33 protein-coding genes (1 of these 33 only partly in view) are annotated in these 42628 nt (G+C 65.3%); 7 read left to right on the plus strand and 26 right to left on the minus strand.

Features of this window, described 5'->3' with window-relative positions; all coding sequences use genetic code 11:
* Nucleotides 1–2847, plus strand: the 3' portion of a protein-coding gene (locus tag HLH48_RS14020) for a glycosyltransferase (RefSeq protein ID WP_182998104.1). It extends 78 nt beyond the left edge of the window; only the last 2847 of its 2925 coding nucleotides appear in the window; the start codon falls outside the window, past its left edge; it ends in the stop codon at nucleotides 2845–2847.
* An 87-nt stretch (nucleotides 2848–2934) separates the two neighbouring features.
* Here HLH48_RS14020 and HLH48_RS14025 read toward each other — a convergent pair whose 3' ends face one another.
* The 13 genes from HLH48_RS14025 to hpnA form a co-directional block, all read right to left on the minus strand.
* Complete coding sequence (locus tag HLH48_RS14025) at nucleotides 2935–4326, minus strand: hypothetical protein (RefSeq protein ID WP_182998105.1); 1392 nt, start codon at nucleotides 4324–4326, stop codon at nucleotides 2935–2937.
* A 20-nt stretch (nucleotides 4327–4346) separates the two neighbouring features.
* A complete protein-coding gene (locus tag HLH48_RS14030; RefSeq protein ID WP_182998106.1) occupies nucleotides 4347–5759 on the minus strand; it encodes a hypothetical protein in 1413 nt (470 codons plus the stop codon).
* A gap of 77 nt (nucleotides 5760–5836) precedes the next feature.
* On the minus strand, nucleotides 5837–6835 hold the full coding sequence (locus HLH48_RS14035) for a glycosyltransferase family 2 protein (RefSeq protein WP_182998107.1): 999 nt from the start codon (nucleotides 6833–6835) through the stop codon (nucleotides 5837–5839).
* A 27-nt stretch (nucleotides 6836–6862) separates the two neighbouring features.
* Nucleotides 6863–9772, minus strand: coding sequence for a glycosyltransferase family 2 protein (locus HLH48_RS14040; RefSeq protein ID WP_246387338.1), 2910 nt, complete (start codon nucleotides 9770–9772; stop codon nucleotides 6863–6865).
* A 95-nt stretch (nucleotides 9773–9867) separates the two neighbouring features.
* A complete protein-coding gene (locus HLH48_RS14045) occupies nucleotides 9868–12237 on the minus strand; it encodes a phosphoketolase family protein (RefSeq protein ID WP_220795133.1) in 2370 nt (789 codons plus the stop codon).
* A gap of 8 nt (nucleotides 12238–12245) precedes the next feature.
* Entirely contained in the window at nucleotides 12246–13502 is a 1257-nt protein-coding gene (locus HLH48_RS14050) for an acetate/propionate family kinase (RefSeq protein WP_182998109.1), read from the minus strand.
* 159 nt (nucleotides 13503–13661) lie between these two features.
* Nucleotides 13662–14288, minus strand: coding sequence for a nucleoside phosphorylase-I family protein (locus HLH48_RS14055; protein WP_182998142.1), 627 nt, complete (start codon nucleotides 14286–14288; stop codon nucleotides 13662–13664).
* 32 nt (nucleotides 14289–14320) lie between these two features.
* Entirely contained in the window at nucleotides 14321–16246 is a 1926-nt protein-coding gene (gene shc, locus HLH48_RS14060; protein ID WP_373320209.1) for a squalene--hopene cyclase, read from the minus strand.
* Nucleotides 16247–16380: 134 nt separating this feature from the next.
* Nucleotides 16381–17667 carry a hydroxysqualene dehydroxylase HpnE gene (gene hpnE / locus HLH48_RS14065; RefSeq protein ID WP_182998111.1) on the minus strand — a complete coding sequence of 429 codons (1287 nt, stop codon included), beginning with the start codon at nucleotides 17665–17667 and terminating at the stop codon, nucleotides 16381–16383.
* A gap of 4 nt (nucleotides 17668–17671) precedes the next feature.
* Nucleotides 17672–18553 (minus strand): presqualene diphosphate synthase HpnD, encoded by an 882-nt coding sequence (gene hpnD / locus HLH48_RS14070; RefSeq protein ID WP_182998112.1) that lies wholly within the window; start codon nucleotides 18551–18553, stop codon nucleotides 17672–17674.
* Between the two features lie 78 nt (nucleotides 18554–18631).
* Nucleotides 18632–19528: a squalene synthase HpnC gene (gene hpnC / locus HLH48_RS14075; protein WP_264812456.1), complete on the minus strand. Its 897-nt coding sequence runs from the start codon at nucleotides 19526–19528 to the stop codon at nucleotides 18632–18634.
* A gap of 11 nt (nucleotides 19529–19539) precedes the next feature.
* Nucleotides 19540–20691: a glycosyltransferase gene (locus HLH48_RS14080; protein WP_182998114.1), complete on the minus strand. Its 1152-nt coding sequence runs from the start codon at nucleotides 20689–20691 to the stop codon at nucleotides 19540–19542.
* 16 nt (nucleotides 20692–20707) lie between these two features.
* A complete protein-coding gene (gene hpnA, locus HLH48_RS14085) occupies nucleotides 20708–21703 on the minus strand; it encodes a hopanoid-associated sugar epimerase (RefSeq protein ID WP_182998115.1) in 996 nt (331 codons plus the stop codon).
* 175 nt (nucleotides 21704–21878) lie between these two features.
* Here hpnA and HLH48_RS14090 point away from each other — a divergent pair, with 175 nt between their 5' ends.
* Together HLH48_RS14090 and HLH48_RS14095 are read left to right on the plus strand one after the other, a co-directional pair.
* Nucleotides 21879–22925, plus strand: a complete 1047-nt coding sequence (locus HLH48_RS14090) for a lysylphosphatidylglycerol synthase domain-containing protein (RefSeq protein WP_182998116.1) — start codon at nucleotides 21879–21881, stop codon at nucleotides 22923–22925.
* 7 nt (nucleotides 22926–22932) lie between these two features.
* On the plus strand, nucleotides 22933–23841 hold the full coding sequence (locus HLH48_RS14095; RefSeq protein ID WP_182998117.1) for a prephenate/arogenate dehydrogenase family protein: 909 nt from the start codon (nucleotides 22933–22935) through the stop codon (nucleotides 23839–23841).
* 2 nt (nucleotides 23842–23843) lie between these two features.
* Here the strand turns inward: HLH48_RS14095 and HLH48_RS14100 are convergent, their stop codons facing one another.
* On the minus strand, nucleotides 23844–24221 hold the full coding sequence (locus HLH48_RS14100; RefSeq protein WP_182998118.1) for a DUF488 domain-containing protein: 378 nt from the start codon (nucleotides 24219–24221) through the stop codon (nucleotides 23844–23846).
* A 69-nt stretch (nucleotides 24222–24290) separates the two neighbouring features.
* Complete coding sequence (gene hmpA, locus HLH48_RS14105; protein WP_182998119.1) at nucleotides 24291–25499, minus strand: NO-inducible flavohemoprotein; 1209 nt, start codon at nucleotides 25497–25499, stop codon at nucleotides 24291–24293.
* A gap of 82 nt (nucleotides 25500–25581) precedes the next feature.
* Between hmpA and HLH48_RS14110 the strand changes: the two genes are divergently transcribed.
* Entirely contained in the window at nucleotides 25582–26070 is a 489-nt protein-coding gene (locus HLH48_RS14110) for an Rrf2 family transcriptional regulator (RefSeq protein ID WP_182998120.1), read from the plus strand.
* Between the two features lie 77 nt (nucleotides 26071–26147).
* On the opposite strand, the gene HLH48_RS14115 is transcribed toward HLH48_RS14110, so the two are convergent.
* Complete coding sequence (locus tag HLH48_RS14115; protein WP_220795129.1) at nucleotides 26148–27053, minus strand: LysR family transcriptional regulator; 906 nt, start codon at nucleotides 27051–27053, stop codon at nucleotides 26148–26150.
* Between the two features lie 122 nt (nucleotides 27054–27175).
* Between HLH48_RS14115 and HLH48_RS14120 the strand changes: the two genes are divergently transcribed.
* The gene (locus tag HLH48_RS14120; RefSeq protein ID WP_182998121.1) at nucleotides 27176–28852 is read left to right on the plus strand and encodes an alpha-keto acid decarboxylase family protein; all 1677 of its coding nucleotides are present in this window, start codon (nucleotides 27176–27178) and stop codon (nucleotides 28850–28852) included.
* 115 nt (nucleotides 28853–28967) lie between these two features.
* Here the strand turns inward: HLH48_RS14120 and HLH48_RS14125 are convergent, their stop codons facing one another.
* From HLH48_RS14125 to surE, 7 genes are all read right to left on the minus strand, one after another.
* The gene (locus tag HLH48_RS14125; protein WP_246387339.1) at nucleotides 28968–30383 is read right to left on the minus strand and encodes a carbohydrate porin; all 1416 of its coding nucleotides are present in this window, start codon (nucleotides 30381–30383) and stop codon (nucleotides 28968–28970) included.
* Nucleotides 30384–30566: 183 nt separating this feature from the next.
* Nucleotides 30567–31493: a 2-hydroxyacid dehydrogenase gene (locus tag HLH48_RS14130; RefSeq protein ID WP_182998122.1), complete on the minus strand. Its 927-nt coding sequence runs from the start codon at nucleotides 31491–31493 to the stop codon at nucleotides 30567–30569.
* Between the two features lie 30 nt (nucleotides 31494–31523).
* The gene (locus HLH48_RS14135) at nucleotides 31524–32345 is read right to left on the minus strand and encodes a 2-keto-4-pentenoate hydratase (RefSeq protein WP_264812455.1); all 822 of its coding nucleotides are present in this window, start codon (nucleotides 32343–32345) and stop codon (nucleotides 31524–31526) included.
* 21 nt (nucleotides 32346–32366) lie between these two features.
* Nucleotides 32367–33791, minus strand: coding sequence for an MFS transporter (locus HLH48_RS14140; protein WP_246387340.1), 1425 nt, complete (start codon nucleotides 33789–33791; stop codon nucleotides 32367–32369).
* A gap of 8 nt (nucleotides 33792–33799) precedes the next feature.
* Nucleotides 33800–34804 (minus strand): Gfo/Idh/MocA family protein, encoded by a 1005-nt coding sequence (locus HLH48_RS14145; protein ID WP_182998123.1) that lies wholly within the window; start codon nucleotides 34802–34804, stop codon nucleotides 33800–33802.
* A 288-nt stretch (nucleotides 34805–35092) separates the two neighbouring features.
* Entirely contained in the window at nucleotides 35093–36127 is a 1035-nt protein-coding gene (locus HLH48_RS14150) for a LacI family DNA-binding transcriptional regulator (protein ID WP_182998124.1), read from the minus strand.
* Nucleotides 36128–36577: 450 nt separating this feature from the next.
* Nucleotides 36578–37366 carry a 5'/3'-nucleotidase SurE gene (surE, locus tag HLH48_RS14155; protein ID WP_182998125.1) on the minus strand — a complete coding sequence of 263 codons (789 nt, stop codon included), beginning with the start codon at nucleotides 37364–37366 and terminating at the stop codon, nucleotides 36578–36580.
* 76 nt (nucleotides 37367–37442) lie between these two features.
* On the opposite strand from surE, the gene HLH48_RS14160 reads away from it, so the two are divergent.
* Nucleotides 37443–37871 (plus strand): MarR family winged helix-turn-helix transcriptional regulator, encoded by a 429-nt coding sequence (locus HLH48_RS14160; RefSeq protein WP_220795130.1) that lies wholly within the window; start codon nucleotides 37443–37445, stop codon nucleotides 37869–37871.
* Here HLH48_RS14160 and HLH48_RS14165 read toward each other — a convergent pair.
* The 3 genes from HLH48_RS14165 to HLH48_RS14175 are packed head-to-tail and all read right to left on the minus strand — an operon-like array spanning nucleotide 37823 to nucleotide 42401.
* Nucleotides 37823–39487, minus strand: a complete 1665-nt coding sequence (locus HLH48_RS14165) for an NAD-dependent malic enzyme (RefSeq protein WP_182998127.1) — start codon at nucleotides 39485–39487, stop codon at nucleotides 37823–37825. The two genes, HLH48_RS14160 and HLH48_RS14165, sit on opposite strands and share 49 nt — an antisense overlap.
* Before the next feature lie 59 nt (nucleotides 39488–39546).
* The gene (locus HLH48_RS14170; RefSeq protein ID WP_182998128.1) at nucleotides 39547–40212 is read right to left on the minus strand and encodes a histidine phosphatase family protein; all 666 of its coding nucleotides are present in this window, start codon (nucleotides 40210–40212) and stop codon (nucleotides 39547–39549) included.
* 14 nt (nucleotides 40213–40226) lie between these two features.
* Complete coding sequence (locus HLH48_RS14175) at nucleotides 40227–42401, minus strand: hypothetical protein (protein WP_220795135.1); 2175 nt, start codon at nucleotides 42399–42401, stop codon at nucleotides 40227–40229.
* Nucleotides 42402–42448: 47 nt separating this feature from the next.
* Here HLH48_RS14175 and HLH48_RS23260 point away from each other — a divergent pair.
* The coding region (locus tag HLH48_RS23260) for a sugar phosphate nucleotidyltransferase (protein ID WP_246387345.1) at nucleotides 42449–42628 on the plus strand (180 nt) is incomplete at its 3' end.

The raw sequence follows: 42628 nt of genomic DNA on the forward strand, positions 1-42628 counted from the left end.
ACCCGGGAGATCATTGGCGGCGACACGGCCGATATCGGCGATCTGCCGCGGCTTGCCGGACTCTGCGGCTACTCGCCCAATCCATATTTCGACGAACGCTATTATGTCGCGCGTTATCCTGACGTGCGCCAGGCCATCGACCAGGGGCGCTACCTGTCCGGATTCGATCACTACCGGAAGGCCGGCCATCGCGATCGAAACCCCCACTGGCTGTTCAGTGAACAATATTATGTCACCACCAATCCCGACATCGGCCGCCTGCTGCTCAACGACTCCAGCCTGCGCAACGGATACGACCACTACCTCCGCTTCGGCGATGCCGAGTTCCGCACCGGCTCATGGTTCTTCGATCCGCTCGAATATATAAAATCGACCACGAACGAGATCATCCGGACCCCGTTTTCCCATTATCTTTTGCATCCTTCTGGATATTCCAACAGCGCGTGGTTCGATACCGACTGGTACATGGCCACCTACCCGCAGGTTCTCGACGCCATCCGGCGCGGCGAATGGCGTTCGATCCTCCATCACTACCTGCACAACAAGAGTGACGGGCACTTCGACCCCTGCCCGTATTTTTCCGAACGTTTCTATGTGCAGTCCAATCCGGACATTCGCGACGCCATCCTTTCCGGCCAATTCAACAGCGGATACGAGCATTTCCTCCTCTACGGATTGAGGGAACGCCGTCAGCCGCACCCTGACGTCGATCTGGCCCGCTACGCCTGCGTCCCTGCCGTTCAGGAAGATCTGCGGAGCGGTCGCCGTCCGAATCCCTTCATCGCCTATTGCCGGGACAAGGGTGCCCCCCCCGATATCGACGCCATTCTCGAACAGACGGAAGACGCCACGAAATACGCGTTCGAGAAGAAATGTACCGTCCTGTCGTTCAATGCCGCTCGCCGGCCGCTCGATTTCTCGCACGGACGGCCGGATGTCAGCGTCATCATCGCCCTGCACAATCATTTCGACATGACCATCAATGCCCTGACGGCACTGCGCGCATCGCATGACGGAGGCATCCAGTTGATCCTGGTCGATGGCGGCTCCCAGGACGAGACGCGCGATCTGGAACGCTATGTCAGAGGGGCCACGATTCTGCGCCTCCCCGGCAATGTCGGCTTCGTTCGGGCGTGCAACGCCGCAATCGAGCATGTTGCCGCCCCCTTCGTCCTGTTCCTGAACAACGATACCGAAATCCAGCCCGGATCGATCGCGGCCGCCTTGCAGCATTTCCGCCGCCATTCTTCTACCGGAGTCATCGGAGCGAAGCTGATTCGCACCAATGGATTGCTCCAGGAAGCCGGTACGATCATCTTTCGCGACGGTAGCGTCGCCGGCTATCTGCGAGGCAGACGCCCCGACAGTCCGGAGGCGAATTTCGTCCGTCGGGTCGATACATGCTCCGGCGCCTGCCTGTTCACCCGTACCGACCTCCTGCGTCGCCTCGGCGGCTTCGACGAAGCTTATATTCCGGCCTATTATGAGGAAACGGATTATTGCGTCCGGGTCTGGAAATCCGGATCCGAGGTCGTCTACGATCCGTCGATAAACGCCATCCATTACGAATACGGCTCCTCGGACCACACCTCCGGGGCAGGCTACATCAACCGCAACCGGCTGATCTTCAACGGCCGTCATACCGACTTCCTGGCGCGCAAGCTCGTCCGGTCCGAACGCACCATCGCCACCGCCCGCTCCCCATTCCGGCCCGGTGCCCGGCGCATCCTGTTTGTCGAGGATCAGATTCCCCTCCGACAGTACGGCTCCGGCTTCACACGCGCGAACGATATCGTCACGACGATGGCAATGGCGGGGCATGAAGTCACCCTCTTCCCGATTTTCAAGCCGCTGGTTCATCCAAGCCATCTTCATGCCGCCTTTCCCGACACGGTGGAGATCATATGGGACCGCGACCTGCCTGACCTGGAGCGTTTCCTCGCGCAGCGCGCCGGGCTTTATGATGTGATCTGGGTGTCCCGCACCCAGAATGTCCGCCGGCTGATCCCGGTGATCGAGCAAACGGCCCACCTGATGCCCCAAACCATGCTCGTCGCGGATACCGAGGCCGTCAGCGCGGTCCGCGACGAGCAGAAGGACCGGCTGCACGGCATGACCGACGAACAGATGCCCAGCCTGACGGAGCGTCTGCGCGCTGAGTTCGAATGTCTGTTCATCGCCAGCCGAATCGTCGCCGTCAATGCCCGCGACGCCCGCCTGCTGAGCGACCACGGCTTCGCCGACGTTCGCGTGTTGGGCCACATGCAGACCCCCCGCCCAGGCGGCAGACCGTGGACCGAACGATCCGGCCTGCTCTTCGTCGGCGCGATCCATCATCGCGATTCACCGAATTTCGACGCCCTGGAGTGGCTGGTGACACAATTGTGGCCGATGCTGGAACCCTTGCTACCCGACGATGCAAAACTGTTGGTGGCCGGCCATATCGGACCGGCAGCTTCGCTGGCCGGCCTGCCGCAATCGCCGCGCATCGTCTATCTCGGCGAACAGGCCGACCTAACGCAATTTTACGACAGCGCCCGGCTGTTCATCGCACCCACCCGCTACGCGGCCGGCATCCCCTACAAACTCCACGAGGCTGCCGCACATGGCCTGCCAGCCGTCGCGTCCGACATTCTCTGCCGGCAACTGGACTGGGCCGATGGTGACGAGATTCTTTGGGCACGCGCGAACGACTCGACGGACTTCCTCCGCGTTATCACCAACGCGTACGACAATCCGACATTATGGGCCCGGCTGCGCTATAATATGCAGGCTCACATCGCCATGGAGAACGATTATCGCCTCTATACCCGGCTGATCGAGGGGATTCTGACCTCGACCGGATGAATAGGGCCACGCTCAGGTCAGAAAAATTTATCTGCCGGCCTTTTTGTCAACTTGATATAATTTCGCGCTATATTCCCTCGCAACCCGTCAGTTCGCGATTTCATGTCCGAGCTTCAAGGGATACCAATGTCCGTGTTCATAGATGACTGGAACATGATCAGTGCTGTCGTTCAACATCATCCCTTCTTTGGCTGTCGTGATGCCAAGGATAGCCGTCCTGGATAAAGGCTGAAGTTGCATCGTTCCCTTCAAAACAAGGGAGCCGGTGTGGACCGACCCCGGGAGTACAATCGAACCGTCATCATGAATGGCCATTCGGACAGCATTGTTCGCCACGTATAGGAATCCTGCTTTCCTATCATAGAACATGATGTGCCGATTCTTGCCCTCCGCAGTACCGTCAGCTGACCAGTCCATGATACCGTCGAGCGGAAAACGGATCATCGCACCAGCCGCAACATTCATGTTGTTCCTGGCAAGTGCCAGGTCTATGAAGGCATTGTCATATGTTACCCGTGACGAACCGATCCCTGTATTAAAACGCGAATTGCTATCTGTTGTGAATTCAAAACCAGCTCCCACGACGTTTTGACACATTTCGGAGAAGGACCAGGTCACACTATTATCGATTACAACGTCATTTGAATCCCAAGGGGGGGCTGACGCTCCGCTCCTCCCCGGCACGATAGCCTTGAAGATTCCACATTCTCCGCGAAAGCTTGCAGAAATGGCATCAGAAGCAGAATATGACGTGAACGCCGACCAGGCGGGAACAGTCAGCGTTTTTGCAGACAGAAAGTAGAAGACCCGGTTTGATCGGCTGACATCATATTGCGACACAGGGAGATCATCCCCATTCGCCATGATGTCGAATTCCATCCCCCATGTCTCGCCAACGGGTTGCGCGTGAGTCGTATCGGTGATCTGTCCGGCAAACCCCCAGACACCGTTGGTTCCACCCTTGACCACGCCGACCGCATAACCCTGGTCCAGAGCAGCCCCATTATTGGTCCCGTAACTGTAGAGATTCACATGTGTGCCGACGGTATTCCCGTTCGAACCCGAATGGGCATAAGCGGACACTTCGAGACCGGTAGAGCCTTCAGGGCCTTTATAATCGGTGTGCCAATCGGTTGCCCAGTTATCGAGGGCCAACCGCATGATTGGCGCTTCCGACAAACCATGGTTCCATCGGCGCGCATAGGTCAGGGCATCAATCGAATAGGATTCCATAACATCGCCACTGGTGACGAATGGCGCAATAGTATTGTCGACGATCACGGGATCAAAAAAACGCCACAGCACGGTCTCACGGTTCTTTCTCGCTGTGGACAAAGGTGTGTCTGCATATGCGACGCCTAGAAACGCAAGCATAGCCAAGAGCAAGGCGAGTTTCCGTATCATGTGATGAAAACGCTCTCGTTTGCAACGCCGCCGTTTGCCAGTTCCTGAAGCAGCGCCTCGCCATTCCACTTCCATGCATCAATTTTCCAAAGAATTTACCGAACTCTTTTTCTAAAGGATAACTGAAAAGATAATAATTTTCCGTTTCCACTGGGCGTTTTACAAAGCTCTCCATCTTTCGCGGTCACAATATCCTGATCCTCAGAAAAAACCGCGGCGTAGACGCACTCAAGCTCAAGCCTTGAGGGACCTACAATCTCCACGGCAAAACCGGACAGTGAGAGATGCTTACCACGCGTGCCGCAATACTCCCCATTTGAAACCCATTCGGTTTCCACACCATTGCCAAGAAGGGCCTTGTAGCGCAGGCGAAGACTCGCTCCGTCAAGACTGATGAAAAAACCTTCTATGCGATACATATCTGGATTGTATCTGGAACCGACAACTATATCCAATCCAAGAGGAAAACTGCATACAGAGTTCTTTGTTATATATTCGCCAAAATTTGAAACATGAGCCGAAATTTCCATCGGGAACGCAACATCATGTGGTGTTCTGTCAAAAAACGGCTCCCTGAGAAAAGTCCTGTCGATTGCGAGCGACGAGTTTGTACATATGCCATTATCAAATCTTTCATCTATTCCGCCAGACTCACCATTATATATATAATGCCCCCTGACGGACTGTCGCGTTTTGCAGTATTTTTCAAATGCTGCAAAACAGGAAAACGTTGATTGGCTCGTCCCTATGAAATTTCTAGCGCCTGATGCAAGGAAAAAGTCAATCATAGACAATGTTAGCGAATCATATTGACTCACATCAATGAAGTCTGATTTCCAAAAAAGAGAGACACCCACTTCATTTTGCGCAATTTTATTTATATCCTCTTTTGGGATGGTCATATTTTTTTCATCGGACATCACAAAAGCTGAAGATAAAGATTCGCCAAATTTCCGCTTTGCTTTGGACAAAATCCTCAATGGCGTAGGGAAATTGTCTTCAGATGAGTGGCGATGCAGAACACTATAACTATATGACTCCCAGTCCTTTTCAATTCGCATTTGAATACAATAATCAATTTTTTTTTCACCAAATATGCATTCTGATATCGGGCGAGCGAGATTCAAAATGTTATTATTCAGATTAAATGACCTGGAAATCTGACATGTTAAGTCATATAGCGCAGCATCTCCCTGCGTTCTGATCTCCCCAAAACGTTCCGCACCTTCCCAAAAACACTCCGACGCATCAACGTCGTGATCGTCACCCGACGCGAATTCCTTTACGGGTATTGAAAAAGATTCAAGTACACGAACGATATTTTCTATATTATATAGAACAGAAAAAGGAACACGCCTGCCCTTTTCCGCCTGAAGTGGGTCGAAGACAACCATTGGAGGAAGTTTTATGCCTTTTTTTTCCCTCATCGCACGATGAGACAAACCGATTATCGCGATTTTCTGATTGGTTAACCCTGCATCCGTTCCGTTATAAGTTATATAGTCCATTTTTTTTCTTTCATGTTCCAAAAATATATATAGACGAATTAAGCGCGTGCCCGATTATCCTCAGTCCGCATTTGTGATCAGGGTTCCAGGGCGCTGGCATCCACAACGAATGGATCGAGGATACAATTCTCCCCTTCACGCTTTGTCCAATCGCGCTGATAGATTTCAAACAGTCCCTGTTCACCGCCGGATTGCAGTTGTTCGTAAAAACGAACCCAATGTTCGCCACCGACTTTCCGCCCAAGAAAGGCCTCGGCTTCCTTGATCGCCTTACCGCCGTTTGCGATTTTTCTCAGGAAATGTGAAAATGACCGGATTGGAAATTCTCTGTAATAAAGGCCAAACTGAAATCCGCCAATATAGACGGGGGCTCGATTATCGACCAAGTTAATTTTGTGATTCCCCTGTTCAATGGCCATGAACAGATTATTACGTCCGATAATCTTCGGAGGCACGACAAAGAGCGGACTTCGTAAATTCATTCTCTGCATAGACGAGGAACCGTTACAACTCAGATCCTTATTACGAAAATGAATGGTTTTTGGTATTGAAACCGCATCGAATCGACTGTCTATTTTATCCAGTACAGCGATCCCATGTTCCGCAATCAAAAATTCGTCCGCATCCACCGGGATCACCCAGCGGATATCGGGCCAGATGGAAATGGCCAAGCGATACAGACCCGTCGTTTTTTCCGCTTGCATGTAACGCACCAACGGGTCGCTCAGGACAAGAAGTTCAACGTCCTTATGGATAGTATTAAATCTTTTTAATATTTCTCCGGTGTCGTCAGTTGATCCATTATTGAGCACGATAAAACGTCGAATGCCAATATGATGCAACCATGTGAGGTTTTCTCCAATAATGTCCCCTTCGTCTTTCACCATCACCACCACTGCGGCCGCCATAAATGGCGTCCACGCTCCTTCTGGCGTTTTCAAAGGAGCATTCATTCCGAATATCTGAAGTTCGCTGTGAACAGCACCCGCCCAACAATAAGGATCGATCGGGGGCTGATTAAGCAGCCCGTGGACGTTGAGATTCCAGATCAGTTCTTCGTAATGTTGATAGGACATACATAAAATTCCCTTTTTATACACAGATTAAGGAATAACTCGCCCTTCGATGGCCGGATTTCGCCATAGTTGCTTTGTCGGGCCAACCACGCGCACCGCACCCCGTCCACAACCATCATCGTCGCGCAGCACATGGTCCTGCACCGTTACGCTGAGGTTCGGATTATAGAACGGGTCGCCATCGCGCAGGATTCCGGCATGGCGTTCCAGCATCCGCCGCGTATCCTCGGGGTGCATGACCTGCTTCGTCACGCTGCGCGTGGCGCTCTCGTAATGATACAGCACGGTATGGCCGTCATACAGCACCTTGAACCCGGCCTCGCGCACGCGCAGGCACAGATCGGTATCGTTGAATCCGATCTTGAAGGATTCATCGAATCCGCCGACCTGCTCGAAGACGGCGCGCCGCATCATCATGCAGGCGGCGGTGACGGCCGAAAAATCGCGCACCGACGTCAGGCTGCAATTATAGCCAAGAACCCTCGCATCGCCCGGCCCATACACATCGCCGAACTTGAAGGCATGGTCCGCCGAGCCATTGAATCCCAGGATCACACCGGCATGCTGCACCCGCCGGTCGGGATAAAGCAGCAAAGCCCCCACCACCCCGACTTCCGGCCGGTTCGCCAGCCGGCGCATGCGGTCCAGCCAGCCCGCGCTCGTGGCCTCGACATCGTTGTTCAGAAACAGGACGAACTCCGCGTCCCCGCCATATTTCCGCACCGCCTGGTTGTTGATACGGGAATAATTGAAGTCCCCACGATACGGCATGACGACATGCCGGCCGCCGAGCGACGCGAAATACCCGATCGCCTCCGGATCGGTCGATTCGTGATCGACCACCACAATCCGGTAATCCTCTCCCCGCGCGGTGCGTTCGATCGATTCAATCGCCGCACGGACCAGATCGGCCTTGTTTTTGGTCGGAATCACAATCAGGATCCGCCCCCGCGCCGCAGGCCAGTCGACACGAAACTGGTTGAAGCCCGCCCCGTCCGAAACCGTCGCCCCCGGATGGTGCCGGTCCAGATGCCGCTGGATCGCGCCGCGCGTCGCCTGCATGACGGCATCCTGCCTGCTATGCCCGGCACTGCCGCCATGGGTGCGCCAGCGATAGAGCACGCGCGGGACATGGGCGATCGTCTCGACCCGTCCCAAAGCCCTCAGCACGAAATCGACATCGGCCGAAATCGCCATTCCTTCGTCCCACCCGCCGATCTCGTAGGCGATGCGCCGGCGAATGCACAGCATATGCACGAAATACGGATGCGACAGATAGTAATCGTAGGAAAAGGCCGGCCGCGCCTTGATCTCGGCGATGCTGTCGATATTCTCGTCGGTCGTGGCTTCGTCGGAATAGATGAAGTCGGCATCGCTGTCCCGCGCCGCCTTCAACAGATGATAGACCGCGTCGGGTTCCAGGCAATCGTCATGGTCCAGGAACGTGACGTAATCGCCGCACGCCGCGCGCAGGCCCAGGTTCGTCGCCCGCGCGATGCCGCCATTGGCCTGCGACGCCAGAACCCGGATGCGCCGGTCCCGTCGCGCGAAGGCCCCCAGCACCGCCGCCACATGCGGCGCTGTCGAGCGATCGTCGACACAGATCAGTTCCCAATGCCCGCACCATTGCGCAAGCACGCTCTCGACCGCCCGGACCAGCCACTCCTGCGGCGTGTCATGAACCGGCATGATGATCGACAGGACCAGCGCGCCCACCCGCCGATCCAGCGCCCGGCGCAGGCGCGGCAGCACCGAGGGGTCGAGCCCGCGCCCCGGCTTCAGATAGCGCAGCAGGTTGGGGTTCTGCGTCGCGATCCGGGGCGCGCCTTCCAGAACCATGCCGGGCCGGCCCGCGACGCGGACAACGATCTCCTGCCCCAGCAGGTCCAGCATCTGCTCCCCGAGATCGATCTTGTAGGCGCAGAACCCATCGTTCAGCCCCGCCTCCAGCAGATCGCCGCGAAACAGGTTCGCGGTCGCCCGCGCCAGAACACGCTCACCGCAGACGGCCTCGACCTCGACCGGGCGCTTCGGGTCCGTCAGGTTCAGCGCCCAGCCATGAGCGGACATGCCATGCAGACGATCGAACACGCCGCGCACGGCGGGCGGCGCGGACACCGCCAGCGGACTGTTGACCAGGTTCAGCGCCGTCCCCGACAGGACGACCGAAATTTCGGTCGGTTCGGAAAAAGAGCCATCCCGCGGCAGCGTGAAGGAAAATCCCCCCTGCCCGTCACCGATGCCCGCTGCCAGCAGGTCGGCGCGCGGCCGGTCCGCCATGACGGTCTGCACCACCACGCCGTCGCGCACCAGGTCCACCGCCACCCGCCGTTCCGGCGCGTTCAGGTCGCACACCCAGCCGGCCACCTCCCCCGCCCGGGATGGATCGACATGGCCCCGCACCCCCAGCATCGTCATGGTCACCAGCAGGGGCGGCCCGTCCAGCGGCAGCCCCGCGATGCGGAACATGCATGCCGCCGGCCGGTCCTGCGTCAGCATGCGGGGAAAGGGCAGGCTGAACCGATAGCGCGCATCCACGACGCGCCGGGCGAACCCGCGCATCAGGACATGGCCATTCTCCAGACAGTCGACCTGCACCTGATCGTCCAGGCCCGACACCGAGAACCCGCCGACGACCGCCCGGTCGGCAAAGGTGACCGTGCCGATCCCGAATGCATAACAGGGCAGGATGAAACAGCTTTTCCCCAGGATGCTCCGCCCGTTTTCAGGATCGAGCAGATCGAGTTCCCGCGCCAGCGTATAAGTCGGCAGGCTGACGAAGACACGTCCCCGCTTCCGCCGCAGGCGCACGCGCCCGCGATAGGCACCATCCAGCAGCAGCCCGACCTCGTCACCCGCGCAGGCCCGAAGGGCCGCCGCCGGAAAGCCAAGGGCCATGCCGGGCGTCCCGGTCTCGACATGGATCGAGAATTCCAACCACCGCCCTCCCGCGCAATGCCCGCGAGGGCGGTGTACAGCCTCCTGATTAATATATGCTTGCCAGCACGCTCACTCAGCCGGCATGCGCGGTCCTACGACCAGCGCCAGGCCTCGATCTCCGGCATGTCGCGGCCATGTTCCGCGATATAGCGGGCATGATCGACCAGCTTGTCGCGGATCGCCTGCTTGGCATAGGCGGCGCGGGTGGCCAGCCCCGGCACGCGGTCGATCACGTTCGACACCAGATGGAACCGGTCGAGATGGTTGCGTACCACCATGTCGAACGGCGTCGTGGTCGATCCTTCCTCGCGGAACCCGTGGACATGGAAATTCCGCGCGTTCGCCCGGCGGTAGATCAGCTTGTGGATCAGTTGCGGATAGCCATGGAAGGCGAAGATCACCGGCCGGTCGAGGGTGAACAGCGCGTCGAAACTGGCATCGTCCAGGCCGTGCGGATGCTGGCTGGGAGAATCCAGCGTCATCAGGTCCACGACATTGACCACCCGCACCTTCAGGTCCGGTGCATGCTCACGCAGCAGCTTGACCGCCGCCAGCGTCTCCAGCGTCGGCACGTCGCCGGCGCAGGCCATCACCACGTCCGGCTCGCCGCCCTTGTCGTTGCTGGCCCATTCCCAGATGCCGATGCCCGCCTCGCAATGGCGGATCGCATCGTCCAGCCCCAGCCATTGCGGCTCCGGCTGCTTGCCGGCCACGATCACGTTGATGCGGTCCCAGCTTTGCAGGCAATGGGCGGTCGTCCACAGCAGGGTATTGGCATCGGGCGGCAGATAGACGCGGACGAACTCCGCCTTCTTGTTGATCACATGGTCGATGAAGCCCGGGTCCTGATGGCTGAACCCGTTATGGTCCTGCCGCCAGACATGCGAGGTCAGCAGATAGTTCAGCGACGCGATCGACCGCCGCCACGGCACCTCGGCCGCCGTCTTCAGCCACTTGGCATGCTGGTTCACCATCGAATCGACAATGTGGATGAACGCCTCGTAGCAGGACAGGAAGCCATGCCGCCCGGTCAGCAGATAGCCTTCCAGCCATCCCTGGCAGGTATGCTCGCTCAGGATCTCCATCACATGGCCGTCACGCGCCAGATGGTCGTCGTAATCCAGCGTTTCGGCGTTCCACGCCCGGTTCGTCACCTCCAGCACCGCGTTCAGGCGGTTGGAGTTGTTTTCATCCGGCGCGAGAACGCGGAAATTCCGCGATTCCAGGTTCAGCTTCATCACATCGCGCAGCCATGCGCCCATGACGCGCGTGCTCTCGCCGGTCTCATGCCCCGGACTGGTGACCGCAACCGCGTAATCGGCGATGTCGGGCAGCCGCAGCGGCCGCTTCAACTGGCCGCCATTGGCATGCGGGTTGGCGCTCATCCGCTTCGTGCCGACGGGGGCCAGCGCCGCGATCTCGGGGAACAGCCGCCCGGATTCGTCGAACAGGTCCTCCGGCCTGTAGCTGCGCAGCCAGGTTTCCAGCGCCTGGAGATGGCCCGGATGCGTCATGTCGGAGAACGGAACCTGATGCGACCGCCAGTACCCCTCGGTCCGCAGCCCGTCGACCTCCTTCGGCCCGGTCCAGCCCTTGGGGCTGCGCAGCACGATCATCGGCCAGGCCGGGCGCTCCGTCTTCCCGTCCTCGCGCGCCGCCTTCTGGATGGCGGCGATGCGATCGAACGCCAGATCCATGGCCGCCGCCATCTTCTGGTGCATCGGGTCGGGATCGTGCCCCTCGACGAAGATCGGATCATAGCCGTAGCCGCGCAGCAACGCGGCCAGTTCCCTGGGCGCGATCCGGGCCAGGACCGTCGGGTTGGCGATCTTGTAGCCGTTCAGATGCAGGATCGGCAGCACCGCGCCGTCGGTCGCGGGGTCGACGAACTTGTTGCTGTGCCACGACGTCGCCAGCGGCCCGGTCTCGGCCTCGCCATCGCCGATGACGCAGGCAACCACCAGGTCCGGATTATCGAACGCCGCGCCATAGGCGTGCGACAGCGAATAACCCAGTTCGCCGCCCTCATGGATCGACCCGGGCGTGGTGGCCGCCGCATGGCTGGGAATGCCGCCGGGGAACGAGAACTGCTTCATCAGCCGCCCCAGCCCCTCCAGATCCTGCGACACCTCGGGGAAATATTCGCTGTAGGTGCCTTCCAGGTAGGTGCTGGCGACGATGCCCGGCGCCCCGTGCCCCGGCCCGGCGATGAACAGCACGGACGTATCGCGCGCCCGGATGACGCGATTCAGATGCAGCCAGAGGAAATTCAGCCCCGGCGTGGTGCCCCAATGGCCCAGCAGGCGCGGCTTGGTATGGTCCAGTTGCAACGGCTCGCGCAGCAGCGGATTGGCCATCAGGTAGATCTGGCCGACCGACAGATAGTTGGCGGCATGCCACCAGCGGTTGAACAGGGCGAGTTCGGAGTCCGAAAGAGGCGCGATCGACGGGGCCTCGGACAGGGGCTCGTTCATGTTCGTTCCTTCCCTTTGACGTTTCCGGCCGGCATGATGCCCGCGCCGGCTTGTGGCGACGTGAGAGTGGCCACGACGTGCCGACGGATCATGCTTTCCTCATCCGTCGGGATCACCCGCACTTCCACCGTGCTGTCCGGCGTGCTGATCACCGCCGCATGGGCTTCGTTGGCGGCCGGATCCAGCCGCACGCCCAGCCAGGACAGGCGGGCACAGGCCGCCTGCCGGATGGCGGCGTCATGCTCGCCGATCCCGGCGGTAAAGACCAGCCCGTCCAGCCCGCCCAGCACCGGGATCATGGCGCCGGCCTGCTGCGCCAGCCGATAGGTGAACATCTCCAGCGCCGCGCGGGCGGCCTCGTCGCCGGCCGCCCGATCCTGCAAGTCGCGCATGTCGCTGGACACACCCGACAGGCCCAGCAGCCCGGCCTGATGATACAGCACGGCCTCGATCCCCGCCGCATCCAGCCCTTCGGCGCGCATCATGTACAGCAGCACGCCGGGATCGATCTGCCCGCAGCGCGTGCCCATCACCAGCCCATCCAGCACCGAGAACCCCATCGTGGTCTCGATACTGCGCCCTGCCGCCAGGGCGCACAGGCTGGCACCGTTGCCCAGATGCGCCACGATCGTCCGCCCCGCCGCCAGCCGCGGCGACAGGCCGGGCAGGGTCGAGGCGATATATTCGTAGGACAGGCCATGAAATCCATACCGCCGCACGCCCCTGGCGCCATAGCTGGCCGGCAGCGGCAGGCGCGTCGCGATGGCGGGCAGCGTGTGATGGAAGGCGGTATCGAAACAGGCGACCTGCGGCAGGTCCGGCCGCAGCGCCAGCAGGGCGCGGATCGGCCCCAGGCTGGCCGGCTGATGCAGCGGCGCCAGCGGCGTCAGCGCTTCCAGCCGCGCCAGGATATCGGGCGTGATGCGGATCGGCGCGGCGAATTCGCCCCCGCCATGCACCACGCGATGGCCCACCCCCAGCAGCGGCACGTCCCCCAGATGCGACGCCACCCAGTCCAGCAGGCCGGCCACCGGACCGTCATGCGGGTCCTCCCCCTCGGCGGCCGCGGCCGGCCAGGTCCGGTCGACCAGCACCGCGCCATCCGCGCCGGTGGCGCGGAAATGCGGATGGGCGGGCAATCCTTCCAGCTCGCCATGGGCGATGCGGCGCGCCCCGGCGCCCGGCTCCTGATGGAACAGGGTGAATTTTACGCTGGACGAGCCGGCATTGAGCGCGAGAATCGCCGTTGCCATCGAATCACCGCCCCCTTGTCGTTCGCTACGCCGCATATCCTAGCGCCCGACACGGATGCGGGTCATTGACCCGCATCAAACGCTCCGCGCCCGAAGCAGACAACGTTCCCGAACGGATAAAGGTCGTTCTGCCTCTTTTTCGGCAGACGAAAGAAGGCCTTACGCGATATCCCGCAGCACCTGCGCGGCCCGCCGGCGCGCCTGTGCCGCATCTCGCCCCAAAGCGATCAACGCAGGGATCTGCCCCGGCCGCCGCAGCACGCTGAGCAGAATCCCGCCCAGTCCGATCCGGCCATCGGGCCGTAGCGCCAGAATCGCCGCCGGCGGCAGGGACCGCCCGGCCGGGTCGCACACCACGCGCAGCACCGCGAACGGCACCCTGGCCCGCACGGCGCCCTCGGCAACGAAACCGCTTTCCATATCCAGCCCGGCGCAGCCGGTGCGCCGGAACAGCGCGCCCTTGCGCCCGGCGGTCGCCACGATGTCGTCGCTGTGCAACAGGTCGGCGCTCACCCGGTCGGGCCGGCCATCGCCCAGCCAGGCCAGCAGCGCGGGCGCCGCCGCCAGAAGCCGCCCATCGGGCAGCCGCACATGACGCGGCACCAGCACCGTGCCGGGCCGCAGGTCGGGATCGAGCCCGCCCGCCAGCCCGAACGAGAGCAGCGCCTTCGCCCCCTGCCGTATCAGATCGTCGACAGCGGCCCGTGCCCCCTCTGCGGTGGCACCGCTGATACCCACCCGCGCGGCGGGCATGGCGGCCCTGACCAGCGCGGCCTCGGCCTCCATCCCCACCACGACGCCATAAGAGCCGGACACGTTCAGAAACCGAACGCGACGCGGCGGGTATTGCTCGATTCCAGGTTGCGGTACCGCGCCAGCGCCATCAGCGGAAAGAACTGCCGATAACCGTGATACCGAAGATAAAAGACCTTGGGGAACCCGACGGCATTATACGGGTCCTCGTCCCATTCGCCGTCTTCCTTCTGCGTGCGGGCCAGATAGGCCATGCCCCGCGCCACGGCGGGGTCGTCGCGCAGGCCGGCGGCCATCAGCCCCAGCGTCGCCCACGCCGTCTGCGACGGCAGGCTCTCGGTATAGACGCCCGGCGTGGCGCCTTCGTAGCTGGCGCAATCCTCACCCCAGCCGCCATCCTCGCGCTGGACCGAGCGCAGCCAGTCCACCGCGCGCACCACGGCCGGATCGTCGTGCGAAACGCCGGCGGCATTCAGCGCGCACAGCACCGACCAGGTGCCGTAGATGTAATTGGTCCCCCACCGCCCGAACCAGCAGCCCTCGGCCTCCTGGTCTCGGCGCAGATAGGCGATCGCCCGCTCGATCACCGGCTGGTCGTCGGGGTTGCCGAGCTGGGCGAGGAACGAGACGCAGCGCGCGGTCACGTCGGCGGTCGGCGGGTCCAGCAGCGCGCCATGGTCGGCAAAGGGAATATGGTTCAGGAAGTCCAGATTATTGTCGATATCGAACGCACCCCACCCGCCATTGCTGCTCTGCATGCCGATGATCCACTGGCGGGCGCGCTCGATCGCCTCGCGATGCGCCGGATCGCCCTCGCGATGCAGCAGCATGCCGACCACGGCCGTATCGTCCACATCGGGGTAGTGATCGTTGTTATACTGGAAGGCCCAGCCGCCGGGGGCCACGTCGGGGCAGTTGATCGCCCAGTCGCCCTTCACGTCCAGGATCTGCCGGTCCCGCAGCCACTGCGCGGCGGCGGCCAGCGCCTTTTCCGTCTCTTCCGGGCGGATGCCCTCGGGACCGGACGCCGCCTCGATCATCGCATGGCCGGCCAGGCCGGTATCCCAGATCGGCGACACGCAGGGCTGGCAATAGGCCTCGTCCCCATGTTCGATCAGCAGGCGGCGCACCGATTCCCACGCCGTCGCGGCGCGCGGATCGCTGTCGGGCACGCCCAGCGCGCGAAACATCATCACGGAATTGGCCATGGCGGGATAGATCGCGCCCAGCCCGTCCACCCCGTTCAGGCGCGGTTCGATGAAATCGACCGCCGCCTTGATCGCGCGGCGCCGCGTCGCCTCAGGGATCAGCCGCTCGCCCGGGCGGATCACCTTGTCCACATATTTGAACACCCGGCCCAGCGGCGAACGATAGGGGCCACGGATCCAGTCCCGCACCTGGTCGGGCGGGGTGACGAACAGTTCGGGCACATGCACGTCGCGCGGATTGACCGCGCGCGGCCGGAGCGCCGCCAGCACCAGCAGCGGCGCGATCACCGTCCGCGACCAGTAGGACATGTTCCAGACCGAGAAGAACGCGCGGCGCGGCAGCAGCATCAGCTCCACCGGCATCGCGGGCGTGGCATGCCACGGCACCTCGCCGAACAGCGCAAGCTGGAACCGGGTAAAGACGTTGCTGCGTTCCGCCCCGCCATGGTCCAGAATGGCCGCACGGGCCCGCGCCATGTGCGGCGCGTCGATATCGTCGCCGATCGCCTTCAGCGCGAAATACGCCTTCACCGACGCCGAGAGGTCGAACCTGCCGCCATGATAGAGCGGCCAGCCGCCATGGTCGCCCTGGATACGCCGCAGATACACGCCGATCCGCGCTTCCAGCGCCGGGTCGATCCGGTCCAGGTAATGTTCCAGCAGCACATATTCCGCCGGAATGGTGGCATCGGCCTCCAGTTCGAACACCCAGTGCCCGTCATCGTTCTGCCGGCGGCCGAGCGCCGCATGGGCGGAATCGACCGCCCGATCGATGTCGCTCATCGACACGGCCCGGTCCGCGACACCGGCGGAAAGACGTTCAAGAGTATCGGTCGCGTTCACCATCGTTCCATCGTCTCCCGCCCCCTGAGCGGGACCTGTCCGTATGTCAGCCATTCACAATTCCGGCGGCCGGCTCATCGCCGGCCGGGGTCGCGGACAGCGCGGGAGGCCGCCGCGCCGGACCTGATCGCACCTTCGATTGTTGCGGGCAATCCCGTCGCCGTCCAGTCCCCGGCCAGAAACAGGTTGTCCAGCACGGTGCGCGTGGCCGGCCGAAGCCGTTCCTGCACCGGGGTCGCGGCGAAGGTGGCGCGCCGTTCACGCACCATGCGCATGGGGGGCATGTCCTCCGGCAGGGGGTGCGCCAGGGCCGGCCCCACCGCCGCCCGCACCTCGCCCCAGATCACGGCCGCCAGTTCGTCATTGTCGCGCGCGGCATAGCGGTTGGCGGCACTGACCGTCACCGACAGGATATCGTCCTTGACGAACACCCATTCGCTGATCCCGCCGACGACGCCGATGAAGCGGGCGCGCCCCAACGCCCCCAGGGCCACCGGCGCCTCGTCCAGGCGGAAATGGACGTTGACGATGCTCTCGAAGGCATCGGGCACGCGCAGATCGGGCAGCAGGTCGGCCGCCACCGGCGCGGTCACCGCCAAGATCAGGCGATCATCCTCATCCAGCGCCACCTCGCCCTCCGGCAGCCGCAACCCGGTCACCCGCCCGCCGGCGGACAGGATGGCCGAGACGCGGCACCCCGTACGCACCTCCGCCTTCATCAACGCCAGATGGTCCAGCGCCGGATCGACGAAACTTTCCGACAGCCCGACGGCCGGAAAGCGCGGCAGGCAGGCCCGGCCGCCCTTGGCCAGACTCTGGCGGATCACCGCCCCCAGCAGGGCGGCGCTGCCGCTATCGCACGGCGTGTTCAGGGCCGAGACCGCGAACGGCGCGAGCAGCCGGGTCGACAACATGCCCGGCACCAGGCATTCCGCGACCGTCTGCCCCGGCGTCGCCCGCATCAGCCGATCCAGCGACCGGATTTCCCCCAGATGCATCCCCGGCACCCGTCGGTGCTTCGACAGCAGCCAGAAGGGAACGCGCCCGCGCGACAGATCCAGCGTCCAGCGCGACCGGTCGCCCAGATCGACGAAGGGAAAGATCGGCCGATCCGGTCCCACCAGCGTCTTCTCCGCCCCGATCAGGCCCAGATAGCGGAACACCGCGTCATTGGCCGACAGCAGCAGATGGTTGCCGTTATCGATCCGGCAGCCCAGATGCCGGTCGAAATAGGACCGCGCCCGTCCGCCGCAGGCCGGCCCGGCCTCATAGACCGTCACCCGGACGCCGCTGCCCGCCAGCTCGACCGCCGCCGACAGGCCGGCCAGCCCGCCGCCGACGATATGGACATGCCCCGCCATCGCCTTACCCGACCAGGGCGCGGGCGGCGATCAGCAGCTTGCGCGGTCGCGACAGCGACACCCGCCGTTCCGGATGGCGCCAGCCCTGCCGCTCCTGCGCCGTCAGGATGGCACCATAGGTCGCCCCCATCAGCCGGGCCGGCCGCATCGCCTGCCGGTTGCACCGCGCCATCGCCCGGTGCGCCGCCCGGAAATGATCCCGCGCCCGCCCCGCCAGCACCCGGCACACACCCTCCAGCCCCCGCGCGCGCGGCGCGCGCTCCGGGTCGAGCGGCACATTGAACCGGGCAAGCAGCTCGCGCGGCAGATACAGCCGGCCCAGCCGCGAATCCTCGGCCACGTCGCGCAGGATGTTGGTAATCTGCAAGGCCCGGCCCAGATGATAGGCCACGCGATCGGCCTCCTCCGACGCGTCGCCGAACACCCGCACCGACAGGCGCCCCACCGCCGAGGCCACGCGATCGCAATACAGATCGAACGTCGCCTCGTCCGGGGCGACGACGGGCCCGCGCGCATCCATCATCATCCCGTCGATCACCGCGTCGAAATCCGCCTGGCGCAACGCGAAACGGCCGATCACCACCGCCAGCACCCGATCCAGCGCATCGTTCGTCCGGCCTTCGTACAGCCCGGCGATCCGCTGCCGCCAGGCTTCCAGCCGCGCGGCCTTGTCCTCTGCCGCACCGTCATCGTCCGCCACGTCGTCCACCAGCCGGCAGAAGGCATAGACCGCATACATGCCATAGCGCCGGTCGGGCGGCAGGATACGCATGCCCTTGCCGAACGACGTGCCCGAGGCGCTGACCACCGCCTCGACCTGCGCCAGATCGGCCGCGTCGCACCCCAGCGGAGGCGCCTGAACCGTGCGTGCCCGCGTCAATTCCATTCCCGCCTTCCCGTATCCGTCATCCATTCACACCGCCGCAGGGTTTAGGGCGGATCGGCGCCCAAGACAAAAGTCCGTTCATCGGGCGAGCGCGCGCAACGCACCCAGCAGCGCGCCGGCGGCATCCGGGCGCGTCAGCTTCACCCGGCCGGCCAGCGGGTCCTGGTGCCGCAGCCGCGCGGCCAGCCGGCGCGCCAGACCGACGATCACGGCGCAATACAGCCGCATGCGCCTGTCGCGCACCAACCCCGGCAGGCGCCCGGCCTCGTCATTCAGTGCATCCACCCGGTCCAGCAGCGCATTCATCACCCGCCGCAACCCTGGCGTGGCATGCCCCGCCCGCAGATCGTCCACCAAGGCTCCCTCGCGCGCCAGCCACGGCAGCGGCAGGTAGCAGCGATCCAGCTTGCGCAGGTCGTCCGCGCAATCCTGCAGATGGTTCAGCACCTGCAACGACGTACACAGCGCATCGGACGGGCCAAGCGTGGCCGCGCCCTCCCCATGCAGCGCCAGCAGGAAGCGGCCGACCGGATTGGCGGAATAACGACAGTAATCGGCCAGTTCGTCCCACGATTCATAGCGGTTCTTCACCGCGTCCTGGCGAAAGGCCACGATCAGGTCGGTCGCGGTTTCGACCGGCACCCCCGTCGCGGCCAACGTCCGGCCGACGCGCACCGCCGTCTGGGCGTCGCGGCGCGGCGGGGCCTCACGCCGGCCCAGCACCACATCCTCCATCGCATCCAGCCGCGCGATCTTGGCTTCCGGCGTCAGCCGGTCGGTATCGACGATGTCGTCGATCACCCGGGCAAAATCGTAATAGGCAAGGACATGCGGCCTCAGCCGCCGGCCGATCAGCAGCGATCCGACAGGAAAATTCTCGTCCCCCGCCCCCTTGCCGGACGACACGTCCTCGGTTCCCCATACGTCCCGACCGCCCTGTGCGGCGGTCTCCTGCTGGCTTTGGATCGCGTTCACATGCTGTCCTGTCATTGCGGTTCGCGATAGGCGCGGCTCTTCCACACCACGCCGCGCCCCCGGTGATGATCGACGGCGGACCCGACGGTCGCGGCGGTATAGAACAGCGCGACCAGCGGCAACAGCAACGCCCAGCCCGGCGAGAGCCGAAAGCGCCGCAGCGTCGGCACGAAGGACGCCATCGAGGCGACCCACGCCACCGCCCCCAGCAGGCGCGGCAGACCGTGGCCGAACAGCGCCAGCATCATCGGCGCGATCCAGACCAGCGCCATGCCCACCACGGTACCCGCCAGCATCGACGGCGAATAGCGCAACTGCACATAGGCGGTCCGCGCCACCATGCGCCAGATATCGCCCGGGTGCGGATAGGGCCGGATCGAGCGCGCCAGCCGGCTGTGCCCCAGATACAGCCGCCCCCCGCTGCGCTTGACGTGATGAGCCAGGGTGCAATCGTCGATCAGCGCGCCGCGCAGCGCTTCGATACCGCCGATGCGCGCCAGCGCGGCGCGATGGATCAGGATCGACCCGCCGGCCGCCCCCGCCACGCGGCTGCGCGGGTCATTGACCCGCGCGAACGGATAGAGCAGCGCGAAGAAGAAGACGAAGGCCGGCACCAGCATCCGTTCCGCCATGCTGACACAGTTCAGCTCGACCATCTCCGATACCATGTCCAGCCCGTCCGCCCGGGCCTTGGCCACCAGGGTCGCGATATGCGCGGGATCATGCGTGATGTCGGCATCGGTCAGGAACACATACCCCGTCTCCTCGGGCACCTGGCGCCTGGCCTCGGCCACGCCCTGCGCCACCGCCCACAGCTTGCCGCTCCAGCCAGGGGGCCGTTCGCCGCCGGTCACGACGGTCAGCCGCCGCGCGGGATCGGGCACCGCCCGCGCCAGGGCGCCGGTGCCGTCCGTGCTGCCGTCATCCACCAGGATCAGGCGCAACGGGCCGGAATAGGACTGGCCCAGCAACGACCCCACACAGGCCTGGACCGACCCGGCCTCGTCGCGTGCCGGCACGACGATGCAGACCGCCGGCCAGTCCTCCGCCCCCGCGACGGGAACCGGGTCCAGGATCGGCCCCCCCTGCCAGAAACGGCCGTGGAAGCATATCAGCACCAGCCAGACCAGGGCACACAGCAACGCCGTCAGCAGCAGGACCATCGTTTGGGCGTCCGTCTTATTTCAGCATGCCGTTCTGGCGAAACCACGTCACGGCGTCCGTCACCGCATCACGCGCCGGACGCGGGGCATACCCCAGCTCCCGCTCCGCCTTGGCCGACGAGAAGAACATCTTCTTGCGCGACATGGCCAACATCTCGCGCGTCACGCGCGGCGCGATGCCGAACCCGCGCGACAGCCATTCCGACACCACCGCCACCGGCCAGATCACCTCCTGCGGCAGGCTGACGCGCGGCGGCTTCACACCCGCGATCCGCGCCGTCATGGCGAACAAGTCGCGCAGCGCCAGATTCTCGCTGCCCAGAATGTATTTCTCGCCGATCCGCCCGCGTTCCAGCGCCAACGCGTGCCCCTCGGCCACATCGTCGACATGCACGATGTTCACCCCCGTATCGACATAGGCCGGCATGTTGCCCGCCGCGCAGTCCAGGATCATCTGGCCGGTGGGCGTGGGCTTGATGTCGCGCGGCCCCACGGGCGTCGAAGGGTTCACGATCACCGCCGGCAGGCCACGCTCGCGCACCAGACGCAGCACCTCCTGCTCCGCCCGATATTTCGATCGTTTGTAGATACCGATCACGGAATGCTCGTGAACCGGCGTGTCCTCGTCGGACACCGTGCCGTCCCCGATCAGCCCCAGCGCCGCGACCGAGGAACAATAGACGATCCGCTCCACCCCCGCGTCCTGGGCCGCCAGCATCAGCCGCAGCGTGCCCTCGACATTCGCCGTCATCATCGGGGCAGGGTCGGGCACCCACAGCCGGTAATCCGCGGCGACATGGAAGACATAGCGGCAGCCGCGCACCGCGTCGGCGAAGGTCGCGGGGGCGGACAGGTCGCCCTCGACCCTCTCCGCCGGCAGATCGCGCATGTTGGTCAGGTCGGCGCCCTTGCGGGCCATCAGCCGCAGGCTGTGTCCCCGTTGCAACAGCGTTCGGGCAACGGCCGAGCCGACAAAGCCGGTCGCACCGGTAACGAGCGTGGGGGCAGTCATGATCCGATCAAATGCTCCGGCAGGGGCCGCCCGGACGGCGGAAGGGGGGGCACCATTTATCCCGACACCTCATGGTGGCGCCAGACCCTCCTCTGGTGTAAGTCAGGCCCAACCCATGCGTCGGCACGTCCCCGAGCGGACGGCCATGGCGCGGCAGACGAAGTGCGGTCAATCCTTGAAAAAACTCACGATCCTGCTGGCCTTCCTGGGACTGGCCCTGATAACCGGATGTACCGCGTGGCTTGGCGCGGGTTCGGTGCTGCGCGCGGTCCTGTCCATCGGCATCGTCGGATTCGGCGCCACGATCCTCGCGCAGCTTGCCGTGGATGCAATCCTGGGCGTTGCGTGGCACGCGGCCTGCCGCGAGATTCGGCTGCCCCACCTGATGATGGCACGGATGGTCCGCGACGCGGCGGCGACCTGCCTGCCCTTCTCGCAGCTCGGCGGCATCCTGATCGGCATCCGCGCGACCGGCGCCGACGCATCGCCCCGCTCCGGCCGGCGGTCGATCGACTGGCCCGAGGCCGCCAGCGCCAACATCGTCGACCTGACGACCGAGGTACTGGGCCAGATCGTGTTCGTGCTGATCGCGGTGGTGTTCCTGGTGGCGCACCAGCAATCCAGCCCCTTCGCCAAGCCGGTCATCATCGGCACGCTGCTGCTCGCGCTCGGGATCGGCGGCTTCATCTGGACCCAGCAGCATGGGGGCACCATCCTCAAGCGCATGGCGCGGGGGCTGAGCCGCAACATCGCCTCACAATGGCACAGCACGATGCTCAGCAGCGCCGACACGCTGCAAGAGAAGCTGGACGAGGTCTGGTCGCACCCCGGCCGCATCGCCGAGGCCGCGGCGGTCCACCTGGTCGGCTGGGTCGGCAGCGCCGTCGCCATCTGGGTCGGCTATCATTTCCTCGGCGCGCATCTCAGCCTGACCGGCGCCATCGCGATCGAGGGCGTGGCCTGCGGCATCATGTCGGCCTCGTTCCTGGTGCCGGCAGGCCTGGGGGTGCAGGAAGCCGCCTATATCGCGCTGGGCTCGGCCTTCGGCATCGATCCCTCGGTCTCGCTGGGCCTGTCGCTGCTGCGCCGGGGCCGCGACCTGGCGATCGGCATTCCCGTCCTGCTGCTGTGGCAGGCCTCCGAAATGCGCCGCCTGCGCGGCCCCCGTCCCGACGCCGCCCCCAAGGACGGCGCCTACCCCGCGTCCGAACGGTCGCGCTGAAGCCGCCATGACCGACCAACCGACCGCCCCCTCCCCGCCGATGTTCGGCACGCTGGCCGTCATCGGCCCCGGCCTGATCGGCTCGTCCATCCTGCGCCGCGCGCGGCGGGACGGCACGATCGCGGCCAGGCTGGTGGCCTGCGACATCGACCCCGCCGTCCGCCAGCGGGTCGCGGAACTGGGCATCGCCGACCGGGTGGAAGCCGATCCCCTTCGTGCCGCCGCCGATGCCGACTGCGTCATCCTGTGCGTGCCGGTCGGCGCGATCGCCTCGGTGGGCGCGCGGATCCTGCCGGCCATGAAGCCCGGCGCGATCCTCAGCGAGGTCGGATCGACCAAGCAGTCGATCATCGCCGCCATCGCCCCGGCGCTGCGGCCCGACATCCCCTTCGTGCCGACCCACCCGATGGCCGGCACCGAATATTCCGGCCCCGACGCCGGTTTCGCCACGCTGTTCGACGACCGCTGGTGCCTGCTGACGCCGCTGGAGGACACCGACCCGGCCGCCACCGCCCGCATCGAGACGATGTGGCACCACCTGGGCGCGCGCACCCGGGTCATGGACCCGGCCCATCACGACCGCGTCTGCGCCATCGTCAGCCACCTGCCCCACCTGCTGGCCTTCACCATCTGCGGCACCGCCGACGACCTGGCCGACGAGACACGGTCCGAAGTGCTGGATTTCGCGGCCTCGGGCTTCCGCGACTTCACCCGCATCGCGGCATCCGACCCGGTGATGTGGCGCGATATCTTCCTGAACAACCGCGAGGCCCTGCTGGAAATGCTGGCCCGCTTCATGGAGGACGCCCAGGCCATGGCCCGCGCCATCCGCTGGGGCGACGAGGATTTCATCGTCGACCGCATCGAGCGCGGCCGCCGCATCCGCCGCAGCCTGATCGAAAACCGCCAGGCCTGACATCAGGCCCGGCGGAGAAAATCCCGCAGCACCAGCGCATGGTTATGCGCCTCGTCATGCGCCGCATATAGCAGCGTGACCTTCTCGCCGGCCGCCAGCGCCACAAGTCGCGCGATGTCTGGGTTGCCGGCCTCAAGCTCCTGGCGATACCGCGTGCGGAATTCCGCCCAGCGGTCCGGATCATGCCCGAACCAGTGCCGCAGATCCGGGCTGGGCGCCACGTCCTTCAGCCACAGATCCATCTTCAGCGCATCCTTGCGCATGCCGCGCGGCCACAGCCGATCGACCAGCACCCGCGCGCCGTCATCAGGCTCCGGCGCATCGTAAACGCGCTTGAGCCCGATTTCGGACAGATGATCCTCCCGACTCTTCCCCACCATGACCGGCCCCTTCCCTTCTCGCCAGGTCACCGGAAGGCACCGCCCTCCGGACCGCAGCATTCCGGCCGATCAGACGACGAGTGCGGGATCGGCCGCCGAACCGAAGAACTCGTAGCGAATCTGCGCGGCCGGGAGTTCCGCCGACCGCAGCACCCCCACCATGTCCCGCATGAAGCTGTCCGGGCCGCAGATATAATAGGTCGCCGTCGGGTCGAGCGTCTCGCGCAGCCAACCGGTGCTGATGCGCCCGGCATGCCGGGTCACGCCGGGCCCGCCATCCTGCGCCGGTCCCTCACCCAGGGCGAAGAAGAAATCCGCCGCCAGCACGCCGCGCGCCGCCAGGTCGCACACCTCCGGCACGAAGGCCGCCATCTCCGGCGTGTCCGACCCATGCACATACCGCACCGGCCGCCCGGCCTCCGCCGCCAGTTCCGCCAGCATCGAGACCGCGGGCGTCAGCCCCACCCCGGCCGTCAGCAGCACCACCGCGCCGCCCGCCGCCTCGTCCAGCACGAAATCGCCGGCCGGATTGGCCACCAGAAGCTCGGCCCCTTCCTGCACATCGTCATGCAGCCACCGCGACACCACACCCTCTTCGGCCCGCCGGACGCTGATGCGGTAATGGTCAGCCCCCGGCGCGGAGGAAATGCTGTAGTTGCGGCGCTGCGTCTCATGGCCCGGCACCTCCAGCCTGAAGCTGAGATACTGCCCCGCCCTGTGCCGCGCGATCGGGCCGCCATCGGCCGGCACCAGTTCGAAGGAGACGATCGCCGGCGTCTCCCGCCTGCGCGCGCGGACGCGGAACGCGCGCCAGCCCACCCAGCCGCCCGGCGCCGCCTCGTGCGCGTCATAGATCTGCCTTTCGCGGCCGATCAGGATATCGGCCAGGAACCAGTACGCCTTGCCCCACGCCTCCAGGATCTCCGGCGTCGCGGCGTCGCCCAATACCTGCGCGATCGCCCCCAGCAGGGCCTCGGCCACATAGGGATAATGCTCGGGCAGGATGTTCAGCCCGACATGCTTCTCCGCGATCCGCTCGACCATGCCGCCCAGCGCGCCGAGCCTGTCGATATGCTCGGCATAGGCCAGCACCGCCAGCGCCAACGCCCTGGGCTGCTCGCCGTCCCGCTGGTGCGACATGTTGAACAGGTCGCGGATCTGCGGATGCGCCAGCAGGCGCTTGTACATTTCCGTGGTGATCTCCACCCCGTGCGCCTTCAGCGCCGGAACGGTGGCGCGGATGATCGCGCGGGTCGTCTCGTCAAGGGGAGCGGACATGGCTCGATCCTTTAAGGTTTATTTTTCATATACCTTTTTGGACACGTTGGAAAACCTGTCAAGAGCGCGCATCTTCCGGACCATGAAACTGACTCTGCAAACCGACTATGCGCTCCGCGCATTGATCTATCTCGGGATCAGGACCAACCGGCTCTCCTCGATCCGGGAGATCGCGGAGGCCTACGGCATCTCCGAAGCGCACATGGTCAAGGTCATCCACCGGCTGGGCATCGGCGGTTTCATCGACACCATCCGGGGCCGCAACGGCGGCGTCCGGCTCGGCCGCCCCGCCCGCGATATCAGCGTCGGCGCCGTCGTGCGCTACATGGAGGACGACATGGCGCTCCTGGCCTGCATGGGTGCCGACGCGGCGGCCGACCCGCGCGGTCAGTGCCTGCTGATGCCGGCCTGCCGCCTGCGCGGCGTGCTGGGCGAGGCCCTCCTGGCCATGACCAGCGTTCTGGACCGCTATACGCTCGCCGATGTCATGACCCCCTTCGAGATCAGCCGGCTTCAGGACCTCCCCTCCACCGAACCTCCGGCGGACCCGGCGCAGCGGCCCGGGTCATAGGTCCCCGCGCGTTCCTGTCGCGGGGCTCCGCCCCGCACCCCGCCAAAGGCGGCGCCTTTGGAAACCATTCGTGTCCCCTATTCGGGCACGCTGGCCCTTACCTGCTCGCGCAGCGTCTCCACGAAGCGGCGCAGCAACGGCGCGGGCGGCTCGGGACGTGTCGCGACGGCCAGCGTGGCGCGCGGCGCGGTCCCCGCGATGGGGCGGAACACCGCACCGCCGGCATGGATCTGGTCCAGACATGCCGGCACGATCGACACGCCGAGACCCGCCGCCACCAACGGCACGGCCGCCGTGATCTGCGGCGCCTCCTGCCCCAGTTGCGGGGTAAAGCCCGCATTCTGGCACGCCGCGAGAATGGCATCGAAGAAGCCCGGCCCCAGCGCGCGCGGAAACAGGATCAGCGGATCATGCGCCACATCCTGCAACGCCACCCGCGCCTGGCCGGCAGCGGGATGACCGACCGGCACCGCCAGCAGCGTCGGCTCCTCGAACAACGTCTCGATCGTAAACCCCCCGTCCGGCGCGGGTGGACGGATGATCGCCACGTCGATCGTCCGCTCGGTCAGCGCAGCGCACAGGGCGGGCGTGTTGCTTTCCTCCATCGTGATCACCGCATGCGGCAGCGCCAGCCGCACCTGGCGGATCGCCGCCGGAATCAGCGGCAGCAGCGACACCGCCCCCGCCAGCCCCACCCGCAGGCTGCCCCGCTCGCCACGCGCCAGCCCGGTCGCCACATCCACGAATTCCTGCCGCATCTGCAACAGGATCCTGGCGCGCTTCACCAGGTCGGCCCCCGCTTCGGTCGGCACCGCCCCCTGCCGCGAACGCACGAACAGCTTCAGCCCCAGCGCCATCTCCAGCGCGCGGATCTGCTGGCTCAGCGGCGGCTGCTCCATATGCAGCGCCCGTGCCGCATGCGTGAAGCTGCCATGCTCGTCGATCGCGACAATGTAGCGCAGGTGGCGGAAATCGATATTCATATCTGAAATATATGGATAACGTTGTTCGCATATATTGGACAGCGGAATTTTCGGCTCCCAGTCTGCTCCCACGCAGCCGGGACGAACGGGTCGCCCCGGACACCACCGGGGGAGTCGCCACCATGACCACCACAGTCGGCCAATATCTTTCCGCCCGCCTCGGCCAGATCGGCCTGAAGCACCATTTCGCCGTCGCCGGCGATTTCAACCTGGTCCTGCTCGACGAATTGCTGGCGGAAGGCTCGACCAGACAGGTCTATAGCTGCAACGAGCTGAATTGCGGCTACAGCGCCGAGGGCTACGGCCGTGCCAACGGCGCCGCCGCCATGGTCGTCACCTTCAGCGTCGGCGCCCTGTCCGCCATCAACGCCATCGGCAGCGCCTATGCCGAAAACGTGCCGGTCATCATCGTCTCGGGCGCCCCCAACACCAACGATCACGGCTCGGGCCACCTGCTGCACCACACGCTGGGCAACACCGATTACGGCTACCAGGCCGAGATGATGCGTCACATCACCTGCGCCACCGAGGTCGTTCTCTCCGCTGCGAACGCCCCGCATCAGATCGACAACGCCATCCGCACCGCGCTGCGCGAGCGCAAGCCCGCCTATATCGAAATCCCCTGCAACCTCGCCAATGCGGCCTGCCCCGCGCCCGGCCCCGTCGACAGCCTGCTGTCCGAGCCCGCGGCCGACCAAGCCAGCCTGGACGCCGCGCTGGAGGAAACCGGCCGCTTCCTCTACGCCCGCGACAAGGTGGTGCTGCTCGTCGGCAGCCGCATGCGCGCGTCGGGCATCCTCGACCTCCTGCCCGCCCTGGCTGACCGCCTGGGCTGCGCCGTCACCGTCATGGCCGCCGCCAAGGGCTTCTTCCCCGAAGACCATCCCGCCTATCGCGGCGTCTATTGGGGCGAGGTCAGCACCCCCGGCGCGCAGGAACTGGTCGAGAGCGCCGACGGAATCCTCTGCCTGGGCCCGGTCTTCAACGACTACGCCACCGTCGGCTGGCGCGCCACGCTGAATCCCGAAAACACGCTGCTGGCCGACCTGCAAGGCATCACCGTCAACGGCCGCGTCTTCACGGGCTTCTCCATCGGCCAGTATGTCGAAGCCCTCGCCGTCCGCGCCCCCCGCCGCGCCAGCTCCGCCGAAACCCCGCGCCGGTCCGTGCCCGCCATCCCCCCGGCGGCCCGCGGCGCCCGCCTGTCCAACGACGAAATGGCCCGCCAGATCAACGCCCTGATCGACGGCAACACCACGCTGACGGCGGAAACCGGCGATAGCTGGTTCAACGCCGTCCGCATGGAGCTACCCGGCGGCGCCAGGGTCGAAAGCGAGATGCAGTGGGGCAGCATCGGGTGGTCCGTCCCCGCCGCGCTGGGCGGCGCGCTGGCCGCCCCCGACCGCCGCCACATCCTGATGGTCGGCGACGGGTCCTTCCAGCTCACCGCGCAGGAAGTGGCCCAGATGGTGCGCTACGAACTGCCGGTGATCATCTTCCTCGTGAACAATCGCGGCTACGTCATCGAAATCAAGATCCATGACGGCCCGTACAACTATATCAAGAACTGGGATTACGCCGGCCTGATCGCCGCCTTCAATGCCGAAGACGGGCACGGGCTCGGCCTGCGCGCCACCACCGCCGGCGAGCTCGCCGCCGCCATCGAGCAGGCGAAGGCCAACACACGCGGCCCCACCCTGATCGAATGCGACCTGGACCGCGCCGACTGCACCGAGACCCTGGTCAAATGGGGCACCAAAGTCGCCGCCGCCAACAGCCGCGCGCCGAAAGTGAATTGAGGAAAGAACCTTCTTTCGCCCGCCGAAAAAGAAGCAGAAAGATTCTTATTCGCTGGCCTCTGGCGGATCGTGCCGCCAGAGGCTCCAGGAACGCTCTCCCCCGACCCGATATCCACTACAGGGCGGCATGGATCTTCAGTCCCAGCGCATCGATCTGCGGCTTGTTGCGCTGAAGATTCGGACGCCAGATATGCTGGTAGTCGGGCTGGATCGACAGCCCCCGAAAGGCATGAATGATGTAGGTGACTTCCAATGTCTGGATATCGCTCTGGGGATAGGTCGCCTTGCCGGGCAAGGAGCGGCCCGCATCATAGGCCAGCCATTGCGATGCCTGTAGATCCGGGCTGACCACCGTACGCGACCACTCGATACCGAACATGTCTTTCGGACGTGCGCGAAACATGCCGCGATCCACGACACCGGCATAGAACTGATACAGATAGGGCCCGCTCCCCGGCTCGTTGCGTACCATGCCGCCCAGCAGGTACAGACCATCCATGGCGCCCTTGCCGTTCCGCATCACCATCTGGTCGCCTTCCAGCCAGAGCTGTGTCTTGCCGGTCGTCCAGCGATAAGGCTGCCCCGTCACGACGGCGGGCCGCTTCTGCGCATCGTAATAAACGTCCCGGTATTGCGACGAATCATACCCGAAACCCATCTTGTAGTGTCCCAGCAGCCGATTCGGCCCAAACGACGGCACCAGGCCGATTTCCACCGGCACATACACCCCGGTATAAAGGTTGGTGCTGACATTGAATCCGGTCCGGTCATACCGGTTGCTGTTCAGGTAGGGGTTGACGCCATACAGCCCGGCCTGCCCGTAAACACCATGCAACGGCCAGTAGCGGACGCGCATCCCCCATGTGGAGCCAGGATAGGTTCCAAACCCCGCTGCCCCCCGGGTCAGGGATTTCGGAATGCCGCAATTGGACTTGTTCATGAATGTGCAGAACAGGAACGAATTGGCGAAATCGATATTGACCGGCATCTTTCCGATGGCAATCTGCACGCGCTTGCTGAACAGGTCCTGCGTCGCATAGGCGTACACCATATGAACGCCCACATTGCCGCCGCCACCATAGATTTCCTGAAATCCGTTCAACGACGCATCCCCGAAATCCGATGCCAGATTGTGCCCTGCCCGGTTGACGAACACGGCATGCATGATCAGCCCCTTCCAGCCGATCAGCTTTTCCCAGTCCAGATCGAGTTCCGCGCCGATCTGGTGGGTATAGGCCGCATCGCCCGGATGCCCGCCATTCAACGCCATGGCACTTTCGCTGGTATAATCTATGACAATGCCGATTCCATAGCTATTGAGCTTTTTGACCACCCGCTCCCAGGGCAGGAGCATATGCTCCACGTCCGGCGTGAACGGCGTATTCGCATAAGCCCCGGGTGCATCCAGGGCAAAGACCGGCGCGGTATAGGAAACCGGGCCGCGATATTGCGCCCGTGCGGTCCCCGGAAAAAGTGCCGCGACCAGGCAGGCAAGCATACCACAAACGGCTAGCGTCTTTTTCTTGTTCATGATGACATGCCTCGAAGCAACGCCACCCGTCAGAGGCGTTGTAGATCGATCCAATGCCAGTAATCGTTTAACGAATACCGGATCCCGTCCACAGGTCATTTCTTTCGGAAATGCCTGCTATTCTTATTCTTGCTTTTTCGGGCCCGCGGCCGGCTGCCTCAGGCAACCGGCCCGATCATGTCCCTATCGCACCTGGGTCAGCAATGGCTGACCGGCAAAATGCGCGGCCAGATTGTCGACAACCAGTTGCCCCATGCGCAGGCGGGTTTCGACCGTGGCACTCGCCCGATGCGGTTGCAGCACGATATTGCCCATGGACCACAAGGCCGGCGGCACGTTCGGTTCATGTTCGAAGACATCGAGGGCCGCCTTGCCAAGGGTGCCGTCCCGCAGTGCCGCGACCAGGGCGTCCTCATCCACCACGCTGCCACGGGCCACATTGACCAGCAGTCCCTGCGGGCCCAGCGCCTCCATGATGTCGCGATTGACGATATGACGCGACTGCGGGCCGCCGGATGCCGCGATCACCAGGATATCGCTCTGCCGGGCCAGTTCCACCAGCGACGGAACATACGTGGCCCCCTCGATCCCGAAATCCTTCAGGTCGTGATAGGCGATGGACATGTCGAAGCCCCGCGCGCGGCGCGCGACCGCCCGCCCCACCTGCCCCATGCCGAGAATACCCAGGCGGCGCCCGGTGGCGGTATGGGCCAGCGGCAACGTCCCCTTCCCCCACTGGCCATCCCGGACGAAGCGATCGCCCGCCAGCAGATCCCGCATCGCCGCCAGAATGAAGGCCAGGGCCAGGTCGGCCACATCATCCGTCAGCACGCCCGGCGTGGTCGTCACGGCAATGGAGCGCCGCGCCGCTTCCTTCAGATCCACCGCATCGGTACCGATGCCGTTGATGGCGATGATCTCCAGCGCCGGCAGGCTGTCCATGACCGCGCGAGGGACGCCGGTCCCGCCGCCGGTCGCGATGCCACGGATCGTCTTGGCGTATCGGCTCGGATCGGCCGCCCCGTCATACGGATGCACGATATAGGCGGAACGGAGCGCGTCCTCGATTTCCGCCATCATGGGCTCGATCAAAAGTATTTCCGGCTTCACTCTTCAACTCCTGGAAAGGGCGACAGATAATCAGGCTATCGTGACACTGACGGGCGCCAGGGCCCCGATTTCGACACGCACCACCGTACCGGCCGGCACGAACTCGGTCCCCGTCATCGACCCGGTGGTCACGACATCGCCCGCCTTCAGCGGCATGCCGCGCCCGGCGGCGTGATTGGCCAGCCAGACCAGCAGGCGGATCGGATCTCCGGCCGAATTGCCTCCCCGATGCGCCATCCGGACCTCACCGTCCACGATCAGCCGCACCGGCTCCGTCACCGGATGCAGCGACGCCCAGTCCGTAATGCCGCTACCAATGACCAGCGCGCCATGGTTGCCCTGGTCGGCCAGATGGATCAGGCGCGAATACAGGAACGGCCGGGGAAAGCGCGTATCGAAGATCTCGATCGCGGGATGCGCCGAGGCGATGGCATCGCGCACCGCGGCCTCGTCCCACCCGTCGCTCCGAAAGGGCAGGTCCTTGCCGATCCGATAGACGATCTCGGCCTCGGCGCCGAAGACGCGGCACAGCCCGGCCGGCAATCGCGTATCGCCGAAGAAGAGCGTCGCGCGATGCAGCGGCGCGCAGAACGGCGTGGCGTCGGGCGTGGCCGCCCCGACTTTCCACCCCAGCACCGGCCCCGCGCTGCCAAGCAGCGATCGGGCCACCCTGTCCTGCACGGCATAGGCCGCGGCTTCATCCGGCAGCGACAGGCCCTCCGGCAGGCTGGCGATACCGCCCGGCACGCGCCGGGCCTCCAGCAGCGCGTCGCTCAGGGCGCCAACCACCTCGTCATCGGCAGGCCCGGCCTCGTCCAGCCGGGACAGGCTGCTTTCCATCGTGTCAGTCACCGCATGGTCTCCCGGCTGTTGTCAGAAGGCATCCCGATCGTCGAGCAGATCGCGACCGCGCGTTTCGGGGATGAAATAGGTGGCGATGATCGCGAGAATGCCCAGGAACACCACATAGGTCGACAGAGGCAGCCATGCGATCTTGCCGCCGTCCGTGCCATCGACATGAAAATGGACGAACATCGCGATCAGGAACTGTCCCACCATGGGCGACACGCCCCCCGCGATGACCGAGGAAAACTCGCGCGTGAACGATACCGCGGTATAGCGATGCCGTGCCCCGAACATTTCCGGCAGAAGCGCCCCCTGGGTGCCGAACATGCCCCATGTCGCGATACCCAGCCCCAGCGACAACGCCGCCAGGCACAGCCACGGATTGCCGCGACTGAAGACGAACCAGATCGGCAGGGCCGTGACGACCTGTAGGATGGCGAAGGCGCGATAGACGCGCACCCGCCCGAACCGGTCGCTCAGAATCCCCGCCACCGGAATGGTGCCCGCCCCGACGCACGCGGCGCCGATCAGCGCCATCGTGCCCCAGCGGCCGCTCATCCCAACGGTATGGACCAGATAGCTGATCGCCAGAACCTGGTAGATCGACGAACTGCCGTTTTCGGCCATCCGCAGCCCGAGCCCGCACAGGATCGGCTTCCAGGCCGTTTGCAGGGTTTCGCGGATCGGCGTCGTTTCCACATGCCGCTCCTCGCGCAGACGCGCGAAGGCAGGCGATTCCTTCAGCCGCATCCGCATATAGACCGCCGTGATCAGCAGGATGGCGCTGCCCAGGAACGGCAGGCGCCACAGCCAGGTGGCCGCGATGTTCGGCACGCCGACCAGCATGGTGAAATAGACCAGACCGGCCACCACCGTTCCGACCTGAATCCCCAGGAACGGCAGCGCCGCGTAAAACCCGCGCCGGCCGACGGGGGCGGATTCCGTCATCATGATGGCCACCCCGGCCTGCTCCGCCCCGGCGCCGAACCCCTGGAGCAGCCGCAGCAGGACGAGCAGGATCGGTGCCCAGACCCCGATCGACTGATAGGTCGGGATCACGCCGATCGCGGTGCTCGACAACCCCATCAGCGTGATCGTCGCCAGCAGCACCGTCTTGCGCCCTACGCGGTCGCCGAGCGCCCCGAAGAAAATCCCTCCCAGCGGCCGCACGGCGAAGCCGAGGAAATAGGTGGCGAAGCTGGCCACCAGTCCCATGAACGGCACCGTGCTGGGAAAGAACAGCGGGCCGAAGACCAGCGCCGAGGCCAGGCTGTACAGCGCGAAATCGTAATACTCCATCGCGCTGCCGATCGAGCAGGTCCAGGTGGCCCGGCGCAGTTCCGCCGGGCTCATGCCCTCGTGATCCGACGCGCGCCCCAGCATATGTTCGTTGCCGCGACCGGCTTGCGCGCCGGGCGCCACGGCAGGGGCGGGCCGCCCATGCGATGCCATGACCGCGCTCATGGCGCACCAACCCGAACCTGGCGTCCGGTTCTGGCCGCTTCCTTCAGCGCCAGGGCGATCGCCAGCGACGCCACGCCGTCCTCGCCGGTCGCGGCCGGCCGGCCCTCGCCGGCGACGGCCCGCGTAAAGCACTGCAAGGCAAAATGGTAAAGATTGTGATGAACAAGCGGGATTTCCCGCTCGCCATCCCCATCGCGCAGCGCCAGCGTGCCGATCGGCCGCTGACTCATGCAATCACGCCCGATCAGCACGCCCTTGTCCCCATAGAATTCGATCCCTCCCGGCGCGAAGGGCACGCTGTAGGCACCATGGATCTGAACCAGGACGTCATCGGGAAAGCGCAGCACGGCCATGATGCCGTCCTCGACCCCGCCCGCGCCCCGCCTGCCGCTCTGGGCCATGGCGAAGACGTCGGTCGGATCGCCATCCAGATGAAAACGCAGCGTATCGACGTCATGGATCGTGCTGTCCAGGAAGACGCCGCCCCCGGCATCGTTCAGCCGCCACCCGCCCAGCATGGCCGCCAGGAAGTTGGCATGAAAGACCCGCACGGAATTCAGCCGCCCGATCGCTCCCGCCTTCAGATGCTCATGCAGCGCGATATGCAGCGCCGAGCACCGCAGATGATGGTTGGTGGCCATGACGACGCCGGCCGCGCGGCAGGCATCGACCATCTCCTGCGCCTCGCGGACACTCAGCGCCAGCGGCTTCTCGCACAGCACATGCTTGCCGGCGCGCGCGGCCGCCAGGACCTGATCATGATGCAGCGCGTTCTCGGTGCTGACATAGACCGCGTCCACCATCGGGTCGCGCAGGATCTCGTCCAGTTCCGTCGTGCTGGCGGGAATGCCGCACGCCTGCGCGAATGCCGCGCCACGCGCCGCATCGCGGCTCAGGACTGTCCGGATATGGTTGCCGCGTTGGGCGCGGATCGCATCGATGATCCATTCCCGTGCGACATTGCTGGCGCCGATCAGGCCCCAGCCCAGTGAATTTTTCATGCTTCCCCCTAGTGACGGCATCAGGGATCGACCTGCGCGCTTATTCTTGCTTCTTGGTTGAGAGGCTCTCTGCGACGGATATAGATCGATCTAAATCCTCCGAAAATGCAAAATCACTTTTTTTTGTCTCCATCCTTGCGTTCAGGCGCCGATCAGGGACGCCCCCGCCTTCCCGCGCGTCAAAGCGCCGTTTCCCGCGCATGACGCGGCCAGTTGACGGGCGCGCGCCAAAATGCCACAGTCCGCCTTCACAATTGTGTCATAATCGCCAATTCGGGCTGCGACGGTTCAGGCAGCGACACTGGCCTCCCCGCAGCTCCGTCTGACGATCAGGCTCGGCGGCACGATGATATGCTCCCCTTTCGAGGGCCCGAGCTGCGCGATCCGTTTCTGCAACAACGCCGCCGCCTGCTGCCCGACTTCGCGCGGATGCGTGGCAATGGTCGTCAGCGCCGGAAACGCCCCCGCGGCCTGCGGCAGGTTGTCCATGCCGATCACGGCGAAATCCTGGCCGGGCTGGCGCCCGTGCGAGCGCAGCCTGTTCATGACGTCCAGGGCGATGACATCGTTATAGCACACGGCCGCATCGGGCGGATTCCGCGCCTTCAGCAGGCGGTCCAGCGCCGCGACGTCATAGGCGTTGTCGGGCGCGCCGGCCACGACCAGCCCGTCATTCAGCCCATGCATCCTGATGGCGTGCCGAAAGCCCTCGTTGCGCTCCCGCGCGGCGGAATGCAGCGTCGTGGCCCCCACGAAGACGATCCGCCTGCGCCCCGACCCGACCAGATGGCGCACCGCCTTTTCGATCCCCGACCGATAATCGGCGCCGACATAATCCCCGCCCAGCAGTTCGGCATGCCGCAGCGCCTGCACGCACGGCAGGTCCAGCCGCGCCAGTTCGGCCGCCAGCGTTTCATCGCTCCCGATCGCGGGACACAGGATGATCCCGTCGACATTATGCTCCCGCAGGCGTCTGATCTGCCGGATCTGCCGATCCGGCGAATCGACGCTGTTGGCCACCAACGTCACGATGGACCCGGCCTCGTTGGTCTCGTCGACGCCCGCCATCAGCGTGCTGTAGAACGGGCTGCCGATATTGCTCAGCACCAGTCCGATCGTCCCCGTGCTGTTCCTCCGCAGGTTGGCGGCGCCCCGGTTATAGATATAACCCAGGTTCTTCATGGTCTCGACGACACGCTGACGTGTCCCGTCCGCCACCAGCGGGCTTTCCCGCAAGACCAGCGAAGCCGTCGCGCGCGAAACTCCCGCGGCCTTCGCGACATCCAGAAGGCTGACCGGACGCCTGTTGGTATATTCGGACATTCTTCCCCGCCCCAATTCCCGACTTATCCTATCCTTTTGCAGTACAATTGCGGAAGCCGGCGCATTTTGAATTTCAGCACGAAAGAACCCTGCGATAAAACAGTTTAGGAGTGTTATACGGCGCGGCCGCCTGTGGCATCCAAAACATGATTTATGCCAGTCAAGGAGTTTCCGACATGAACTACGCTCGCCCCTGAACTGGGCATCCATCCGGTCGTTCGGCGGCGCCGCCTGATTCCGTCATGTCTCGGAACCATCATGCACAAACTTGAAAACAGGGCCCGCATCGTCACGGACGGCGCACAGGGGATCGGCCGCGCGATCGTCACCTCTTTTCACGCGCAAGGGGCGAACAGCGTCAACAGGGAAGTCGACCGGGACCATCTCGCCGCGCGCCATCCCTCGCCCCGAAAGCGATCTTTCGAAAAATCCGGCTGCACCCCGCTCCCGCTATGTGCCGCGCGGCGGCGTCATCTGCCGTCTCAGGCTGTCCCACACATCCTCGTGCGTCCGCTCGAAGCGCAGCGGCGTGACACTGACATGGCCCGCCGCGACGGCCTCCGTCTCGGTGCCGGCATGGTCCGGCTTTCGTGATCGTTCGAGTTTCAGCCAGTGATACGCCAGGCCGCGCGGGTCCTCCCGGACCAGGACGTCAATGCCGTCCAACAGGCCGCGCCCCTGCCGGGTCAGCACGAGCGGCCGGCTCTCCTCGGCAGGAAAATCGGGAAAATTCACATTCAGGCAGGCGTCCCCCGACCAGGTCAGCCCGGCCAGGCGCCGGATCACGTCCGGGGCAAGCGCACGGGCCGTCTCCCACTTCACGGGCGCCGGATGCGTGAACGCCTGACTGAGCGCGATCGATGGAATCCCCAGCAACATGCCGGTCATGGCGGCCCCGACCGTGCCGGAAAAGACCGTTTCCCTGCCCAAATTCGCCCCGCGATTGATGCCGGACAGGATGATATCCGGCGGCGTCGCCGCCAGAAGATGGCGCACGCCGATCGTCACGCAGTCGCCCGGCGTGCCACCGACCGCGAAGCGGCGTTCGCCCAGGCGGCTGATCCGCAGTGGGTCATGCAGGCTGACGGAATGCGACGTGCCGCTCTGGTCCAGCATGGGGGCCACCACCCAGACCTCGCGGGCCAGTTGCCGTGCGACATCTTCCAGCACCGTCAGTCCCGGCGCGTCGATGCCGTCGTCATTGGTCAGCAGAACACGGGAAAACAGAGGTTCGGTCATGAAGGGACTCCCTGTCGGTCCCGTCACATTGCTATCAATTCTTAGCTAATATAAAGTAGCAAATATGCGATCCGCCGTGTCTCCCGAAATCAGCCAGTTGCGCGCGCAGTTGACCCGGCTCGCCCGCCGCCTGCGCCAGGAGGCACGGAACGACCCGGCATCCTGGGCGCGCATGCTGGTCATCAGCGCGATCGATCGTCTCGGCGACGCGGCGACACCATCGGCCATCGCCCGCGCCGAGGACATGCGCTCATCCCAGGTCGCGGCACTCCTGCGGGACCTGGCGGCATCCGGCCTGGTCCTGCGCCGCCCGCACGGCATCGACCGGCGCATGACCCGGCTCGCCCTGACGGCGGCAGGGCACGCGATCCTGGGCGAAAGCCGTCATCGGCGCGATGCCTGGCTCGCCGACGCGATGGCAGCGCATCTGACGGAGGAAGAGCGCGGGCGGCTTCTTCAGGCAGGCCTGTTGCTGGACCGGCTCGTGGCGCCGACGGTCCCATAATCCGCGCTGTAGCACATCCCCTCGATCCAGGCCCGGATATCGTCCGGGCGCGGCACCGTCGCCATGCCGTTGGCGAACAGATATTCCGCCAGCCGGCATGCCGACGTCACTTCCACGTCCAGGATCTGCGACTGCGGCGGATAGAGCATGCCCCGCGCCTGCGCCGAGGGCGAAACCTGGTCGGCCAGCGCATGCGCGGCCTCGATGACCAGTCCATCCGTGATCAGGCGCGGCCTCGCCGCGTAGACCGCCAGCCCAAGACCGGGAAAAATGTAGAAATTGTTGGCCTGCCCGGGCCGGAACACCGCGTCCCCGCGCATCACCTGCGGAAACTGGATCCCGGCGGCATACAGCGCCCGCCCGTCCGTCCAGCCATAAGCCTGCTCCGCGGTGCATTCCGGCCGCGGGATCGACAGTGGAAAGATGATCGGCCGCGCATTGATCTCGGCCATCAGTTCCACCACCGGCTGGGTAAACGCCCCCCCGGCGGTCGAAACCCCGATCAGTACGCTGGGCCGCACGCGGCGAATGGTCTCCAGCAGGTCGCGCGTGGGCGCGGCCGCATGGGCATAGCGGCGCTGTTCCTCGGTCAGGTCGGCGCGCGACGGCTCCACCAGCCCCTTCACATCCATCATGACGATGCGCGACCGCGCTTCCGCCGTCGTCAGCCCCTCGGCCGCCATCGCGGTCACCAGCAGGTCGGACGTGCCCAGCGCCGACGACCCGGCGCCGAGGAACAGGAAGACCTGGTCCGCCAGTTGCTCGCCCTTGATCCGCAGCGCCGTCACCAGCCCGGCCAGCGTCACCGACGCCGTGCCCTGGATATCGTCGTTGTAGCACAGCACCCTGTCGCGATAGCGCTCCAGATAGCGGATCGCGTCGGTTCCCTTCCAATCCTCGAAATGGATGCAGCAGGCCGGAAACACCTCCTGCACCGCCGTCACGAATTCCTCGACGAACGCGTCCAGTTCCGCCACGGGCGGCGGCTCGCGCCGCAGGCCCAGATAGAGCGGATCGGCGCGCAGCGCGGCATTGGTGGTGCCGATATCAAGCTGCACCGGCAGCGTGGTATGCGGCGGCACCGCGCCGCAGGCGGTGTAGAGCTGCAACTTGCCGATCGGAATGCCCATGCCGTTGGCGCCGATATCGCCCAGCCCCAGAATGCGCCCACCCGTGGTCACGCACAGGAAGCGCACATCCGGCACCGGCCAGTTGCGCAGCACCTCGGCAATGCGCCCGGTCATGTCCAGGCTGATATACATCCCCCGGGGCCGGCGGTACAGATGGCTGAACGACTTGCACACCTCACCCAGCGTCGGCGCATAGACGATCGGCACGAAACGCGCCGGGTCCGACATCAGCACCTTGTAGAACAGGGTCTCGTTCCGATCGACCAGCGCCGAGAGATAGATATAGCGCTCCAGGTCGGTCGGCTTGGCGTCCAGATGCGCCAGCACCCGCTCGGCCTGCCGGTCCAGCGTCTCGACCTGCGGCGGCAGCAGCCCTTCCAGACCCAGGGCACGGCGCTCGGCGGTCGTGAAGGCGGTGCCGCGATTCAGGAACGGGTCGTTCAGCAGCGCCGTGCCGCGCGGCGCCCGGCGGTCGGATGAATTCATGGTCGCGGCACTCCTTCATGCGCAAATCGGCGGCCGGAACGGCCGTGCCGGTCGGGTCTTCAGACCCCCGGCATCTCATTGACGGCCACGACGCGCCACGCGTCGGGGAAGCACTCGATGATCGTCAGGGAAAGATTCTGGATCGAGAAATGCAGCGCGGTGTCGGCATGCACGCGCAGCGCATGCGCCAGCGCCGCGCGGATCGCCCCGCCATGGCTGACCACGACCATGTTCCGTCCCTCATGGGCACGGGCCAGGCGGTTCATCGTCTCGCCCACCCGGGCGCAGACCTCCAGCATGCTCTCCCCGCCAGGCGGCCGCTCGGTGGCCGAGACCGACCAGAACAGGTGCGGCGCCAACGTCAACTGGTCGAGCAGCTCATGGTGGCGCAACCCGTGCCATTCACCCAGCGACTGCTCGGTAAACCCGGGCTCCACCGTCCAGTCCCGCTCGCCATACCCCGCTTCCTGGATGGTGCGCGCGGTATGCTGCGTGCGCCCCAGGGGCGAGGTGAACCATCGCGCGTCGCGCGGCAGCCGCGCCGCCAGCGCCTCGTACATGCCGCGCTGGGCCACCAGGCTGTCGGGACACAGCGGCACGTCCATCGTGCCATAGACCCGCATGCGGGCATTTTCCTCGACCAGGGCATGACGGATCAGCCAGAAGCGGGTGACACCATCCGGCAGCTTGGGGGTGTCGAGGAAATGACCGTGATTCTGGTTCATGCGAGTCGATCCAATCAGGGCAGGGTAACGGACGGCCCGGTATCCATAGCCGGAAGCGGCGCGTAGGTCTGTACCGGGTCGGCCGCCGCCAGCGTTGGCCAATGCCGCAGGATCAGCCCGATCTTGGCCAGGACCTGCCGCGCATCGCCGATTTCCCGGTCCATCCGCGGATCGGGCGCCAGCCCGTCATGCGACGGCTCGCCCGAGACCAGCCGCGCCCCGGCCGACAGGCGCAGTGCCCCCGCCACCCCGCCCGGCAGCATCGGATGCGGCAGCGGCACCGGCTGGCCGACATGGCACAAGAGCCCGGCCAGGGCACGCTCCGCGCCCTCGGGCACCAGGCGCGACAGGTCGGCATTCAGCCAGCGATAGAGCGCGCGCGCCGGCTCCAGCCCCAACGGCACGAACGCCCCCCCCGACGAGGCGGCCAGCGGGTCGCGCACGAAAAAGCTCAGGATGGTCGCGCGATCATCCCACGCGTCGGCCAGGGGCGGCCGCGCGGGATGCGGCACTGGCAGGCGCCGCAGATCGGGGTCGGCATCGATCGCCCCTTCCACCGCGGTCAGGAACCGCGCCAGCCGGGCCCGCACCACCGGCCGGGGAATCGCGCGCAGCGCCGTCATTTCCGCCAGCGCGGCATACCAGCGCAGCATCAGCCCCACATTCTCGCCCACCGGCAGCACCCGCGACGCGGGCGCCTCGGGCCACGCCCCGCGATGGCAGTAATCGGCCAGCCCCGGCGGCAGCCGCCCGTCGCGCAGCCGCGCCGCGACGCCATCCGGCAACAGCAGGGCACCGCAGAAAGGCGGCCCGGTGAAGAATTTGGACCCGGTGACCATCACCATCCAGCCCCGGTCCAGATAGGCACGCACCCGCGCCGGATCCAGCCGCGCCTGGCAGGCATCGACGACGATATCGGGCACCGGCGCTCCCTCGGCGCGGGCCGCCTCCGCCAGCCGGTCCAGCATCTCCAGCCCCGGCGCCAGCAGCCCGGTCTTGGACAGGTCCAGCCGATGGAGCAGCACATGCCGGCCCGCCTGCCAGGCCCGCCGCGCCAGGCCGACGCAATCCCGGTCGATCTCGGCAGGCGGGCGCGACGCCCCGTCCGGCCGGCGCAGGGGCACCGACAGCAGCAGCGTTTCCGCCGGAAATCCCGCGATCAGCCCCCCCTTGGCCACCTGCGCGCCCAGCGCGGTGTCATTCGCGAAATGGCAACCTTTCGCCGCTAACGGTACCCCACTCCCGGTTTCCTCGGGGGCGAGAAGGATGTTGCTGACCGGATGTCCACCAGAACCCAGCATCGCCAGGGCCAGGGCATACAATTCGCAATCCGTGCCCGACGACGCCAGGACGACGCCCTGGGCATCCGTCATCCCGTAATGCGCCGCGATCCGCTGGCGGACCTCCGCGACCATGCCGGCCCGCGTCTCGGCCCCCCGACCGGTCAACCCGCCCAGGACCAGCCGCGCCCGCGCCGCCTCCGCCCCCGCGAACCCGCGTTCGGAGACCGAGGATGCGGTCGAGGACGCATAGGTGACGGCCCAGGGGCGCGGCCGATGGGACGAGCCGTAATGATTCAGCCCGGTCGCCGGGTCGATCGCCAGCCGGGCATCGCCGCCCTCGGCCATCAGCTTTTCCGCCGGGCCCAGCAGCGCCCACAACGCGTCCAGCCGGGCCGCGATCCCGCCAAGGGCCCCGTCATCCAGGGCGACCGGCGGCTGCAAGGGCGCCAGCTCGGCCCAGATCTGCCGCAGGCGGCCCAGACCGGGCGGCCGGGCGGCGGCCATGTCGGCGTGCCATGCCGGACAGGGCGGTCCGCCCGGCCCGTCCAGTTCCGCGAACAGGGCGGCCGTGCGGGCGGCGCACAATCCCGCCAGCACCGCATCGCCGGGCACCGCCTCGATCAGGCAGGCCAGTTCCAGCGCATGGCGCAGCACGACGGCGGCGCAGGCAGGCGCCATCAGGCACGGCGCCCCCAGCACCACCATGCCGTCGGCCCGCACGACGAACGGCCCGGCCAGCGCCGTATCCAGCCCGATGCGCCGCGCGCCCGCGATCACGCGCAGGTCGGGGCGTTCGAGGACACAGGCCAGGTCATGGGTCAATCGTTCGGCGAGCACACAAAAATCCCTGTTGCCATCATCATTATGCGCGCAGGCCCCCGGCGCGGCAATCGCACCGCCGACCATCAGGACAGGAACCAACCATGCCCGCCCCCGGATCGGACCCGACCCCGATGACCAACCTGTCGCATCCGCACCCCTATCGCGCGCACACCCCGGCGGCAAACGACCAGCCGGCCGCCCCCCCGATGAAGGGCATCCTGCTGGCGGGCGGATCGGGCACGCGCCTGCACCCCATGACGCTTGCGGCCAGCAAGCAGTTGCTGCCGGTCTACGACAAGCCGATGATCTAC

Source organism: Gluconacetobacter sacchari, from assembly GCF_014174255.1.
In the GTDB taxonomy this organism is placed as follows: domain Bacteria; phylum Pseudomonadota; class Alphaproteobacteria; order Acetobacterales; family Acetobacteraceae; genus Gluconacetobacter; species Gluconacetobacter sacchari.

Excerpts from the sequence above, each read along its gene's own strand:
- HLH48_RS14025 (WP_182998105.1), bottom strand. The coding sequence starts at position 4,326 with ATGGAAGTGGAATGGCGAGGCGCTGCTTCAGGAACTGGCAAACGGCGG.
- HLH48_RS14030 (WP_182998106.1), bottom strand. The coding sequence starts at position 5,759 with ATGGACTATATAACTTATAACGGAACGGATGCAGGGTTAACCAATCAG.
- HLH48_RS14035 (WP_182998107.1), bottom strand. The coding sequence starts at position 6,835 with ATGTCCTATCAACATTACGAAGAACTGATCTGGAATCTCAACGTCCAC.
- HLH48_RS14050 (WP_182998109.1), bottom strand. The coding sequence starts at position 13,502 with ATGGCAACGGCGATTCTCGCGCTCAATGCCGGCTCGTCCAGCGTAAAA.
- HLH48_RS14055 (WP_182998142.1), bottom strand. The coding sequence starts at position 14,288 with ATGGAGGCCGAGGCCGCGCTGGTCAGGGCCGCCATGCCCGCCGCGCGG.
- shc (WP_373320209.1), bottom strand. The coding sequence starts at position 16,246 with ATGAGCGACATCGATCGGGCGGTCGATTCCGCCCATGCGGCGCTCGGC.
- hpnE (WP_182998111.1), bottom strand. The coding sequence starts at position 17,667 with ATGGCGGGGCATGTCCATATCGTCGGCGGCGGGCTGGCCGGCCTGTCG.
- hpnD (WP_182998112.1), bottom strand. The coding sequence starts at position 18,553 with ATGGAATTGACGCGGGCACGCACGGTTCAGGCGCCTCCGCTGGGGTGC.
- HLH48_RS14080 (WP_182998114.1), bottom strand. The coding sequence starts at position 20,691 with ATGGTCCTGCTGCTGACGGCGTTGCTGTGTGCCCTGGTCTGGCTGGTG.
- hpnA (WP_182998115.1), bottom strand. The coding sequence starts at position 21,703 with ATGACTGCCCCCACGCTCGTTACCGGTGCGACCGGCTTTGTCGGCTCG.
- HLH48_RS14095 (WP_182998117.1), top strand. The coding sequence starts at position 22,933 with ATGACCGACCAACCGACCGCCCCCTCCCCGCCGATGTTCGGCACGCTG.
- HLH48_RS14100 (WP_182998118.1), bottom strand. The coding sequence starts at position 24,221 with ATGGTGGGGAAGAGTCGGGAGGATCATCTGTCCGAAATCGGGCTCAAG.
- hmpA (WP_182998119.1), bottom strand. The coding sequence starts at position 25,499 with ATGTCCGCTCCCCTTGACGAGACGACCCGCGCGATCATCCGCGCCACC.
- HLH48_RS14110 (WP_182998120.1), top strand. The coding sequence starts at position 25,582 with ATGAAACTGACTCTGCAAACCGACTATGCGCTCCGCGCATTGATCTAT.
- HLH48_RS14115 (WP_220795129.1), bottom strand. The coding sequence starts at position 27,053 with ATGAATATCGATTTCCGCCACCTGCGCTACATTGTCGCGATCGACGAG.
- HLH48_RS14120 (WP_182998121.1), top strand. The coding sequence starts at position 27,176 with ATGACCACCACAGTCGGCCAATATCTTTCCGCCCGCCTCGGCCAGATC.
- HLH48_RS14125 (WP_246387339.1), bottom strand. The coding sequence starts at position 30,383 with ATGAACAAGAAAAAGACGCTAGCCGTTTGTGGTATGCTTGCCTGCCTG.
- HLH48_RS14140 (WP_246387340.1), bottom strand. The coding sequence starts at position 33,791 with ATGGCATCGCATGGGCGGCCCGCCCCTGCCGTGGCGCCCGGCGCGCAA.
- HLH48_RS14145 (WP_182998123.1), bottom strand. The coding sequence starts at position 34,804 with ATGAAAAATTCACTGGGCTGGGGCCTGATCGGCGCCAGCAATGTCGCA.
- HLH48_RS14150 (WP_182998124.1), bottom strand. The coding sequence starts at position 36,127 with ATGTCCGAATATACCAACAGGCGTCCGGTCAGCCTTCTGGATGTCGCG.
- surE (WP_182998125.1), bottom strand. The coding sequence starts at position 37,366 with ATGACCGAACCTCTGTTTTCCCGTGTTCTGCTGACCAATGACGACGGC.
- HLH48_RS14165 (WP_182998127.1), bottom strand. The coding sequence starts at position 39,487 with ATGAATTCATCCGACCGCCGGGCGCCGCGCGGCACGGCGCTGCTGAAC.
- HLH48_RS14170 (WP_182998128.1), bottom strand. The coding sequence starts at position 40,212 with ATGAACCAGAATCACGGTCATTTCCTCGACACCCCCAAGCTGCCGGAT.
- HLH48_RS14175 (WP_220795135.1), bottom strand. The coding sequence starts at position 42,401 with ATGGTCGGCGGTGCGATTGCCGCGCCGGGGGCCTGCGCGCATAATGAT.